We start from the raw sequence: 56,396 nt of genomic DNA on the forward strand, positions 1-56,396 counted from the left end.
GGTTGCCGATCTTTCTGGCTTCATCAAACGTCATATGTTCAGGAGCAACGGAATTATATGCCTGTAGCTGCTCTGACGGTGAGAGTTTGGCAAACCTCTTGCTCATCTTTCGAACCAGTTTGACCTGACCGGCAGGATATCGGTGCATCAGGTCTTCCGTCTTGACCTCATCATAAATGATCCATTGAGCACGCATCGCAGCGGCCAGAGCTTTCATGTTCGGCTGGTCTTTTTGACGCTCCTCAGCATAATCAGGGTGCATCCATAAACTTCCATGCCTATTCCGTCGTGGCACCATATGGCATTATCGCCGCCGTGTACCGTCATCAATACGATCACAAATCGGCCTGACGGAAATCACCAAGTCATTGCATACTGCGGATTACAGCACCGCACTGGATCGCTATTTCCGCGCCGTTGTCGGAAAGGTTTGGAAGCCCGGAATCGTCAGGTGTCCGAATTCATCCAACATCAGATACACGGGCAAGCGGCCTCTCACTTCCGTCAACAGGGCGTTGCACAGTTCCGTATAGAAAAGGGACAGGAGAAATGAGAAGGTTCCCATATCCTGCTGCCTGACCATCACATAGAGTGCTATTTTCCTATCCTTCATCGCTTGAAAGTCAAAATCCTGATGACAACACAATCGGGAAAGATCTGGATTGCCAATCAGCGACAAAGCGGTCGCAGCAGTCGAAACGAAAGACAACATCATATTTTCCGGTGCGGTTTTGGTGAAGCCCTTGTAGTCTTCAAACGTAGCCCTGTCTTCTTGCGTATTCTCAATAACAAAGTCATCCAACGCGCCGCCACGGCTATGGGCATCGAAATTATTGAGCCAATAAACTACATCCGAAAGTGTTGCTACCTCACCTTTCGCATTTTTGACGGCTTGGGTCAGAATGCGGATTAAGCGTTTTGCGCCATCATCCCATATCGGCTCGGAAGTATGTCCACCCGCGGCATTCACAATAATATGGGCAATGTGTTCTGCATCCATCGCGTTTTTTACATGGGCAAGCGGGTTGTATCGAAAACCATAAGAAGGGTTGATCAGGTTGAGGGCTTGCACCTCATAGCCCTGTGATTTTAAATAGCCGGACGTTTGCTGAAATAGCTCGCCAGATGTATCAGTGATGACAAGCGAGCAATCCTCTGCCGTTAAAATGTTGGGGATAATCAGGTTATCCAAAGGGGCGTTCCCCTTGGCAAGTTTCAGGGATTGTAGTCACAAAGTCATTGCCTTCACAATGCTCTGTGCAGAATCCCAAACTTGCACCCTCACAGATCATCGCTAAACCTCACCGCTCTTTTGCTCATTGCTCTCCCAAGAAAATTAGCGGTGAAGGAAAAAGAAAGGTTGCTACACTGGCCTGATACGGAGGTCAGCATGTTTGCAGGAAAAGCCTATCAGGAAGGACTGGATTGTGGGGATCGGGATGCCCGCGCAGGGAAAGAACAACGCCGGCGTCCGTCTTTCTGGAAAGCTCTGTTGGGCGGGTCGGCCTATACCACCAACTTCATTCGCGGATATAACGATGGCTACCGCTCCGGTTGCCGGGGTAAAAAGATTGAAGAACACAGAGCGGAGGAATGGGCTTCACGGACGGAACGGTATGCGCAGCTAGGCCGTGGGCGGATGCCGGGGCGTGTGGATGAGCGGGAACATTAACCTGCACAACCACTATTTTTAAGCCGGAGCAGTAACTTTAAATCTTTTTCTTTCCCTCCTTGCTCTAGGACACTCCTAAGCTGGTGATAACCAATACCAAATCCAGCTAACTTATCCTTAATGCGACTTGGTACATTTCCTGAGTCTAAATTTGGGCAAGTAGTCTTGTTTATGCTTCCAAAGCCGAAACACAGAATTCCGTTTGGCACGGGCTGGTTTTTTGCATCTTCAATATAGCCATATATAGACTTCAAAATAGAATCTTTTTCCGAAACAAAGCGAATAAAATATTCCTCCTTTCCTTCAATTAGCAACCAATTTACAGGAATTATTTTTGGGTCAATCCAGCTTCTTTTAGGGTCTTCGCAATATACTGCTGAATCTTTAACATGGATGTCTTGAGCATTAACCTTGTCTGTACATAGAGAAATCGTCAGTAGTAAAATAAAAAGCCATTTGCCCATCTTAATCTTCCTTTACGTTTTTATCTTCTATCATTGACTGAAAAACCATTTGCTGGGATTTAAAGGTTTTCTCTGAATAATCCTTAACTTGATCCAAGGTTTTGCTGTGAAGCCAGAAAATTGTAGCACTTAAGAACTGTGAGACCACACCAGCTATCCCAGCAATCCATGCAGTGTTTTTATCCCCTGTTACCATGGAATAAATGATGGCAAAAAGAATTAGCCCAAATCCGGCATAACTTGCTCTCTGAGCAAGAGTGAAGGAGCGCTCAAGGTGCTCTTTGCTTTGCTCAACAAATTCATTGAATACTGATAGGTAATAAATGTGTGTTTTCTGTACCGCGTCTTCATCATCAGCAATATCTATAAGATGAATTTTGATATCTGAGTTTCTTGTCGCCTAAGACTCTTTCAAATCATCGTCAGAAATATCCATTAACGCCTCCTTTTGTACTAAACTTAAAATTTAAATATGTATACTTTTACAATTTTTAACTAAATAATATGCACAAACCTGAAGACTTCCTGCATGTGCAGTTCGGCACTTAAACATTCCGGTCTATGGTGCTTCCATGACTAAAAAACGCTTCTTTCATCCAGACGAACTTTCCGCCATTCGTAATCAATGCGATTGGCGCAGCCTCTTGGATGATTTGGGTGTCCGCGCGGATGTGAAAAAATGTACGGCGATAGAATTCTGGGGTTACTCACCTTTTTCTCCTGATGAGAAAACTGCCAGTTTCCATATGAAAGACCCCGGCGTGTGGTACTGCTGGTCATCCCACGCTGCCGCACCGGGGCGTGATACACCGGGCGGAGGGGTGATTGAACTCGTCCAAGCCATCCATGCCACGCGCAGGCAGGTGATGAAACTGAACGAAGCAGCCGCGTGGATTGTCGATCAGGGCTATTCTCAGGGGCAAAATCCTGCGCCCAAGAAAGCGGTGAAAAAGGAAGATGGTTCCAAGGTCAATAAACCCATTGAAACCGATTTGTTTCCGAAGCTCACCCTGCCCATCCTGCCTTAATGGAGCGTGGAATCAGCGAGGAAACATGCCGCTATTTGAGATGCGGATTCTTCGATGCAAAACGTGGCGCACTGGCAAAACGCCTTGTCTTTCAAATCGCTGGACCGTCTCCGAATTTAAAAGAGCGCACACTGCTCTCCCACATGGGACGGGCGACAACTGAAAAACAGGAGGGTCAAAAGAAAATGGCATTTTTACAAAGGGTTCAATCCGTCGCTCGAACTCTACAACATCGACAATCTCGTACTGGATGAGGCGGCACAAAACCAATTGAAGGCTACCGGACGAGTGGTTTTGGTCGAAGGTGCATTCGATGTCGCCAAGTGTGTGGAAGTCGATATCAAAAACATCCTCGCCACCTTCGGCGCTCGGCTCTATGAAGCCCAAGTAGCAAAACTAAAAGCTCTTGGCATCAAGCGGGCATTACTTTTCTATGACCGAGATAAAGCCGGGTTCGAAGGCTCAGGCCAAGCCGCCGAGCTTCTAGCAGAGCAAGGCATAGAGGCAGACATATTTGATTGGTCGCAGGAGTTTCAAAACTCAGTTGGAGAAACACGCCCTATCCCAGAAAGTATCACCGACCCGTGTGAGTTCAGTGTTGAGCAACTTAAATGGTTGCGAGCGAAGGGGGTAGTTTAAGAAAACTCTATCCGACGTATGTCGCGGCTGCCATGCCAGACACGCAAAATCATCACACCACCATCAATCACTTCATAAAAGATGACGTATTTCTTTGCAGGGAAACTGCGAATCGTTTTGCCGAACTCGTCACGTTCCCGTCCCATTCCCGGCGTGTCTGCTATTTGCTCAAACGCATCAGTTAGGCCAGCTAAAACATCCTCGGCAGCGGGTGTATTTTCTTCTGAAATATATTGGTAAATACTGGCAATGTCTGCCAGTGCCAGATCGGCGTAGCGAAGAGTAGCCATTAACTGTTTTTAGCGGCCTGTTTACGGACTCTTTGCATAAAATCGTCCCGATCATACTCGGAATATTGCCCTGCCTTCACTTGGTCTTGAGCCGCTTGTAAACCTTCTTGCAAGGCTTTGAATTTACCTTCTTCTGTATTCAGCAAATCAAGACCAGCCAGCACTACAGCATCCACCGACGGGTAGGCACCCGTGGCGACTTTCTCTTGAACCTGTTTCTCCGTTTCCGGCTTCAATGTAATGGGCATGGTAATTCCTTTCATGTCTCTATTCTAACAGATTGCCGATCAGAGCAAAGTGGAATCTACATGGGTATTTTCCCCATGCATCCGAGGTTTCACCCACCTTTCACCCACCTATGTTTAGGTGTGCCGCCAATGCTGGACGTTTTCCAGCTTTGCCTACGTTAATTGCACGGGGCTTTTTACACTGGCGCACGGCGCATCGCAGGACTGAAGGGTTCCTCGGTGCGCTACAAGAAAAAATGCAGACTTCCCCTAAGCTATGGATGCGAAGGTGAGCTTATGAAGGCATCGCCAGAATTATCACGATTGCTGGATCGAGTGCTTGATGGCCTACCAGATCGTGAGCAACGCCTGTACCGGTTCAATACCAAACAGGGCGAACTAACCGAAATCGAAATATCACCCTTCAGCCTTTGTCGTGTCTTCAATCAGAATGAAACCTTCGATGCTCCACAGGTGCAATCAGTTGCACGCATTCAAGGTCGGATAGGACGAAAGCCTGTGCTGGCGTTATTGCAGGTATACCGATCAACTCAAGATTACCGCGATATCACCAGTATCGAATGGCATATAGACAGCGAACAAGCCATCTGGAATAGCTTGTTCAGGTCAGCATTGCTCCAGACCTTACGCTTCTGGGCTTTGCGTCCATTCAGTTCAACATCTTCCAGAATAGCCATATTGAGAGCAGTTTCACGCGACCCAGCCCTAAATCTCCTTGAAGTGCTTGTCCAGCGTTGTGATGGACATTCTATCACCATCAATAGCAAAAACCTCTTCCAAGGTCATGGTCTTGTACTTGGGGCTTTTGCCATAGATAGAAGGTAGTTGCTCCAGCTTGTCGATATAATCAAGAATATCATGGCGGGTGTATTGATTGATGGGCTTGTCTTCAACAGCACGTAGGAAGAATCCCATGCGTGTCTTCATCTGATTGACAGAGTGCTCCTTGCTCTTCTTGGTTTTCGATGAGCCCCCTAAAGTTAATTCCCAACTTGCGTGCTCTTTTTGGGCACGCTGTTCCCATATTCAATCTAGCTATATCCTTGGTTTTCGGGGTTTACACTAAAAGAAAGAAGCAATCAAAAGATGGGAGGAATTTTGGGATTCCTCCCTTTTTGCTGGGTGGGGTTTTGCTAAAAGAAAGATGCACTCCTCAGCTCAATATTGTCTCTTTTAACAATTGGTAATTTTAACATTCCATTTTTGATTGTTGCTCACTGTGCGTTTTGCTACCCTCTCTTTAAATTGTAGGACACAATATAAAGCAACCTTAAAAATGAGTAAGAAAAAACAAGTAAAAGCCCCTGTTGCAGATGGGAAAGAGGTCGAATTCTATTCCGTATTTCTTAACGGTTGGATTACCAACCGAATGGAGATGGACAAGAGCTTATTGACTCTTTCCACTGCTGGAATTGGTGCGTTAATGCTATTAAAAGACAGCTTCAAAGACCAATTCGCATTTCATATATGGGTTGCGGCTGGATTAGCATTTTTAGCCTGTATAGGCGTTCTGTGTTCCGCAAGGCTTCAAATGAATATCAAATTCTTGAACATCAAATGTCTTCTGAATTTGATTACTGAATCCCATCAATTGCTTTTCAATTGTCTGGCGTTTTTGTTCATCCAACTGCTTGGCGATTTCAAGTGAGAAATTCACTTTCTTTTTCACCATCATACTGAATGAATTATTCACAACGAAATAATGACGTTCAGGAGAGCGTACAGTGTATTGAAACTGGAATTGACGCTTGCCACGGTTCACACCCTGACAGCGATTACGTTGACCAGCGTTATAGCGTCTTAAATCGGTTTCAGAGCAGATATAGGCATCCACATCGTCATAGACCTTATTGTAGACATAAACGGTTGCTCGAAGCTGGTCCCCTTGACCTACAGGAATAGGCTTCCACCACGTATTCCCCGCCGTTACCTCTACATATTCAGAAATCGGTGCAAAGGCAACCACAGGAGCCACATAAGCGGCTGCAAATGCCTGTGAACTCGCAAACAATGTTACTAAGAACGTCAATAAAATCCGCATAAAAAATCTCTTTAATCAACACCTTAGTCAAGGTAATCTAAAGTTGTTTAAATAAGCAACAATCTTTTTCAAAGTTTATTATTCTTACAATTGAGGGAAATAAATCTATGAAGTCAATGAATGATGTATGTGGCTATGACATTATTAAAATGAGAGATATATTCAGAAATTTCAGAGACATACCCATAGAGCATAAATACATAGATGGAAAATTCGAACTGGATAAAAAGCAATTTGATAGAGATTTTTTGATTGCTCAGTTATCCATTTCCTCAAATGAGGCAACTCATCTTTTAGACGCCCTGGTTAAAGATGGCTGGTTAGAAGTTGAGACCTTAACTCCAACTACCCAAGGAATGGCTCTAATTAATTTCGAGGACAGACCTAGATTATCACGTAAAGATGCTCAGAAAATTATGAGTGAGATTCTTGAATGGGCAGAAAAGACGAATAATGTAAAGGATGCACGAATCAAAATTAAATCTATAGATTTATTTGGAAGTTATCTCAGTTCTTCACCCGATTTAGGAGACATTGATTTAATACTAGAGTTTAACACATTAGATTTACCAGACCTTGAACCTGAAGATGAGGATTTAGAAGAGCAGCTAGTAAGCGAAGTTATGAATATTTCTGAATACATCAGCCTTCATTCTGCGTATGAAAAACTCTCTCTCGTAGATGCTACTTTTGAGAAAATCTTTCCTTAACCCAAAAGCATTTTCTTAGCTGTCTCGCTCGCAACACTGACCACGATGTCTTTCATTACAGAACCAGCACCACCGCTAACTTTCTTCAAAATCTTGTTGAACCGATGGGCAGCAACTTCTGTTTTTGGAGTGTCTCGAACCAAATCGTCCAGTGCCCCTTTGAGTTTATCTTTCTCCTCTGAATCAAGTTCGTCAAATTCTTCGGTTAACTCAATCGCCGCTTCTAATTTAGCTTTTGTCCAGGGAAACGCTTCTCCGCAAGAATGGCAGAAATTAGGAGGGGTATATCCACAAATACTAATCACACCTTCAACGTGATAGCTTCCTCGTATTGAGCTATTACAGCTAGGGCATTGAGTAATTGTTTCCGTTCCACAATCGCCACAGAATTTACTCATCAATTCACGAGAACCAGCAGTGTCACTCGTAGTCGAGTGACCATTCAAGCACACTTGAGCATTCTTATAGCAACCCATTCCATACCTCCATATTATCTGTATTGGTTAGCATAATACACGGAAATATAGAATCAGTTTATTTCATCAAATGGTCAATTTTGAGGCCAAGCTTCTTATAATTCAGCTTAGAGAGCTCCTTATACAAATCATCAATATCGTAATCTGTGTAAGCTTCGGTCTGAATTTCAGCAATTGCTAGTTCTCTATCGTGACCAGCAATCGCAGCAACCTTAAGGAAATCCATATTTGTTTTATTTCTGACGAACGTAATGAAAGTTCTTCTTAAACTATGGAAATCCCTCCAGCGTTCATATATGCCGCACTGGCGGCGATATGTGGTGAAGTGGCCTGAATATGTTTCTCCATACTTTTTAAGCCTCCCTGTGGGCGTTAAATCACCAAATATCTTTCCTTTTTTCTTCTTTTTGAAAAGTTTCAAGAAATCCAATTCAATTAAGTCAGGATGAACAGGTACTTGCCGTTTAGATTTTGGAGTTTTTACACGTCTTTCACCTTCGTCGTGAACAAGAAGATATGCTGTACCATCTTCTGTAAACTTCAAATCATCGTGTTCCAGTTGGGCGAGTTCTTCAAGCCTTGCTCCTGTGTAAAGGGCCATAACAGGAAGCCACCAATAAGAATCCCTTATTATCTCTTTACCCTCTAGGTATCTCTTGTTTTGATTTTGTGAAGAAGTACCCGTCCACTGAGGCGTTTGAAACAATTCGTTCAGTTGTTGAATTGACCATTTTGTACGTGTTTTCCCACCAGGAACAAAGCTGGAGTAATCAACGTCATCAAACAAATCGTCAATGTCATCTTTAGAAGCAAATTTCTTGGACTTACGAGCAGCCATAAAAACACTTTTGACGTGAGAGATATGTTTATCAATTGTAGGTGACGACATTGTTGGCGTATCGTTCTCTTTTGCCAGTTTAAGAACTTCCTGAGCAGTTCTTTCCTTGTCGTATTTGGATTTACCATATGTGTTTGGGAAATGCTCCAAAACACGAATATATTCAACGATATCCTCACGCTCATATTTATCGAGCTTTTTATCTCCCAAGATTTTGATGAAGACATCCACATAATTAATCTTATGGCGTTTGTTGTCATCCTGGAGATTTTTCTCACGCATATACTGATTGTAAAAATACTCACTAAGAGTGGGATAACGTTTACCAGTATCACTTTTTTCACTGACTGATTTCTTTAGGTCATCAATAACCTTATTGCTTTCTCGTCTCTCGACATCAACCTCTTTGATATACTTCTTGTGAACCAGGTCTTGCTTAAGACCAGCTATCTCCTTGTCATATCCCTTTTGAAGTTGCTGTGCGGCCCTGTCACGGAGTTCTTGATACATTTTGCGTTGTTCATCAAGCTTGCGTGTAAGTTTAAGCAAATCCTGTACACGCTCATTGATATAGCCAACAGCTTCCTGCTCAACTTCTTTCATTTCTTCTTCGTGAACGGTCTCCATCAGCTTGATTTGCTCTTCATAAAACTGAATTGCTGCATCAGTATTTTTGAACTTAACCAATTCCCTTACCCCCTCAATGATAAAACAGAATATTGAATAGCATTGACTGGCTTTTTTCTTAGCAGTCTTGCGGCAAGATGTCTTGAGAGTTTTCACAACCTCCTTTTTAGGGAGGATTTCAACGAGGTCGGTAGGGATTCGACATCGGAAGTAATACGTCTTATGTCTGAGCAGCGTATAGTACATAAAAGAAAAACCTTGATACACGTTCCTGTAACACAGGTTTGCATATCAAGGTTTATCTAAAACTCGTAAGTTTCTGAAAAGTCAGAAAACTCACTTTTTGGCTGGGGCACCAGGATTCGAACCTGGGGATGACGATACCAAAAACCGTTGCCTTACCGCTTGGCGATGCCCCATCAATGTGGTGGCGCGGAACATACGACCAAAATTTTAAAAGCGCAAGAGGATATTTCAAAAAAAAATCAAATTATTTTTCCAATAGAAATCCACCATTCAGGATAAGCTGATTTCAAGCCTTTTTGCGCCTGTTGTGCCTGTCTTTCCGTATCAAACAAGGCAAAGCATGTCGCCCCACTGCCTGACATGCGGGCTAAGCGACATTCTTCTTGCCCCTCAAGGGCAACCAAGACATCCTGAATTTGCGGAGCAATCGTAATAGCAGGCGCCATCAAATCGTTATGACGTTCTGCCAGCCCTTTATAGAAGCCTTTCAAGTCATACTCCCCAACCATAGGAGACGATGGACTAAAGCCACCTGTACGCGCCTTAAAAACAGCTGGGGTCGAAACAGCCACCATTGGGTTTACAAGGACCATCCAGCATTCCGGCAACGGAGGCAAAGGTGTGATCTTCTCTCCGATTCCCGCCACATGATTGGCATGGGCTTTCATGCAGATCGGAACATCCGCCCCCAAAGATAAAGCCAGTTCTTCCATTCCTACAGGATCAGGAAACACATTCCATAATTGACACAAACCTTTCAAGGCTGTGGCCGCATCCCCTGAGCCCCCACCAATACCGGCTGCGACAGGTAAACGTTTATCCAACGTAATTTTGGCACCGGCTTCAATCTTACACAGTTTTTGTAATCCCTGTGCTGCACGCATCACCAGATTATCATCCTGGCCCCCGTCCAGATAAGGAGCCATTTCCCCGGTGATGGACAAGGATAAAGTATCAGCAGGTTCAAAGGTCAGCACATCACCGGTTTGCGCAAAGGCAATGAGGCTATCGAGTTCATGATAACCATTGGATCTTTTACCCGTTACATGCAGGTAAAGATTGACCTTGGCATAAGCCGTCAGGGTGATGGTCATTCTTCAACCAGGCCGCTTTTAATTTTCTGTTCAATGATCACAAGGATATCGTCATCCGGGTTCAAACTCTTGGCCCGATACCATTGGAAACGCGCTTCACGATTACGCCCGACTTTCCAATAAGCATCCCCCAGATGGTCATTAATCACCGGATCAGACGGTTGCAATTCCACAGCGCGTTCCAGATGGGGAACGGCCCTTTCATAGTCCCCGATACGATAAAGCACCCAGCCCAGACTATCCACGATATAACCATCACGCGGGCGTTGGGCGACAGCCTCTTCAATCATTTTTTGCGCTTTTTCCATATTGCGCCCAATTTCAATCCAGGAATATCCCAGATAGTTCAAGACGAAGGGCTGCTTGGGTTCCAGCTCCAATGCCTTAAGGAACAAAGGTTCGGCCTCATCCCAGCGCTTCAAGCGTTCCAGAGTAATGCCGCGAGAATAAAACAAATTCCAATGGTGTTTGCCAACATTATCCCCGATCAAGGCAATCGCCTTGGCATAAACGGCTTGAGCCTTTTCAAAATAATCACGATGGCGCAACACATCGCCCAAAGTCACCAATGCTTCCAGACGTTCGGGATGCTGTTTGACCATCTCTTCCAAAATCTGGATTGCATCATCGGTTTGGCCGATATCATCCAAGTTTAATGCCATACGCAAACGTGCCGACCAGGAAAAAGGGTTTGTCTTGGGGATCAAGGCATAGACTACATTGGCATCCTTGTAGCGTTCATCACTTTCAAGAATTTCAGCAACCAGAATTTGCGCAAGGGGAAAATCCGGTTTCACCCGCAGGGCCAGGCGTCCCATAATAAGTCCGGCCTGGCGGGTACTGTGCGAACGCAACGACGAAGACAAACCAAACAAGGTTTCAGCCAAACCGTCCTGCACCGAAATGGCCGGACGATCTTTCAAAACACCACTGTTGAGGTCATCCAGTACCGCCTGAATATAAAGCGAGTCGGGATGAGCATTGAAATAGGCTTGATAAACCGCCAGTGCCTCTTCCATCCGGTCTTGCTTCACCAACATCGTACCGTAAAGTTCTGCCAAACGCAGGGACATGCCATTGGGGCCTTCAGCCGCTTTTTTATAATGGGTTTCTGCCGCTGTCAGCTGACCGCCAAATTGATTGAGCAATCCGGCATGTAAGTGATAAAGCGCTTCCAGCCCTTCTTGTTTTTTAAAGCCATCCAAAGATTTCAGTGCGGCATCCGCCCCCTTGTTGGCCGCAATCAACCAGGCATGGATCAAGGGCTTGATATAAGCACCTAGCCCCTTGTCAGACAGCTCGTCTGCCCCTTTCAGGGCCTGTGCCATATCCCCGCTAACAACGTCTTCAACAATCAAGACCACACGGGCCATGAGATGATCTGTAGTCAGTTTCTGCGCAATGTCAGCCGCTTCATCCAAACGACCTTCCCCTGCAAGAATCGTAAAGAGCTGCCGGTTCAAGTTTTGCCCCAACTGTTCAGGGAGATCAGGCGTGGTTTTTGCCGACGACAAAAAATCAGCCGCCTCTTTCATCTGACGGTGGCGCACGGCATACTGGCCAACCAGATAATCTGAAAAAGAAGAAGCCCCCGGTTTTAAAGGAGGGGCGCTTGGCTCCCCTGCCGTTGTACACCCGGTTACTAATAACGGGGCACATATGAGTGTGCTCATCAGAAAGTTCTTAAAGCGCAAAGACGACACGGGGATACCTTTAGTTTTTTTAGTTTCTCCACAGCAGTGTAGCCGAGCGATGAGCCATGGTGCAAACTCATAAATAGTTTTTTTATAATTATTACGGTATCTTGCATAAAAAAAGATGTTGAATGGATAAAATGGATCAATTTTCTGAAATCGCATTAGACCACTGGTTTGAAACCAGTCCTGATCTCTTGTGCGTTCTTGATAAAAATCTGAATTTCAGAAAACCGACCCCATCCTGGCACATGGCAACCGGGTGGGATCTTGATGAATTATGTCACACATCGCTTTTTGACCTGATCCATCCAGAAGACCATGACGTTCTGCGACAAAAACTGACCTTTTTGCTCAACAGCACCATGCCTGTGCGCTTTGAATGCCGACTGGTTAAAAAGGATGGAAACCTGCTCTGGCTGGATTGGTCCATCGCCCTGAAAGAGCCCTATCTTTTTGCCACTGCGCGCAATATCAATGCGACAAAACAGAAAGAAACGCTTGCCCAAAACGACATTCGCCTTTTGGAACTGGCTGAACAAACCGCACGGGTTGGTCATTGGCGACTGGACACAGCAACCGGCCTGCTGGACTGGTCTACAGAAGTTTTTAACATTTTTGGTCGCCGTCCCAATAAATCACAAATCACACTGGATGATTTTATTGATGCTTTTTCTGGAACCCATCAAAAAAATATGTGGAACCAGATTCAGCAAGCCATGCATAATGCCACTGAGATCAATACCGAACTGGTGATCAAACGCGATGATGCACAACGTCGAACCGTGGCTATACGCGCCGTTTGTGAAACCGATGACACTAATCTGGTCAGCGGCATATTCGGCATTATTCAGGATGTAACCGAAGAACGGCTTCATCAGGAAAAGATGCGTAAAAAAGAAGAGCTTCTTTCTCTGGCTTTTCGCGCCACATCCGACGGCATTTGGGACTGGGATTTACAAAGCGATCAAGTGTGGTTTTCCCCACAATGGAAAGCCCAGCTTGGTTATGACGATGATGAAATCAGCAATCATTTTGACAGTTGGGCCAATCTGATCTTTGAAGAAGACCGCCTTAAGGCGATGGAAGAACTGGACGCCCATTTCCGTGGGGAAACAGACCGTTTTGAAATGATCCAGCGTTTTCGCCATAAAAAAGGCCATACAGCCTTTATTCTGGTACGCGGTTATGCCTTGCGCGATGAACAAGGCGCTGCGGTACGTATGATTGGGGCACATACCGATATTACAGAACTAAAAAAACTGGAACAGGCCAAATCTGAATTCAGCGCCATTGTCTCCCATGAATTGCGCACCCCCTTAACCGCACTGCGCGGCGCTATTGGTTTGATGAACACCCATTACAGTGATCAAATTCCAGACAAACTGCAAAAACTGGTTTCTTTAGCCAATAGCAATTGCGAACGCCTGACTTTACTGGTCAATGATATTCTCGATATTGACAAGCTGCAATCAGGGCGGATGGATTTTGATATTCAGCCCATCACGCTTGCCCCCTTCATTACAGAAGTCGGGGAAAGCCATACTTTGTATGCCAAACAATATGATGTCTTGCTGGATTGGGAAACAAGCAACGAAAGCCTTTGCATTCTTGCCGATTGTGATCGCCTGATGCAGGTCATGGCAAACTTGGTCTCCAATGCCATTAAATTTTCAAACAAAGGCGATACGGTTAAGCTGCGCAGCTATATCCAAAATGAGAAAGTTGCCCTTTGCGTTATTGATACAGGAGCGGGAATCCCTCGTGACATGCGCCATAAGATTTTTGACAAATTCATTCAGGCTGACAGTTCTGACCAACGCCATAAAGGGGGCACGGGACTCGGCCTGACCATTGCCAAGGCTATGGTTGAAAAAATGAACGGCGATATATCCGTAATTTCCAAAGAAGGCGAGGGCTCAACCTTTACCGTCCTTTTACCGCTTGTTGAGGGGTAATCCCTTTTAAAATCGGCTTTTTCCTGCAATACTATACTGACGTATAAGGATAAATGCATCAGAGTCGCCCCATGACAAGCTTTTTCCAATCTCTTCTTGATCGTCTATTCGGTCAAAGTGAACCCGAAGAAGAATTGCCCGATGACGGCGGTCTGGCGGAATTTGCCAAACAATATGCCAAACAACTGGCCGATGAAGCCAAATACGGCAAACAAGACGCCGTGCGGGCCGAGGATGTTTTGCACGTCCAGCAAGGCCGTCATGGCAGTCGAGCCTATTTGCTGGATACCACAGATTTCATTAATGCCATTGTGAAAGAGCTTCGTCTCAGCGTTGCACCAATCACCGAAGGGATCCTCAAAACCCGCTGTGGTGACAAGGGCACAGGCTATATGCATGTCGGCGCATTTTATGCCTTTCATATTCCCCCCAGCAACCCGTTGGATGAATATAATCATGCCATCACCATTATTGACGAGATTGGGCGTAACCTTTTAGGGGACCGTTACCTAACAGGGGAAAAACGCATCAATGTTCCCGTCGCAAAAATCCCGCCACAGGATATATTGAATAAAGACGGTAGCTTTAATATCAAAAAAGCCAAGAAAGTTATGAAACTGGTACGGGCAACAAAAACGCACGGCCCCGCAGATGTGAACATTAAAAAGAACGAAGTGCTTGCCAGCGAAGGCTCCCCCCAATGGCAACCCAATAAACTTGTCAAAATGAATAAAGATCTGGGCGACTGGCAAAAGCAGGAACTTGACCACCCCCAAGAAGAAGCCAAAGAATGGGAAAACATCACGCCGAATGAAAAACAGGATCAAGAGTTAGGCGATTGGGAAACCATTGAACATACGGCCCCCGACACAGAACAGAAAGACGGGTCCCCCCTTGAGCGCACACGACAAGAAGCCAAGACAGAACAAAGCTGGAATGTTATCGAGCCACAGCAGCCCCCTGCCCCACCACCAACCCTGCCAAAAAATAAGAAGATAAAGAGCGATGATACAACGGTTCGCCCCACCAGTTTGCGGCAACTCGGCACCATTGCCTTGGCCTTTCGCCCCACCTGGGATTCAAAACAACAGGCCATTAATAGCTATGCTGGCTATATCTATCGCCAGAATGAGGGGTCGGTTTTTCAAGGTGACGACATCTATCCCCAAGATGGCAATGAAAAGGCCATTCACCGCATTGACAAGGCCATTACCAAACAAGCTGCACAACATTTAAAACTAGCCGGGCAAGTTGATCAAAAGCACATAATCCTTCCCCTGCATCTAAAAAGCTTGATCGCCAAGGGCAGTCGTTCCCCCTTAAAACCGTTGCGGGATTTGGATCTGGCACACCGTCGGGCCTTGTGGGTTGAAATTGTCGGCATTGATGAAACAACCTCAATAGATGAAATCAGCCATGCATTGGAACAGCACCAAAACAGTTTTGCAAAAATGGGCTTGCGCTTGAACCTGTTGGCCTTAAACCCCTTTTTAATTCAAGGATCACAGCTTGATTTTCTCAGTTGTACCTTGGGGGCGATCAATATACCGACCCTGAATATGGGAGAAGAACTTGCCCGTTTATCCGTAACAGCCAAACAAAATAAACAGCTTTTATGCTGCTGGGGCCTGCGCAGTCATACGGATATCGAAGTGGCTTTACGTGCAAGAAGCCGCCTGATCAACGGTAACGCACTTGCCAAAGATATTCCCAAACCAGGCAAGGTCCTGCCCTTGCCCTTAAAAAAGATTATGGCACGATAAGTTTAAAGCGTGTCGCGAAAGCGGAAATCTCCCAGACCAAGGCCCGGGATGATACTTCCTTAAAGTTCCTCATGTTCGCCTTTACGCGAGATCGTAACGTCACGATGAACTGAAACACTCAACAAAAGACCAAAGCTGAACAGGATAGAAATCATCACCGTCCCACCATAAGAAATCAACGGCAGCGGTACACCCACAACCGGCAGCAACCCCATGACCATGCCGATATTGATGAAGATATAAAGGAAAAAGGTCGTTGTCATCCCCAAGGCCACCAAGCGGCCATAGATATTGCGTGACCGCATGGCGATGGCATAGCCATAGATCAATAACAGCAGGTAAAGCCCCATCACAGCCAAACCACCAATCAAGCCGTGTTCTTCTGCCAACATAGTGAAAATAAAGTCCGTCTGTTTTTCCGGCAGAAAGTTCAAGTGACTTTGCGATCCTTGCCCAAAACCTTTGCCTGTCATCCCGCCTGAGCCAAAGGCGATCTTGGATTGCATAATGTGATAGCCCGCCCCCAACGGATCATTTTCCGGATTAAGGAAGGTCAACACCCTTTTCTTTTGGTAGGTATGCAGGAACTGCCAAGCCACAGGGATCGCCGCCAGTGCCGATATACCGACAAGGGCAAATTTCCACAGCCGGACCCCGGCCAGGAAAAAGATCACGCCACTGCCCAGAATCAACATCAAGGTTGTGCCCAAATCCGGCTGACGCAAGATTAAAACCGATGGCGCAGCAACCATAAACAACGGGACAAACAGGTAGGGAATGCTTTGAATTTCTTCAAGTGATCGACCATGGAAATACCGCGCCAAGGCCAGCACCAGCGTAATTTTCATCAGCTCAGAAGGTTGTAACTGGAAAAAGCCCAAGCTGATCCAGCGTTGTGCGCCCATCCCGATGGAGCCTTTGACTTCCACACCGATCAGCAGACCAAGGGCAATAAAATAAAGCACATAGGAATAGCGCAGCCACAGCCGAATATCGGTCAAGGCCACCACAAACATAATGACAAGCCCCCCACCAAAACGGATCAACTGACGCTTGGCCCATGGGTCCCAGCTCCCGACAGAACCCGGCACATTCGGATCAGCAGGTGCTGCAGAATACAGCATGGCAAAACCGACGCTTGCCGTACAGATCAAGAGAAAGACAAAACCCCAATTGAGTTCCAGAATTTTACGACCCAATGTCAGCTTGTCATGGCCGAGGCGATAACGCATCATGATGTAACCTTATGCCTCCTTCTCATCTTTTTTCGGGGCAACCACAGGCTCACCGCGTGATGATTCACGACGTTGGGCCTCCAGCAAAATATCACGCACCACCGGGGCAGCTGCTTTGGAGCCTGACCCACCGTGGGCCACAACCACAGATGCGGCATAACGTGGATTGTCATAAGGGGCAAACCCGACAAAAAGGGCGTGGTCGCGCAGCTCCCACGGCAATTCACTGTTTTTCAAAACACGTGTGTCCCGTTCCGCCTTGGAAATCCGGCGAACCTGTGCTGTGCCTGTTTTTCCCGCCATGCGAAATTCATGTTCTTTAATGCGCGCCCGAAAGGCCGTCCCCCCCGGCACATTGGTCACGGCATTCATACCGCGCTGAATAATTTTCAGGTGATGTGGTGAAATGCCCAATGGCTCAAATTCTTTACGGACAGGAACTTCTATACCTTCGCTGGTGGTAATCTTGCGGGTTAAATGAGGTATCACTTTCTTACCACTGACCAGACGTGCAGTCATGACCGCCAATTGCAGCGGGGTGGCTAGAACATAGCCCTGACCAATCCCGGTAATCAGCGTCTCCCCCCCTTGCCATGGTGCGCCAATGGTTGCCAGTTTCCAGTCTCGCGACGGCATCAGGCCACTACGTTCACCCGGCAAATCCAATCCGGTTTTTTCCCCAACTCCCAAACGTTTCGCCATATCATGAATACGGTTAATGCCGATACGTTTGGCAATTTCATAGAAATAGATATCGCAGGAATGCATATGGGCCTGCACCATATCCATCGGACCATGCCCACCTTTTTTCCAGCAGTGAAAACGCGCCGTGCCCAAATCCATATGGCCTGTACACATAATTTTTTGCGAGGGTGTAATCACCCCTTTTTCCAAAGCTGCCAAGGCCACCACCATTTTAAAGGTGGACCCCGGTGCATATTGCCCGGCAATCGCCTTATTGGTCAATGGGCCACGCGGGTTGGTAATCAACCCTTGCCATTCCTTATGGGACAGTCCCCGGTTAAAAGCATTGGGGTCAAAGCTGGGGTTTGATGCCATGGACAACACTTCACCTGTATGAATATCCATGACCACAGCGGCGGCGGCTTCATTGCCCAAACGTTCTGCCGTCATTTCCTGCAAGCCGGCATCCAGCGTCAGCATAATCTCTGCACCGGGCTGACCTTCTTGACGTTCCACTTCCTGAATGACCCGGCCCAAGGCATTCACTTCTACCTGTGAAGTTCCACCCGTACCGCGCAATTTCAAATCATGAAGGCGTTCCACCCCGGATTTACCAATGCGAAACCCCGGTAATTCCAACAGCGGATCACCCTTGGCATCTTTTTCCGTCACCGCCGCCACATAGCCCAACACATGGGCCGAATAATGGCCCTTGGGGTAATGACGCGTCTGGCCGACATCAATCTCAGTCCCCGGCAGGTCTGGCGTATTGACCTCGATCTGAGCAACCTCTTCCCATGAGAGGTTTTCGCGTACTGTTACAGGGACAAAGCTGCGTTTGCGCTTAATCTCTTTAAGGATTTTTTTCTTTTCTTTTTCACTGATTTCAATGACTTGCCCCAGTGTATCGAGCGTCCCCTTGGGGTTGCCATTGGTATCTTCTGCAGTGATAATAACCCGGTAGTTTTGCTCATTGGCCGCCATTTCTTCGCCAAAGCGATCCACGATGCGCCCACGTGGTGGGGGCAACAAACGAATGGAAATGCGGTTTTCTTCGGCCATGGTTTTAAAGCGCGGCGCTTCAACCACCTGCAAATAATACATCCGACCAACCAGTGCAGACAACAAAACCAGCTTGCCGCCACCAAGAACGGCCGCGCGCCTGCTAAATAGTTTTGATCTGTCTGATCCGCGTTGCATATTCACCCTTTATCGCAAAACAGAGCGCTGCCAACGCCCCATCACCCATGCCATCGGCGGATATAGCCCCATGGTCATGAAATACTGGAAAAAGACCGGCCCTGGTGCCATCAGATGCACGTGATAAGCCGATAATAACAACCAGGCTTGCACAGCTGCCCCGGCGGCAATGATGCTAAAACCAAGCCATTCCACCAGAAAGGTTTTCCCCAAAAAGAAACGCCGTTGCCCCAGAACTACACCGAACACGGTCAAATAGACAATCGTATTAAGCCCCATGGGCGCGCCACTTAAGGCATCTTGTAAAATACCAATGCTGAATACCGCCAAAATCGGAAATAAATCCGGGCGAAAGACCGTCCAATGAAAAACGCCCATTAAAGCCAGTTGTGGCACAATGGAACCATAGCCGGGAATATGTGTGGGAATGACACTGAGCAAAATCAAGACAACCGACAATCCCACAGGAGAAATATTGCGCGCCCAAAGGTCAAGACGCTGCCAAAAGGCCGGTTTCATGGCTCTGACGGTCTCCTCTCTGTCCCCGGTTTGGGCACAACGGTTTTCATTTCAGGTGTTGGTGCTTTGACAGCAGGGGGCGTTTTCACCGGAATATCGTTTTTCGGCAAATCCGTCTTTAAACGGTTGCGATCCAAAATCCCTTCCAGCCCATAATCAATGATACGCACAATTTCCAAACGCGACGTATCGACATAAAGCGTCACTTCGACAGAGACATCATCAACCGCAGAAATCTGGCCAACCGGAATACCTTGCGGGAAAGCCCCACCATGACCGGACGTCACAATACGATCCCCCGGCGATACAATCGTGCCCGGTGGCAATTTTGTCAAAATTGGCTTATCTTCATTACGTCCAGCCATAATCCCACGTGCACGGGAACTTTCAATCATCACCGGAATGCGGCTGTTTAAGTCCGACAACAACAACACACGGGCAGAACGGTGCGCCACACCGGCAATCCGGCCCACCAGCCCCTCGCCAGTGACCACAGCTTGGCCGTTTTGCACCCCTTCACGGTTGCCCGCATAGACCAGCATACTCTCAGAAAAAGTACCCCCGTCATCAGAAATCACGCGTGCAGCCTGATAGCTTGCTTCAGGTCCAATATTGAAATTCAGCAATTCACGCAGGTTTTCGTTTTCTGCCTGCACCTTGCGGGCCACCGTCTGCCATTGTAACAAACGCTGGTTTTCAGCCTTTAACCGGACATTCTCATCATGAATGGAAAGAAACTGGCGTCCTTCATCCAAATAAGCACGCACGGTTTCCGCAGGTTCTGCAACGGCTTCAAGGATCGGGGCAAAGGCATCATTGATGCGCGCACGAGCCTCTTCAACGATGATGGTTTCCGCTTTCCCCAGCATCATCAGGCCAAACGCCGCCAAGATCAGCCCGAGATATGCAAATCTCTGCAGCAGATGACGGATGACATCAACCCGTGTCGGTGCGCCTGGTCCGGTTTTCACCAAGAGAAAGTTCCCCTTATCCTCAAGTCAAAAGCGCCTCAACTTATGTGAAGCGCTTTTTTCGTTATTAGTACATAGAGGACAGTACATGCTTGAGCTTTTTCATTTCCTCAAGCGAGCGTCCTGTTCCCAACGCCACACAAGACAGTGGGTCATCGGCAATGGAGACCGGTAGCCCTGTTGAATGACGCAATACAAAATCCAGGTTTCTAAGCATCCCGGCCCCGCCTGTCAGCACGATACCTTTATCCACGATATCAGCGGCCAGTTCCGGTGCAGTATTTTCCAGCGCCACTTTACAGGCTTCGATAATCGCGCCAACCGGCTCAGTCAGGCTTTCTGCGATTTCACGCTCAGAAATCACCAATTCTTTCGGCACGCCATTCATCAGATCGCGGCCCTTAATTTCCATGGTGCGGCCTTCGCCATCTTCCGGCGGACAGGCAGACCCAATTTCTTTCTTGATACGCTCAGCCGTACCTTCACCCACCAGCAGGTTATGTGTGCGACGAATGTAAGCGATGATCGCTTCATCCATCTTATCACCACCAACACGAACGGAACGGGCATATACGATACCGCCCAGTGAGAGGACGGCAACTTCTGTCGTCCCGCCACCAATATCCACAACCATGGAGCCTGTCGGTTCTGTCACCGGCAAGCCGGCACCGATGGCAGCAGCCATAGGTTCTTCAATCAACATCACTTTACGCGCCCCTGCGTTTTCAGCAGAGTTTTGGATGGCGCGGCGCTCAACGGCAGTGGAACCGGAGGGCACGCAAATCACAACCATCGGGGCAGCAAAGCTGCGGCGGTTATGCACTTTACGGATAAAGTGCTTGATCATTTCTTCGGCAATTTCGAAGTCGGCGATTACACCATCACGCAGGGGACGGATCGCCTGAATGTTACCCGGTGTACGGCCCAGCATCTGCTTGGCTTCTTCACCCACGGCCAAGACTTGTTTTTTGCCCATATTATCGGCAATGGCAACCACGGACGGTTCATTGAGAACAATCCCTTTACCTTTGACATAGACCAGTGTGTTTGCAGTCCCTAGATCAATTGCCATGTCAGCGGACAGAACGCCGAACAGTTTTGAAAACATCTTGCCTCAACTCTTGTTTTACAGGCCAAGCCCAAATAACCCAAATAGCCCTTCGAATACGTATTTCGAAAAACCGATTAACCTTTATAAGAAGTCATGTTGCGCAATGCTAGTCCTTATAACGAGTCGCCTGCATTTTTTTTGCATTTTTTGCGTCCATTTCAGACTTCTTAACTCATGCATGATGGAACAAGAAGGTTAACAAATCATGATGATCACAAAAAAAGAGACTGAAATATAAATTCCAGTCTCTTTTTTTTCTTTCAGACAGCGCTCTTAATCAAATAGAGCCAACATCTTCCGGCTTGCCTTTTTCACGTTTAACCAACAACTTGTTAACCGCATTTAAATAGGCATTTACAGAGGCCACCATCGTATCGGTATGTGCCCCCCGGCCATTAACTGTTTTGCCTTTTTCTTCCAGACGTACCGTCACTTCGGCTTGGGCATCTGTACCTTGGGTTACAGCATGCACCTGATACAGCTCCAAATGAGCATCTGGCAGGGGCACAATTTCCTTAATCGCCTTAAAGGCTGCATCCACCGGGCCGTCGCCCTCTGAAATGGTCTTGCGCTCTTCCCCATCAATTTCGATGGACAGGGCTGCAATCTGGCTTTTCACATGCGTGCCACATGTCACCTGAAAATGCGTCAGTTTCACACGTTCATTCACCCGCATGACTTCATCATCAACCAGAGCAATAATATCGTCATCAAAGACATCTTTTTTCTGATCGGCCAAATCCTTGAAACGTTTAAACGCATCATTCAAGGCATTATCGCCCAGCTCATAGCCCAAGGCAGACAGCTTGTCTTTAAAAGCATGACGACCAGAATGTTTACCCAAAACGATCTTGTTGGCATTATCCAGCCCAACGCTTTCAGGCGTCATGATCTCATATGTGCCTGCATGTTTTAACATGCCATCCTGATGGATACCGGACTCATGGGCAAAGGCGTTTTTACCAACAATCGCCTTGTTGGGTTGAACGCTAAAGCCTGTAATGCCAGACACCATGCGTGATGCACGCGTAATCAGCTCTGTCTTGATACCTGTTGTATAAGGCATGTAGTCATTACGCGTACGCAAGCCCATCACGACCTCTTCCAAAGCCGCATTACCGGCGCGTTCGCCCAAGCCATTGATGGTACATTCCACCTGACGCGCCCCTGCCTGAACCGCTGACAAGGAGTTGGCAACCGCCAAGCCCAAATCATTATGACAGTGGGTTGAAATAATCGCCTGATCAATGTTGGGCACACGGTTCATCAACATGTCGATCATCTTGTAATATTCTTCCGGTACAGTGTAGCCTACCGTATCGGGAATATTAATGGTACGAGCGCCTGCCGCAATGGCTGTTTCCACACAACGGCACAGAAAATCAGCCTCTGTACGGGTGCCGTCTTCGGCAGACCATTCCACATCCTCCACCAAGGAGCGAGCAAAGGTTACAGATTTTTTGATTTTTTCTACAACCGCATCAGGTTCCATCTGCAATTTATATTTCATATGCAGGGGCGAGGTGGAAATAAAGGTATGGATACGGTGTTTCGGCGCATGTTTAATCGCATCAAAACAACGCTGGATGTCGCCTTCTGAAGCCCGTGACAGGCCACAGATCGAAGAACTTTCAGCCCGTTTGGCAATTTCGCTAACAGATTCAAAATCACCTTCTGAGGCAATTGGGAAACCAGCTTCAATAACATCCACACCCATTTCTTCCAGGGTTTCGGCAATACGCAACTTTTCTTCCAAATTCATGGAAGCGCCGGGGCTTTGTTCGCCATCACGCAAAGTGGTGTCAAAAATAATTACGCGGTTTGAATCGGTTGTCATCAGTCTCATCCTGAAAAATATATTTGCACATTAAGTAATGAAACGGCCTGGAAAATGCAACAAGCCTTGTCCCCTGAACGTTACTTCAGGTCACTTTTTCTTAACATTGGACGTGAAGTAAGCTTCGCTCAGGGGCGAGTAAGTCGTGCAAGAAGGAGAGCAAGTCGTTTTTGACCGTAAACACGCATAGCAACCACCCCGCTTAAAGAAGCGGCGATCAAAGTTGCAGCGCTGATTTCAATCATGGTCATGGCAGACAAGAACCTTGGGAATAATGAATACTCTTTTATAAAAGGGGATTTATTTCTCAGTGTCAAACAGTTTTTCATCGTATTTTCACAACAAACGGAAAAAATTAAACCTTTTAAAAGTCCGAAAGTATGATATATTCAGACTACATATCATACCTAAGGGCCATTATCGCCAGTTTAAATGGCCCTTAAGAGACGTGTTGAAATGTTTGCTCTCCGAAGGCTTCATTGCCAGACAAGCATTTCGATAATGTCACCCCGAAGCCCCGCATCTTACCCCTTTGCGGGGCTTTTCCTTTTTCAGCTTTAGACAAAAGGGCTGTATCCCTACCCCATAAACAAAAAGGGAAGCCCCAATTGGGACTTCCCTTCTGTGCAGTGCGTGCAGACTCCTTAAAACATCAGAGCCACGCATATCTAATCCGAAGATTAGTTGCGTTCTTTGTCAACCAGTTGGTTGGCTTTGATCCACGGCATCATGCCACGCAGTTTCTCACCAGTCTCTTCGATCGGGTGAGCAGCGCCTTGGGCACGACGTGCTTTGAGGAACGGCTGGCCAACTTCGTTTTCCAACATAAAGTCACGAACGAACTTACCATTCTGAATGTCAGCCAAAGCTTCTTTCATACGTTCTTTCACAGACGCATCAATAACACGCGGACCAGTTACATAGTCACCGTATTCAGCCGTGTTGGAGATGGAGTAACGCATGTTCGCCATACCACCTTCATACATCAGATCAACAATCAGCTTCACTTCGTGCAGACATTCGAAGTAAGCCATTTCCGGTGCGTAACCCGCTTCTGTCAGCGTTTCAAAACCGTAGCGGATCAGCTCACACAGACCACCACACAGAACAGCTTGTTCACCGAACAGGTCAGTTTCACACTCTTCTTTGAAGTCCGTTTCGATGATACCGGAACGACCGCCGCCAACGCCACAAGCGTAAGACATGGCGATTTCTTTTGCGTTACCAGTAGAATCCTGATGAACAGCGATCAGACACGGAACACCGCCGCCTTTTGTGTATTCGCCACGTACCGTGTGACCAGGGCCTTTTGGCGCGATCATGATCACGTCATTTTCAGCCGGTGCTTCGATCAGGCCAAAGTGGATGTTCAGACCGTGTGCGAATGCCAGTGCAGAACCTTTTTTCAGGTTCGGTGCGATTTCTGACTTGTAGATGCCTGCTTGCAGTTCATCCGGTGTCAGGATCATGAGAACGTCAGCCCAAGCCGCAGCTTCAGCAACAGACATCACCTTCAGACCTTCGCCTTCGGCTTTTTTACGTGTTGCAGAGCCTTCGCGCAGTGCAACAGCGATTTCAGTAACACCAGAGTCTCGCAGGTTCAGTGTATGTGCGTGACCTTGGGAGCCGTAACCAACGATGGCTACTTTTTTGGTTTTGATCAAATTGACGTCTGCGTCACGATCGTAATAAACCTGCATGTTCAAATCCCCTTGAACTAAAGAAAATTAAAAAGTTATAGACGTTTCCCTTAGAGCCCTTCGGCCCCGCGAGAAATGGCCACGACACCGGTACGTGAAACGTCAACCAGCCCCAATGGCTCCATTAGTTTTATAAATGCATCGACTTTACCGGCCTTACCAAAGACCTCAAAGACGAAGGAAGTGTTCGAGCTGTCGATAACGCGTGCGCGGAAAATATCGGCAATGCGCAAAGCTTCTACACGATGTTCCCCCTCGCCTGCAACCTTTACCAACGCCATTTCGCGTTCAACACTCGGGCCATCGACCGTCAGATCAACAACTTTGCGTACTGGAACAAGGCGATCCAGTTGCGCTTTGATCTGTTCAATCACCTGACGTGTACCGCTGGTAACGATTGTAATCTTTGACAAATTCTCAACATGATCGACTTCTGATACCGTCAAACTGTCGATGTTATAGCCACGACCGGAAAACAGGCCAACCACACGGGCCAGAACACCAGATTCGTTATCAACCAGAACTGAAACCGTGTGGCTCAGGAGGTCATCTTTATCATTATTTGTCATTTTTTCTCTCCTTCACCTTATACCAGCACACCGGATTCGACACTGCCGCCATCTTCAGAAGCTTCTGTCTCTTCCGGGCCGAGGATAATTTCGTTATGCGCTGCACCAGACGGGATCATCGGGAAAACGCATTCTTCTGCATCAACCGAAATATCCACAATTGTTGGCAGATCAGAAGCAAAAGCTTCCTTGATCACATCATCCAGTTCTCCCGGTGTCGTCGCGCGCAGGCCCGTTGCACCGTAAGCTTCTGCCAGTTTGACGAAATCAGGCTGAGTTTCGATATGGCTTTCAGAATAACGCTCACCATGGAACATTTCCTGCCACTGGCGAACCATACCCAAGAACTTGTTGTTCAGGATGAAACATTTCACCGGCAGACGGTACTGCATCAATGTCGCAATTTCTTGCAAGTTCATCTGGAAAGACCCATCACCGGCGATGGCAATCACCAGCCCATCGGGATGTGCTGTTTGAACCCCCATGGCAGACGGGAAACCATAGCCCATAGTGCCCAGACCGCCAGATGTCATCCAACGTTTTGGCTTGTCAAAACACAGGTGTTGCGCCGCCCACATCTGGTGCTGGCCCACTTCTGTTGTATAGAAGGTGTCTTTGCCTGTTTCTTTTGCCAAATCACGGATACGTTCCAGCGCATATTGCGGCTTGATCACTTTATTGGACTTGGAATATTTCAGGCTATCAACCTTGCGCCATTCATTGATCTGGTTCCACCAGGCGTCCAGCGCCTTACCATCAACTTGTGCCTGATCGGCTTTCCAGTGTTTGATGAATTCTTCCAGAACATGGGCGACATCACCAATGATCGGCACATCCACAACAATGTTCTTGTTGATAGAGGACGGGTCGATATCCACGTGAATTTTCTTGGAATCCGGTGAAAATTTATCCAGCGCCCCGGTCACACGGTCATCAAAGCGTGCACCGATGTTGATCATCACATCACAATCATGCATCGCAAGGTTAGCTTCATAGGTGCCGTGCATCCCCATCATGCCGAGGAACTGATCATCAGAACCGGGGAACGCGCCCAGCCCCATCAGGGTCAAGGAACACGGGATACCTGTCATTTTCACCAGCTGGCTGAACAGGGTGCACGCCGCATCGCCAGAATTCACAATACCGCCACCGCCGTAGAACAACGGGCGCTTGGCATTTTTGATCAGCTCAATGGCTTCTTTAATATGGGCGGTTTCGCCTTTGGTCTGCGGCTTGTAAGACTTGTGTTCCACTTGCGCATTTTTCGCAGGCGTCGTGTAAGAGCCCAGTGCGAGTAGAACGTCTTTCGGCACATCAACCAGAACCGGGCCCGGACGCCCAGAACGTGCGATATAATAAGCTTCGTGCAGGACACGCCCCAGCTCGTTAACGTCTTTTACCAAATAGTTATGTTTTGTAATGCCGCGCGTGATGCCTGTGATATCGGCTTCCTGAAAGGCATCATTACCGATCAAGGAGCTGGGAACCTGACCTGTCAAACAAACAAGCGGAACAGAATCCATCATGGCATCAACAAGACCTGTGACCGCGTTGGTCGCACCCGGACCGGATGTGACGAGCACAGTCCCCACTTTTCCGGTAGAGCGTGCATACCCTTCCGCAGCGTGGACAGCGGCCTGTTCGTGCTTCACCAGAATGTGGCGAAGGCCATTTTGTTTGAACAGCGCGTCATACAGCGGAAGAAGCACGCCACCCGGTAGCCCGAACATCACATCCACGCCTTGATCTTTCAAAGCTTGAATGATGATTTCAGAACCGGTCATTTCTTTCGTGGACATGCAATTTTCCTCCGTCTCAACGAATTCTTTTCTTAACGCTCAAATCGAGCATAGCAAAAGACGCCCGCGCAACTGCGCAGACTTCGAGCTGCGCAACCTAATCGCTCGCGCCCCCTAGGTCAACAAAAATTGACGAATTTTATTATAAATTTCATCACGCAAACTTTCCGAATATTGCGCAGAATGGATTTTAGGGTTCGAAATCTGATTTCTGAACCATGTACATTGTCGTTTTGCAAACCGTCGCGTCTGCATTTGGGCTGTCTCACGCGCCTCTTCAAGGTTAATTTCACCACGTACATAAGAAAGAAGTTCCGGCACGCCCAACGCCTTCATCGCCGGGAGTTTAGGATCAAGTTTTTGTTCATTAAGCCAACGTACTTCTTCCACCGCGCCTTGTTCCAACATGATATTGAAACGGCGATCACAGCGCTCATAAAGGATATCACGCGGCGGCATGATCACATGGGTGTCATAATCAGCTTTGAGCACAGGTTCCGGTTTAATTTCACGTTGCAGTAGCGCCAAAGACTTGCCTGTGGTTTCCAAAACCTCCAAGGCACGACAGATTCGTTGCATATCACGCGGTTTGAGTCGCCCCGCCATTTCTGGGTCTTTTTGCTGCAATTCTTCATATAGCACCTCAACCCCTTCCATATCGCCGCGGCGGCGCACCTCATTACGAATCTCATCAGGGATGGCAGGCAGTTGAGAGATCCCTTGCACCAATGTCTTTATATAAAGGCCCGTGCCCCCCGTCACCACAGGCAGTTTTCCTCCTGCCCAAGCCTTCTTGATCTCTTCAATACACATTTTTTCCCACAGACCTGCCGAACAGGTCTCAGACGGGTCCATCACCTGATAAAGGCGATGAGGCACGCGGGCTTCATCTTCTGGGCGGGGGCAGGCCGTGACAATGGGCAGGCCGCGATAGATTTGCATGGAATCGGCGTTGATAATCACCCCGTCAAATTCCAGGGCTACATCCATGGCCGTGGCGGACTTGCCACTGGCGGTGGGGCCACCAATGACCACCACCTTATTTTTCGCGCTCTCAGGCATAGACTTTATCGCCTTCCTCTGGCATAAACTTTCGCATCTGCAAAATTAACAAGTACACTTAAATTAATGTCCTACGTTCTGACCCTTATTGCAAACCCTGACAAGCAACAAATCACCATTGATGATATTTGCGCCCATATTGACGGGGCCCAACCGGTCTGCTTGTCTGAAAACGAGGCTTATGACGTTCCGATTACCGAGGTCATTAACTTAACCGCTCTGCAAGAGACCCTGCCCCATTGTGACCTGATTTTCCAAAAGGCAGAAGGGCGACAGAAAACCCTGCTCATCGCCGATATGGATTCCACCATCGTCACAGGTGAAACGCTGGATGATCTGGCAGAATATGCTGGCCTGAAAGAAAAAGTGGCTGAGATTACCACCCGTGCCATGAACGGTGAAATCCCGTTTCGTGATGCCTTGAAAGAACGCGTTGCCATGCTTAAGGGCTTGTCTGAGGATTTCCTGTCCAAAGCGATGGAGCACGTATTCCTGACAGACGGGGCTATGGAACTGGTCAATACCATGAAGGCCAATGGCGCTTATTGCGCACTTGTCTCAGGCGGCTTTACCTTCTTTACATCACGCGTTGCCCGCGATGTGGGCTTTAACTTTAACGCAGGCAACCAGATGGAAATCGTCGATGGCGTGCTGACTGGCAATGTGATTGAACCCATCGTCACCAAAGATTCCAAACTGGAATATCTGCGCACGCTTACGGCCAAACAGGGCTTGAGCACCGATGATGCGGTCGCTGTCGGTGATGGTGCCAACGACCTGCCGATGATTTTAGAAGCCGGCCTCGGCATCGCCTATCACGCCAAACCCAGCGTGATTGCCAAAGCCAAACATAATGTGCAAAACGGCAATCTGACGGCTTTGCTTTATGCCCAAGGCTATAAGAAAGAAGAGTTTGTCAGTTAAACGACAAGGTTGAGACCCCAGCCTTGCGTAGGAAAACAGGGACGCCTCATAAAAACACGCATTACAATACCGAATTACCACTTCACCCCCTTGACCCTGTGGCAAAAAACATTACATTCGACGTAAATATTTAGTTTAAGGAGTTGATGACATGGATGCAGTGGCGAAGCTTAAGGCGGGTTATGAGAAATTCCAGCAGGGCTATTATCAGGACAATAAAGACCTGTTCAAAGATCTGGTGGAAAATGGTCAGCATCCGAAAACTCTGTTGGTCTCCTGTTCTGATTCCCGTGTCGAGCCGGGCATTATTTTGCAAAACCAGCCTGGTGAGGTTTTCTCTATCCGCAATGCCGGGAACTTCGTGCCGCCAAAATCCAAATCCCCGGAAGATCACGGTGTGACCTCCGCCCTTGAATATGCCATCAAGGTCTTGAAAGTGGAAAATATCATGATCATGGGTCACGCCCATTGTGGCGCGGTGAAAGCGGCCATTGATACGGAAAAAGATAAAGAGGCCCTCGGCACTGAATTTGTGCAGCACTGGGTCGAAATCGCCCATGATGTGTTTGAAAACCCGTGCTGCTGCGCAGACTCCATCAAGGCAGGCAATCGCGATCCACGCGAAGTGGAATATGCCTCTGTCGTGAATTCCATGAACAATCTGCTGACCTTTGAGTATATCAAGGAAGCTGTGGATGCGGGCCAGCTGAAAATCCACGGGCTGCATTTTGATATCGAAAGCGGGGCGCTGCTGTCTTATAACAGTGAAACAGGCGCGTTCGGCCCGCTTTAACTTGACCTTTCCGGCTGATCGCCTTATGTCCTGAACAACGTTTGATCAAACATAAGAGTTTTAGCCGTGGCTATTTTACCGATTTTAACTGCACCGGACCCGGTCTTGAAAAAGAAGGCCGCGCCGGTCGCAGAAATCACCGATACGATTCGCAGTCTTCTCGATGACATGCTGGAAACCATGTATGATGCACCGGGTATTGGCTTGGCCGCGCCGCAAATCGGTATCTCCCAGCGCATCATCGTTGTGGATTGTGCAGGCGAGGATGAAAAGCCTCAGCCCCTGAAAATGATCAACCCGGAAGTGACCTGGACCTCAGAAGAAACATCTACCCATGAAGAGGGGTGTTTGTCTGTGCCTAAAAGCTACGGTGATGTGGTGCGCCCGGCTCAAGTCCAGGTGACATATCTTGATGAAACCGGAGCCACGCAGGAAATCGAAGCCGATGGCCTTTTGGCGACCTGCCTGCAACATGAGATTGACCACCTGAATGGCAAGCTGTTTATTGATCATTTCTCCCGCCTGAAACGCTCCATCATTATCAAGAAGCTGAACAAGCTGAAAAAGGGCGCTTAATAAGCACAATCTGTCGCCCACGCTACACGTAGGGGCCTTCCTCCTTTATAAATATCCCCGCTTTCACGAGGATGACGAGGTTTTGTTATGACTGAAGACGAATTCCAAAAAGTTGAAAATCCTATGCGCCTTGTCTTCATGGGCACCCCAGATTTCAGCGTGCCGATTCTGGCCGCATTGATCGATGCCGGGCATGAGGTCGTCTGTGTCTATAGCCAGCCGCCGCGCAAAAGTGGCCGGGGGCAAAAGGTCAACCTCACCCCCGTTCATGCCTATGCCCAAAGCCAAGGCATTGAGGTACGCACGCCGCTGAACCTGAAAAGCGAAGAAGATCAAAAAGCCTTTGCCGACCTGAACGCCGATTGCGCTATTGTGGCCGCTTATGGCCTGATCCTGCCCAAAGTGATTTTGGATGCACCGAAGCTGGGCTGTATCAATGCCCATGCCTCCATCCTGCCACGTTGGCGCGGGGCTGCCCCCATTCAGCGTGCGATTGAGGCTGGTGATGATGTCTCTGGCGTGACGATCATGCAAATGGATATCGGGCTTGATACAGGCGATATGTTGTTGGTTCAACCTGTTCCCATTACACAAGAGACAACGGGCCAAAGCCTGCACGACAGCCTGTCCATGGAAAGTGCCCAACTGACATTGGAGGCCCTGCGTGCCTTGGACGGTGGCTTTGCCAAACCACAAAAACAGCCGGAAGAAGGTGTGACATACGCCCATAAGCTGGAAAAAGGCGAAAGCCAGATTGACTGGAGCCAAAGCGCCATTGAAATTGATCGCAAAATCCGCGCCTTTACCCCCTGGCCCGGCACATGGTTTTCCATGGGCAAAGACCGCATCAAGGTGATTGAGGCTGAACCTGTTGAGCTAAACGGTGAAGCAGGCACCCGTCTGAAGGCTGACGGTCTCGTCATTGCCTGTGCCCAAGAAGGGGCACTTAAGCTCAAGACTGTCCAGCGCAGCGGCAAAGGGGCCACCGATGCGGAAAGCTTCTTGTGTGGTTTTGATATCCCGTTTGGTGAAAAGCTGGCTTAAAAGAGAAGATTCCCAATCAAGTTGGGAATGACAGTCAAAGAAAAATCCCGCACCGAAAGGATGCGGGATTTTTTTAATCTTCTTCGATATTGAGCGCCGCCCCCATGGGCTGGGCTTTTTCCAGATCGCGCATCCGGTCAATACCTTGTTTCATCTCTGACATGATGAATTCAGAACGCCGAACCGGGCCACCCAAGTTCGGGTCCGGGAACAGGCGCTTCCAGTGCATCATTTTCACCGTTAAGCCACACAAAATCCCGCCGATCACCGTGTGATAGCTTTCAATCATATTTTTCACCTGACGGAAACGTTCCGCATTCAGGTTTTTCCACATGTTTTTAGAGGCTTTGTTAAAAGTTTCAAAACGACCGGAAATAGAGGCACAGGTCTCGTTAATGGTATTTTCCACCATGGTACAGGTCTTCATCAAGGCCGGATCATTACGCAACTGCCAGTTGGAACGAATACCTTCCATGGAATCGAGGAATTCATTCACCACAGGCATGATGTTATCCATATTGTTGCGGTAATAGGACAAAGACAGGAAGATATCGCCATAATCTTCAAGGAATTTTGGCACTTCCATCAGGTCGATATCCAGCTTTTGCGCCATTTGTTGCAGCTTTTCACGGGCCTTTTTAACATCCGGGTCCTTAAACAGCCCAACCACATCCTGAAAAGACTGGATGGACACATCCTCTGAGCCATAAATCTGCATAATCAACGGCATGGTAAAGCTGCGCATGTAGCCCGCCAGTTCCGCCTGCTTATCATCAGACAGTTTGAGCGATACGTCATCATTTACCGGAATGCCCTGTTCGCGCAAGGTGATACGCAGGGAATAGATATCGTAACTTTGCAACACAGAAAGTTTACGCATGATGATCAGGTCAGGGTGGGTTTTATCATCCGGCCAATCAAATTCACCGGGTAAATCCTCAACGTCAAGTTGGCCTGAACCTGTTTCCTTATCAGCAAAAATCTCAATCGCACTTTGCAGTTTGACGTTCTTCACCATGCGGGCACGTTTCAGCCCCGTTGTTTCCAACGGCAAGATCGACAAAGGCACCGCATACATGGAATCCATGTCTTCCTGCGTACGCTGACGATCTTCGGCCTCATAGTCTCTTGCGGGTTGCTCTGGTAAGCGCACACCTTTCTTTGCCACGACCAAGTTTCCTTAAGTTTTATCTATTACAAGTGTTTAAATATAGTCCTAACATATATTTTCAGATAATACGAAAAAATATCGCCTTTTTTTCAGCAAAAAGGTAAAAGGTGGCATGCCTAGATACAAACTGACCATAGAATATGACGGAACCGGCCTTGTCGGCTGGCAACGCCAGGACAACGGTATGAGTGTCCAGCAAGCCATAGAAGATGCCTGCGTCATTTTTGCCGGACATGAAGTGCGCCTTCATGTTGCCGGACGTACCGATGCGGGTGTTCATGCTTTGGGGATGGTTGCCCATTTCGATATGGACAAGGATATTCCCCCCAACAAAGTTCTGTTGGCGATTAATCATCATGTCAAACCCCATCGTGTTTCAATCCTGCATTGTGAATATGTCGATGAAGAGTTCCATGCACGTTTCAGCTGTGTAGAACGCAGCTATTTGTATCGCCTTCTATGTCGCCCTGGGCGCCCCGCACTGGACCATATGCGGGTATGGTGGCATCAACGCCCCCTGGATGCGGTTGCCATGAACATGGCGGCACAGCTTTTAGTCGGCCATCATGATTTTTCAACGTTTCGCGCCGCCCAGTGTCAGGCCAACAGCCCGTTTCGCACTCTGGATGAAATCAGCGTCGAACAGGTCGGCGATGAAATTCACGTGCGTGTACGCGCCAAATCCTTTTTGCATCATCAGGTACGCAATATTGTTGGCACGCTTTATCTCATCGGTTCGGGAAAATGGTCTGCCGATGATCTTCAAGACGCTTTGGAAGCCAAAAACCGAGCTAAAGGCGGCCAAACAGCCCCAGCCCATGGGCTTTATTTTGTTGAGGCGCGCTATTGAGCCATTTCATTGAGCTGGACGGTCAAGAAATCCCGGTGGCTTTACGATGGAATGCGCAGGCCCGTCGCCTGATTTTACGCCTGAACCCCAAAAATGACGGCATTATCGTCACCCTACCCAAAGGCATCAGCGCCAAAGAGGGCCTTGAAATGGCCAAGCGCAACAAAGTCTGGATTGCCAATCAGTTTTCACGCCAACCAGAAGCCCCTAAATTTCAACATGGCGCAGAAGTCATGCTGCGTGGCGTGGCCCATAAACTTATACATAGGCCAGAAGCACGCGGGACCGTCTGGTGTGAAAACCAACAGATTTTTGTGGCAGGCAAGGCAGAATTCTTTCAGCGCCGCCTAAGCGACTGGTTCAAAAAGCAAGCACGCGAAGATATCCATTCTTGTGCCCATGACCTTGCCAGCCAACTGGGCAAAGGCATCAACCGCATCAGTGTGCGTGATACCGTCTCACGCTGGGGGTCTTGTTCCTCCAACGGCAATCTGTCTTTTAACTGGCGTCTGATCATGGCCCCGCCGGATATTTTCCGCTATGTCATTGCCCATGAGGTCGCCCATCTGAAACATATGGATCATAGTCCGGCCTTCTGGCAAACCGTCGATCGCCTTGGGGTCGATGCCCAAAATGCGCGGCTTTGGCTCAAACGCCATGGCAATTTGTTGCAAAAGGCAGGACGTTCATGATATATGACCGACAAATTCAGTCAGATATTAAGGAATAGATAAATGGAAGACGAAAACGTCAAAACACCATGCACAGGCGTATGCACACTGGATGACGAAGACAAATATTGTATCGGTTGTTACCGCAGCCGTGCCGAGCTTGTGGGCTGGCGCAAAATGGATAACGATGAAAAACGCGACGTTCTTAAAAACGTTGAACAACGCATTGCCGATTTGGCAGAAGGGAAGAAGATCGCCGTATGAGTACGTCAGATTTGCCAGTGGTCACACGACCGGAACGTTCCGAACTGTTGATGCCTGCGGGCTCATTGACCAAACTGAAAACAGCCATCCTTTATGGGGCCGATGCGGTTTATGCCGGCACACCGGACCTGTCGCTGCGCACTCAGTCTTCCTTTACACTGGAAGAACTGATCGAAGGGGTGAAATTTGTTCATGATCATGGCAAGCGTATTTATCTGACACTCAACCTTTTCACCCATAACAGCGACATTGAAAAGCTGCCCCTGTTTATTGAAACCATCCGTAAAGTCAAACCGGACGGTGTTATCATTGCTGACCCGGGTGTTTTCCAGTTTGTACGCCAACATGCCCCGGAACTGGAAGCCCATGTGTCCACACAAGCCAACGTCTGTTCCTGGCTAACCGTTGATTTCTGGCGCAACCAAGGGGCCTCCCTTGTGGTGCTGGCACGTGAAACCAGTTTTGAAGAACTGGCTGAAATTCGCGAAAAGCAACCCGATATCAAGCTGGAAGCCTTTGTTCAGGGGTCCATGTGTATGACCTATTCCGGTCGTTGCCTGCTCTCCAATTTCATGTCGGAACGCGGGGCCAACCAGGGTAATTGCGCCCATTCATGTCGCTGGAAATATAAGCTGCATCTCAAGCTGAAAGACGGCACCGACAAGGCGATTGAAATCACTGACCAAAATGCTGATCTGTTTGAATTTCTGATGGAAGAACAATATCGCCCCGGCGAACTTTTCCCCATCGAAGAAGATAATTTTGGCTCTTACATTCTGAACTCCAAAGACCTGTGCTTGATGCCGGTCTTACCGGAATATCTTAAACTCGGTGTGGACAGCCTGAAAGTTGAAGGGCGCAACAAGTCTGAATATTACGCCGCCATCACTGCGCGCGCTTATCGCCTTGCCATTGATGACTGGTATAAAGACCCGGAAGGCTGGGACCCGGACCCTTATTTGCGTGAACTGTACACCCTGCAAAACCGGGGCTTCACCATGGGCTTCCATGAAGGCCGCTTGACCTCTGTTGCACACAATTATGACCGCACAAAACCTGTTGGTGGCTGGCAGTATGGCGGTATCATTACTGATTGGGATGGTGATGATATGATCTTTGAAATTCGAAACTTCATCCTGCCCGGTGATGTGATCGAATTTTTGCCGCCCAAAGAGATTGAGCCGATCCGCCTGCGTCTTTATGAATTCATTGATGCCAAGACAGGTGATGTGACGGAAAAAGTCAATCCGGGCCAGGGCAAAGCCATTCGCATTCCCATCTCTGTGTTTGATCAGGAAGACCCGGAAGAGCTGAAAAAACGCATCCCGGCCCTGACGGTTGCGCGTCGTGAAACACCGATGAGTGAAGAAGAACGGGTGTCCCGCCTGTCTGAAATTCGCGCACAAGAGCTGGAACGCGGCCTGATTAGTGAAGAAGAATATCGCGCCATCATGGATGATCCGGAACTTCTCGGTAAACGGATTTCCATGAAAGCCAACACCGGCCATCGTGCCCCGAAACAAGGGCTGGATAGCTGCTGTGGCAAAGGCTGTAACGGCTGCTTGATGTTCTGGCAGGATGAAAAATACGCCAAAGCACGCGAAAAAATGAAGGAAAAGAAAATCGGCGAAATGCTGGAAGAGAAAGTTTCTTAAAACAATCTGTTTCCATTTTAACGACTAATCAAATTGACAGGCTCGGCATATCCTCTTTCTCAATAATCTTAGGAGAAAGACCATGATGCCGAGCCTTTTTATTTCCCACGGGTCCCCCACTGTCATGATTGAACCTGACAGCGCAGGACATCAGTTTCTAAAAACACTGGGCAAGACACTTCCCACCCCAAAAGCCATTTTGGTTATCAGCGCCCATTGGGAAACACAAAAACCCACCATCACTATCAACAGCCTGCAAAAAACCATTCATGATTTTTATGGTTTCCCCCAAACCCTATTTGAACTGGACTACCCCGCACCCAGCGCACCGGAACTTGCCCAAAAGGTTGCCAAGCTGGTGGATGGTGATCTTGAAGAAAGCCGAGGCTTAGATCATGGGGCATGGTCCCCGCTGTTGCTGATGTATCCAAAAGCCCACATTCCGGTTATTCAACTGAGCATTCAACCTCACCTGTCTGCACAGTATCATTATGATCTTGGTAGGAAGCTTGCCCCCTTGCGCAAAGAGGGTGTCCTCATCCTCGCCTCAGGTGCAGTCACCCATAACTTGAGGGAGCTGGATTTTTTCGTTGCCAATAAACCAGACCCTTGGGCACAAGAATTTGAAGACTGGTTTGTCGCTGCCATTGAACGCAATGATCATGAAGCGATTCTTAGCGCACATCAAGCTGCACCGCATTTTCAACGCAGTCACCCAAAAGATGAACATTGGCAACCGATTTACGTGGCACTGGGGGCAGCACAACAAAAAGCCACCCTGCTCCATCGCGGGTTTGAACATAAGAACTTGTCCATGGCCTCAGTACGTTTCGACTGAGGGAATAGGAAAGATCAAATCATAAGCCCAGTTAAAGCCAAAGGTATAAATCAAGAAAAAGGCTGACATGCCGATATCTAAAATAAGGGCTTCCACAAAAGAGATTTCCAGCCACCAGACAACCAAAAACACACCAAAGGTCAGGAAGAAAGCTTCAAACAAAACCGCGTGAGAAATGCGCAGTTTCACACTGCGTTCCTGACCTGCGCGATATCTCTGTTCCCAATGGTCAAACATCCAATTGAACACAAAGTTCCAAACCATCGCCAAAGCACTGAACATCAACCCCAGCGCCCCGATGGTTTCAATGGATTTCCCTGTAATCCAACTGCCAATAATCGCCACCAGAAATAAGGCAATCCCTTCAAACATCAATGTGTGACGAAGCCTGTCCTTAAATGTGCGCATCAAAGTACCTTTCCAAATAGCTTTCTAGAAAGATATATCTCAAAACTATCTTTCTTGCAAGATAGTTTGTATGATACTTGAAAATGAGGGACCCATGACAGACAAACACAGCATTTCACATTTATTGACCAATATTGAAACAAACTGGCCTGAAGCTGCAACTCTGGACGGAGAAGTTATTCTCAGCATTATTCGGCTCAAAAATATTGCCGATGAAAAAGCCAGAGAGGCACTTGCCCCTCTTGATCTCACCCTGGCAGGTTTTGAAGTTCTTTTTACGTTACGCGCCTTACCCGAACCGCGACAAATGACCCCGACCGAACTTTACAAGGCAATTTTAATCACCTCAGGGGGCATGACCAAAGTTCTCAAACAGCTGGAACACAACGGCTGGATTCAACGATTGGAAAACACACAGGATAAACGCAGCAAGCTGGTCAAACTCACTCATGACGGTGCACTCATGGCGGAAAAGTCCATGGCCCTTGTCGGGCAAAGTGATCAAAGTATGTTGTCAGATCACCTGACAGAACAAGAACTGTGTCATCTTCGTGATAGCTTGATGAACGTACTCAGCAAAATTGAAGGCAAATGATCATGAAACAGGAGCAAACCCTCTTTCAACTATCGACTCAAGGACAAGGGCTCTATGAATTCACCCGTGACCTTACCAGCTGGGTTGCACAGTGCCCCATTGAAAACGGGCTACTGACACTTTTTTGCAAACATACAAGTGCCAGCTTGACCATTCAGGAAAATGCCGACCCGGATGTGCAACTGGACCTGAATGAATTTTTTGCCCGATTGGTACCAGAACATATGGACTGGTTACGCCATACCATGGAAGGCCCAGACGATATGCCAGCCCATATCAAATCCGCCCTCACTGATGTATCCTTAAATATTCCGATTTCAAACGGTCGCCCGACATTAGGCACCTGGCAAGGCGTCTATCTGTTTGAACATCGCAAACACCCCCATCAAAGACAGGTTGTTGCCCATCTTATGGGAATGTAACAATGTCATCCTCACAAATACGGAGATCTCCTTGATCAACAAGATTCCCAATCAAGTTGGGAATGACACTGATTTCCTAGGGTCAGAACCTATTAATTTACTGAGTTTGGCGGAGCTAAAAATAAAGGCGGATTAGGCATGAAACTCGTCGCAGTGCCACCCACTGCAAGAGTTTTATAACGCTAGCCACCTTTATTTTTAGCCCGTCCCTTCGGGATTTGTAGAAAATGACGCAATAAATTAATAGGTCCTGACCCTAATTTCGTGCGTTCCAATATTCCACGGGGATCATACGATTTTGCACAAGCCTGCGAATTTCATCGGCCCATGCTTCATCTTTCAAGCTGATGATCTTCTGCTGGCGTAATTTTGATGAACGGTCTTTTTTCTTGGCCGCCAGTTCCAACCAGGCAAAAGAAAGCTGCAAGTTAAAATGCACTCCCTTGCCAATATAGTAATAATGGGCGACCTCACGCATAGCTGTCACATCCCCCAAAACAGCCGCCTTCTTGTACCAAAAAGCGGCCTCAAGATACTTTTTCTTCGTGGCATAAAAGGCCCCAAGCTTCACCATGGCCTTGCGCGAATCTTTCTTGGCGGCGCGTTCGTTCCATAAAATGGATTTTTCGACACTCGGGTCAATCCCGGTTCCAGATAAATACATATCTGAAACTTTCAACATCGCCTTGACTTCCCCGGCTTCTGCAGCACGCAAAAACCATTCAAATGCCGTCACCGGGTCCGCCGGTAATCTTTTGCCCTGAGAAAAGAGCAAGCCCAGCTTATAGGCGGCCTTGGCATCCCCGTTCATGGCCTTCATTTCAAGGCGTTCAGCCAAATCGCGCGTACTGTCTTTTGCAACAGCCTGTGTTGAACACACTAAAACAGCGATAAAAAGAAAGCGGACCAGACTGCGCATCAAAGTTTCCCTCATTCAGAGTTCAGTTTCGATGACAATCTAGTCCGCTTTAACGCGAAATATCAATAGGGAATAATACGTTAGCTGCCCGCTACATCCACAACGACACGGCCACGTACCTGACCGGCCAAAATGTCTTTACCCAGTTGCGATAAGTCCTGCAGCTTGGCTTCAGAAATCATACCATCCAACTTCTCCATCGGCAGGTCCGTTACGATACGGTTCCAGGCGTCAATACGGCGCGCCTTCGGGCACATGACAGAATCAATCCCCAACAGATTTACACCACGCAGCAGAAAGGGGATCACCGTTGCATCCAGCTTATTACCGCCCGCAAGGCCAATCGCTGCAACAGAACCACCATATTTCATTTGCGCTAAAACACGAGACAAGGTTGTGCCACCAACCGCATCAATACAGCCCGCCCAACGTTCTTTTTCCAACGGGCGTTTAGACACTTCTGACAGCTCTTCACGACCAATGATGTTTTTCACACCCATTTCACGCAAATACTCATGGGTATCTTCACGCCCTGTTGAACCCGCAACATCATAGCCCAGCTTTGCCAAAATCGCCGCGGCCACAGAACCAACACCGCCTGCTGCCCCAGTAATCAGCACTTCGCCTTTTTCCGGGGTAAGGCCATGATCTTCCAGCGCCATCACCCCCAGCATGGAAGTAAAGCCTGCCGTTCCAACCGCCATCGCCTGACGTGCATCCAAACCTTCGGGCAGATGTACCAGCCAGTCACCAGACACGCGTGCCTTTTGACCATATCCGCCCCAGTGGACTTCCCCCACGCGCCAGCCTGTCAGGACCACACGATCACCTTCTTTAAAATCTGCATGGGAGCTGCTTTCAACCGTTCCGGCAAAATCAACACCACCAACATGAGGATAGTCACGTACCAGACCGCCCAAACCATTGAGCACCAGACCGTCTTTATAGTTCAGGGTGGAATAGTCAACATTCACCACCACATCACCTTCGGGCAACTGATCAACCGTCAGTTCCTGAATTTCAGAAGTTACTGCATCATCCGTTTTTGACAGAACCAAAGCTTTAAACATGAAACACCTCATTGATTGAAATTTCCTTAAGAATAACACTATTCATCTATTTGTCAAACAAATTAACAAATGGCAAAATTCAGTTGAAAAATCTTGCCGTTCAAGCCATTGTAGAAAGAACAGTAATCAAGAACGATATTATCTCAAAACCATGGGCTTAAAATACGAACCACTGGTCACAGAAAGTCTGGCCAAACAAATTTCAGAAACCATTCGCCAAGCCATTGTCGAAGGCGACTTAAAGGTCGATGAACGCCTGCCCACCGAACCGGAACTGGCGGCACGCTTTGGTGTCTCACGCCCCACTATTCGCGAGGCATTGAAACGGCTTGCAGCCCAGAACTTGATCCGCTCTCGTCGCGGGCCATCAGGTGGCACCTTTGTGAATAAGCCTGACAGTATCGAAGCGCAGGATTCTCTCATCAACATGACCTCCCTGCTTACGACTATGGGAGAATTTGACCTGCCGGAAATTGCCGAAGCCCGGCGCGAACTGGAACTCATTTGCGTACGACTGGCCGCAGAACGATGCGAGCCAGAGCACTTGGAACGCATGCGCGCTGAAATTGAAATTCAGAAAAACCCTGATTTGGCAGATCAGGATTTCTGTGCCTCCGATGTGCGTTTTCACCGTACCATCGTTGATGCCACCAACAATGCCATGCTATGTTTCATGATGTCTTCCGTCATCGAAGCTGTTCAGCCCATTGTCAATCTGATCGTCTTTCGCTTTTGGGATCGCGACAAAACCGTTTCCCAACATGAACGCATTCTCAGCGCAATTGAAGCGGGAAATGCCGATAAGGCGACAGAAGTCTTTCTGGAACAAATGGATGACTTGCAACAACGTTACGCCAAAGCTCAAGCCCTGCGTGACAATAAATAAAAGGGGGAAAAGGGAGCCCTATCATGTCTGTTCTCAAAACCATGAAATCCAAAGAAGCCACTGACGAAATCTGTCATGCCAATGATGCGCTTCAACATTTTTATATGGAAGCCAAGCGCAATAAAAAAATTGCTCGCTGGGCAGCAAAAAAGCTGGATAAAAACCGCAAGAAATATTTTCTGGAACTGGTCAGCGAGGATATTTCCCATGCAGGTCCCAAGCCTGTAATCAAGCGTATTCTCAAAGACTTTAAAACTGCCGGCATTAAAATTAAAGAAGAAGAAATTTGGGCCAAGCTGCGCCGCTTTGAATGTGAAACACTCAGCGAGATGTTGAGAGAGCATGGCCGGAAAGTCAAAAAAGAACTGAAAAAGAAAAGTAAGAAATAACAAAAAATCTCATTTCCTCCCTTTCCTGTTCATGCCTGCACTGCTAATTTGTGCCTAAAGAAATCCAAATGAACGACTGGCACATAATCACATGAGTGAAACCGAAGACAATGGCGCCTATCGCGTACTTGCGCGAAAATACCGCCCTTCAACCTTTGAAGAATTGATTGGTCAGGATGCCATGGTGCGCACCCTGTCCAATGCCATTGCATCGGGGCGTCTGGCACAAGCCTTTATGCTGACCGGTGTGCGCGGCGTTGGTAAAACCACGACGGCCCGTCTGGTTGCGCGTGCCCTTAACTGTATTGGTGAAGACGGTCAGGGCAGTGAAACCATCACACCTTGTGGTGTGTGTGAACAATGTACAGCGATTGCCCAAGACCGCCATGTCGATGTGATTGAAATGGATGCAGCCTCACGCACAGGGGTGGATGACATCCGCGAAGTCATTGATTCTGTACGCTATCGCCCCACATCGGCCCGCTATAAAATCTACATCATTGACGAAGTGCACATGTTGTCCAAGGGCGCCTTTAACGCCCTGCTCAAAACATTGGAAGAGCCCCCGGCCCATGTGAAGTTTATCTTCGCCACCACTGAAATTCGCAAAGTTCCCGTCACTGTATTATCGCGTTGTCAACGTTTTGACCTGCGCCGTATTGATCAGGATTTATTATCCTCTCATTTCAAAACCGTTTCTGAAAAAGAAGGGGCACAAGTCGAAGACAGTGCTCTGGCCATGATCGCACGTGCCGCTGATGGTTCGGTACGTGATGGCTTGAGCCTGCTGGATCAAGCCATTGCCCACTGTCATGGCGAGGTCAAGGAAGAACAGGTCCGTGACATGCTCGGTCTGGCTGATCGTGGACGGACTTTTGATTTATTTGACGCCATTATGAAAGGCGATGCGCCCGCTGCTTTGGGTGTGATGGACAATCTTTATGCCGCCGGAGCTGATCCAAGCGTGGTTTTACAAGACTTGCTGGAATTGACCCATTGGCTGACCCGCGTCAAGGTTGTCCCCGACGCCGCCCAAAATGCCGTTGTCTCCGAAATGGAACGGGTCCGTGGCAAGGAAATGTCAGACGGGCTTGCCATGTCGGTTCTGGCACGTGCCTATCAAATTTTAATGAAGGGATTGGGCGAAGTCCGCAATGCCCCACACCCGCAACAAGCTGCTGAAATGGTCATCATCCGCCTGTGTTATGTGGCCGATATGCCCACACCGGAAGAAGCCATCCGCATGATGCAAAACAATCCGCCAGCCCCATCCGGTGGTCCGGGCGGAGGCGTTCCTGCTGGAAACGGTGGTGGCGGTGGGGCGATGGCCCAGGCCGTTGGCGCACCGAATATGGGCACAGGTAGCCCGCCCCCTAATGGCCCACAAGCTCAAATGCGTGTGGTCAATGGGGGTGGCATGGCCGCTTGTCAGCCGCGCCTGCAGGACGAGACAAAGCCAGACCCACAAAGCTTCCCCGGAGTCGTTGACCTGGCTGAGGAAAAACGCGAGATTATTCTAAAGGCCAACCTGATGAACAACCTTCATCTGGTCTCCTTTGAACCGGGCAAAATTGAATTTCGCCCCGGTGATCATGCGCCCGGCACCTTGGCTGGGGACTTGAAAAAATTCCTTGATACCCATACCTCACGCACATGGGCAATCAGTGTGTCGCGCCATGCTGCGGGTGATATTACACTTGCCCAGGTACGCGACGAAGCCATTGCCAAACGTAAGGCCGAGGTTGCCCAGCACCCGCTGGTCAATGAAATCCTCACTACTTTCCCCGGCAGTGTGATTGAAAAGGTTCACGAAATTAAACTGGATAGTATGGACGCCGCCATTCAAATTGAAGAAAACCCCGGCGACCCGGACCATACGAATAATGGAGAAGACTAACCCATGAAAAATATGGCAAAAATGATGCAACAGGCCCAAAAAATGCAGGCCAAGATGCAGGAATTCCAAGATGGCTTGGCCGATTTGGAAATCTTCGGCACTTCTGGCGGTGGCATGGTCAATGTTGTCATTAACGGCAAGGCTGACGTGAAAAAAATCGACGTGGACAAGAACCTCGTTGACCCGGAAGACAAGGAAGTCATGGAAGACTTGATTGTCGCAGCACTGGCTGATGCCAAATCCAAGATGGAAGCCGAAGTCAACAAACGTATGGCCGAAGTGACAGGTGGCCTGCAATTACCACCGGGCATGCAACTGCCGTTTTAAAGACCGTCGCCCTCGCGCAATGCGGGGGCCAGTTTCCCTTTAGGAGCCCCGCCCCCTTATAAGGATGCGCATCAGGTTATGGCCGCACAAGAAATCGAACAATTGATCCAGCTGTTGTCCAAGCTGCCCGGTCTCGGACCGAGGTCGGCACGCCGTGCTGCCTTGCATCTGGTAAAAAAGCGTGAAGTTATGCTCAGCCCCCTGAGCCATGCGCTTAAACGGGTGGAAGAAACCGTCAAGACCTGTTCACACTGCGGCAATCTGGATGCCACGGATCCTTGCTCTATTTGCACAGATACCAAGCGAGATGACAGTGTCATCTGTGTGGTGCAAGACGTGGCCGACCTGTGGGCATTGGAACGATCCAACAGCTTTCGTGGCCGTTATCATGTCTTGGGGGGCACCTTGTCTGCCCTTGATGGGATCGGGCCAGAAGATTTAAAAATCGACACACTTGTAAAGCGTGCCCAGACAGAAGCCGTCAAAGAAGTCATTCTTGCCACCAGCGCCACAGTGGATGGACAAACCACAGCTCATTACATTGCTGACTGTCTGGAAGACTGTCACGTGGAAGTCTCCGGTCTTGCCCACGGGGTACCTGTTGGCGGAGAGCTGGATTATCTGGATGATGGCACCTTAAGTGCTGCCTTGTCTGCACGACGAAAAATGGATTAACTGCCATGCCTTATCTGATCATGATGTTATGGATGTGTATGGCCGCCATGTTGGCAACATGCGTGATGGCGCTTTCCTGACATGCTGAAACGTCTGGCCTCTCTTTGCCTACTTCTTATTCTTGTGGCTTGTACTCAGGCCCCGCAACCCCTGCGCCACAGCCGCACTGGATTTGACACCAACAGCCTGCGCCTACGTGATGGCGGTACGGTTTTAATCCTGCCGATTGAAGGCACAGCCCGCCCCTTGGGCCAAACCATTGCACAAGGACTGGCTGAAAGTCTGGGGGTGCGCAACATCCCCTCTACCTCCAAAATAATCACAAATCCCCCTTATAAAGTACGTGGGCAGGTCGTCATTGAACGCAATCGTCATACCCCCATCATCAAGGGCATGGTCTATTGGACCTTTTTTAGTCGCGATGACAAGATCGTGCAGGAATCCTCCCAACCCATTCATGTGGAACGTCACCGCTGGGAATATGGGGACCAGCATATGATTGACCAGATGGTGGAACGTGCGGCTGATCAATTTGCCGGATATCTGCAAGACCGGGCCGAACGCAAAGCGGTCGAACTTGATGAACGCAATAAACCCGTAGCCTTTCGCATTGGTCAAATTACCGGGGTCAATGCCACCAACAAACGCGAACTGACAAAAGCCATGGCCCTGACTTTGCGCCAAGCCGGGGCCAGCGTCAAATCACAGCCAAGCCCAACCACCTATCAGCTTTCTTGTGAAATTGACGTCCTTGCCCCATTTGAAGGCAAGCAACGCATCAAAGTCGCCTGGATTGTGAAAGACCCGCAAGGTCATGAACTTGGCCGGGCACGCCAGAATAACCGTCTGGAACAAGGGCGCATGGAACAGCCCTTGGGACGTATGGCTTATCATATTGCCAAAGCCGCCCTTAACGGGATCGGTCCCCTTGTTGAACGACACCGTAGTGAAATCCAGTTTGAACGGAGTCGCGAACAGATTGGATATACAGCCCCGCCCGGACGACGAAATCGCACCATCGCCCCACCTTTTTAAAAAGGGTGAAAGGCGCAGTATGTCTTCATTCTGTCATAAACGGTTTACGTCATTTTGAATAAGGCGTTTACAGCAGGGGGGCGCATTGATATGTTCCGAAAATATTGATTTGGGCACCTCAACTTAAGGACTCGATTTTCACATGAAAATCCTTACCGGTAATGCAAACCGTCCTTTGGCCGAAGCCATCTGCAAAGAGCTCGGCACTCCTCTCACCGAAGCCAGCGTAAAGCGTTTTTCTGACCAGGAAGTTTTCGTCGAAATCCTTGAAAACGTCCGTGGCGAAGATGTCTTTATCGTTCAACCGACATCTTATCCGGCAAACGATAATATGATGGAATTGCTGGTCACAATTGATGCGGCACGTCGGGGTTCAGCACGTCGTATTACGGCTGTCGTTCCTTATTTCGGCTATGCCCGTCAGGATCGTAAATCTGCGCCACGCTCTCCGATCTCGGCTAAGCTGGTGGCAAATCTGATCACCACAGCAGGTGCGGATCGCGTATTGACCATGGACTTGCACGCCGGTCAAATTCAGGGCTTCTTCGATATTCCGGTAGATAACCTGCATGCTGCCCCGGTTTTTGCCCGTGACATTGCCGCAAATTATGACACCGAAAATCTGCTGATCGTTTCACCTGATGTCGGCGGTGTGGTTCGCGCACGTGCCATTGCCAAACGTCTGGACTGTAACCTTGCCATCATCGACAAACGCCGCGAACGTGCAGGTGTGTCAGAAGTGATGAATGTTATCGGTGATGTAGATGGCATGAACTGCATTTTGATCGACGATATCGTGGATTCTGGTGGCACGCTTTGTAACGCAGCGGCTGCCCTTTTGGAAAACGGGGCAAAGAGTGCCTCTGCCTACATCACCCATGGGGTCCTGTCTGGCGGTGCGGTTTCACGCATCACGTCTTCTGCACTGCAAGAACTGGCGATTACAGATTCCATTCAAGGTACAGAACAGGTACTGGATGCTGAAAATATCCGCCCCATTGCCATCGCCCCTATTTTGGCTGAGGCAATGAAACGCATTCATGACGAACAGTCAGTTTCCTGCCTGTTTGACTAAAATATCGGGTGTCATCCTCGCACATGTGGAGATCTCTCATGATCAAGGAGATTTCCAATCAAGTTGGAAATGACATATACATGAATTTGGCTATCCTTTGCGGGGTAGCCTTTTTCTTTGGATAGAGAGAAATGATGGATTCCCTATTCTGGGCTGCTGTTCTCATATTTTTATGTGCCGGAACCATTAAGGGGACAGTCGGTATTGGCCTGCCAACAGCGTCAATCTCTGTCCTTACACAGTTCTACGATCCCCACAGTGCCATCGCCCTTGTGATTTTCCCCATTATGATCTCCAATATCTGGCAGGTCTATCGCACGGGTGAGAGCCTGCGTGTTTTACGGGAATATTGGCTCTTTGGTCTGATGCTGATGGTCTTTATCCTGATTTTCACCAACATGAGCACGACCATCCCGGTTAAGACACTCATGATTATTCTGGGCAGTGTGGTTGTCCTGTTTGCCCTGAGCAGTCTATTCATCCATCCCCCGAAACTGCCTCACCGTTTTGACAAATCCATACAATTTATTGCGGGCAGTCTCGCAGGGGGCATGGGCGGGCTGACCGCTATCTGGTCCCCGCCAATGGTGATATATCTGGTCTCAAAGCGCCTTGAGAAAGATGATTTTGTGCGGGCCTCCGGTCTGCTGATCACCATGGGAAGCCTGCCCTTGCTTGCAGGCTATTGGATCAATGGATTGATGACAGGTCCCCTTGCCCTGACCTCCCTTTCCATGATGATCCCCACCCTGATTGGCTTTAGCCTCGGGGAAATGCTACGCAAAAAAGTGAATGGCGAAGTCTTCCAAAAAGTCCTGCTGATCATTTTCCTGCTCATGGGCCTGAATATCATCCGCCGGGCGCTATTTTAAAGCTCAAAGCTGGCTTCAATATCGGCTAGCCCTTGCTTCTCAGACATTTCTGGCGCATAGACCGGGCGTTGGGTTTCATAGAGAATTCCCGTTGCAAACCCATCATCTGTTGCCAGAAAACTCATGGCTTGCGCCAAGCTATGGCCCCCTTCAATCTCTCCTTTGCGCACAATCTTTTTCCATTCGGTTTGTTCCGGACGGAAAGTCACACAAGGACTCAGAATTTGCACAAATGAAAAACCTTTATGTTGCATCGCCTGGGCAATCAGTTTGGCTGACCCATTCGGGTCCCCGGCAAAACCACGTGCGACAAAAGATGCCCCGGCAGACAAAGCAATGGACAACGGGTTAAAAGGGGACACCCCTGTGCCATGCGGTGTTAATTTAGAGCCTTCCCAGTCCGAAGCTGTAGTTGGGGAAGCTTGCCCCTTGGTCATGCCATAGACTTCGTTATCCATAACCACATAGGTCATATCCACATTACGGCGACAGGCATGGAGAAAATGGTTCCCGCCAATGGAAAAACCATCACCGTCCCCCCCGGTCGCAATGACTGTAAGTTCAGGACGTGCAACCTTTAACCCGGTAGCCGCCGCCAAGGCGCGGCCATGAATGGCATGGATTCCATAAACACTGGTATAGGCCGGAATGCGCGATGAACAACCAATGCCGGAGACCACGGCACAATCTTCACGCGGGATTTGCAATTCGGCCAAAGCCTTGGTAATTGCCGCCAGTACAGAAAAATCACCACAGCCCGGACACCAGACGGGTTTATAGTCTGATTTGTAATCTTTAAAAGTCAGGGGCTTTTGTTGAAGGACTTGATCCATTATCCCAGCTCCTTAAGTGTGTTAACAATTTCACCCGGCCTAAAGGGAAGTGGCCCCGGTTTCGCCAGAACGGTTGTGTCTTTCGGCAAATCAAATTCACTGCGCAAATAACGATAAAACTGTTTGGAATGGGTTTGTTCAACCACCAACAGTTTCTTCACCCCCACCAGTGCTTCATCCATTTTATCCGGCAGAGCGGGGCTGAGCAAACGCATGGAAATCATTTTAATCTTCTGCCCTTCGCTTTCCAGTCGCTGAATGGCTTCACGCACGGGGGCAGTCACTGACCCAAATGTCACCACAGCCAGTTCCCCCTCCCCTTCAATCTCCGCCCAATGCTGGCCATAGTCAAACTGGCTAAGTTTGCGTTGGCGTTTATCAAGCTGGGCATAATGGTCTTCCGCCGAGGAAGAGGGACGGGCATTTTCAGCCGTTTCTAACCCATCAGCGACATATTCCCCGCCCGGTGTTCCCGGAATGGCCATGGGAGAAACACCACTATCGCTCAGGGCATAGCGCTTGTAATCTTCGACTCCGGCCTCAACCACTTCACGTTTGGCAACAAAGGCAAGGTCGGCAGGCTTATCAATAATATTGCGCGATTGTCCCAAAGATTGATCAGATAAAACAATCCCGGCTGTTTGCAAGGCTTCGGCCAAATGAACGGTCCATTGGGTGGTAAACAAACAGTCTGAAATGGACTGTGCCGCCGTGACAATATGGGGTGCATCACCATGGAGGCCATGAAGGGCAATGTTCAAATCGCTTTGTTCTGACTTGGTTGGAATCCCTGTAGACGGCCCACCACGCATCACATCAATCACCACAATCGGAATTTCCGCCGATACAGCCAGACCAAGGGCTTCCGTCATCAAGGCAAGGCCGGGGCCAGCCGTTGCGGTAATGGAAGGCACCCCGCCAAAGGAACCACCGATGATCATATTCACCGAGGCCAGCTCATCTTCGGCCTGCACAAGCGTACCGCCGACTTTTTCCAGATTTGGGGCCAGCCATTCCAACACTTCGGTTGCAGGGGTAATCGGATAAGCCGCACAAAAACGCACCCCACCGCGCAAAGCCCCCATACCAGCGGCTTCATTCCCGGTTAAAGACCAACGGGTTTGCTGGTTTTCCTTACGCTCCAGATGCAGATCAATACCGATCTTGCTTTCCAGATCTGTGGCGACCTGCATGCCTTTTTCCACCCCGGCAATGGAGGCATCAAGGGCAGCTTGCCCTTTGCGTTTTAACACTTTTTCCAAAATCGCTTGCAAAGCATCCAGCGGCACACCAGCCAATTCTCCCAACATGCCAAGACCGATCATGTTGGGACGACCGCCTTCAATTTCCTTGGCGGCTTCACTTAACGGGACCATGACTTGGCGCGCAACAGAAGCGGTGATCATTTCCGGTGGATTTTTCGCAGCCTCATCACCAATGATCACACTGTCTGTGCGCAAAGGGAGTTCAGCGGCAAAACGATCCACATTCATCCAGTCAAAACAGAACAGCACATCAAAATAGTCATCGGGGCAATCAATGGGATCAGACGACAAACGGATAAAAGCTGCGGCCTCGCCCCCGCGAATTTGCGGTCCGCTGGAACGGGTCATTAACCCATATAATCCTGCCTTGGCTGCCGCATCCAAAAGCATCTGGCCTGCGGTCATCACACCGGCACCACCTGCCCCGGTAATTGCGATGGAAACTGTCTTGGATGTCATATGTCTTGTGACCCCTTCTGGTTCATTGCAAACATTTGTCTAATATATTTCAAAAACAATGTGGCACGCCCATGACATTTGTCAATTTATTGAGACTAGACACAAAAAAACCGGATAGCAGCCTATCCGGTTTAATCAATACAGAGATATCTTTAAAATCAGTTACTTTCCGCAGCCAAAGCACGGGCCAACTGGCTTAGTGCATCCTGATGACGATCATTTTCAATATGAGAGAAATTACGCGCCAATTCCAGGCACATACGCTGACGGTCCGTCAGATCAATTTCTGTCTCGTCATTTTCATCAAGCCCTTCAAAGAAGAACCCGACAGGAACTTTCAACACTTGGGCAATTTCATAAAGACGCCCGGCAGAAATCCGGTTAATGCCGCGTTCGTATTTATGGGCCTGCTGATAAGTCACCCCGATCATATCAGCCATTTGTTGCTGTGAAAGGCCGAGCATAATGCGACGTTCACGAATGCGTGCGCCTACATGGCGATCCGTGTCGGTTGCCCGGTTGGTGGTTTTACCTTCAGTTGCTTCATTGGACATGAAAGCACACTCCTTGTTCAACTTACATTCCGCTTACTTCTTGTTATTTTCTATCCATGATTATAGGACACAAGACACTATTGCAAGGAAATATTTCCAAATATTTCAAATTTTCACATCTTTTTTTCGTTTAAATATCCCCACTGAAACTAGGGAAACTCTCTTTGCCTAAAAAACAGGCAACTGTCTAAAATTCATTATTTCAAATTATTTCAAATTTTATTGAAATGCCATTTGCTCAAGCGTTCATATTTAACGCTGTCAAAACAGGGGGAACCACGATTGTTTTTTCTTGTAATTCATCACGACGCAACTGCGCCTCACGCACTGCAGCTTCCCCACCGCGCTGCGCCCCGGCGGAAACATAGCGATCATGATAGGCACTATGTTGGGTACGGCTAAGCCCACCAGTATTTTCCCCGAGTTCAGATGCTGATAGCTGTGCTTGAAGCAAAGTAAAATTACCGACATGAAGCGGTGTGGCATAAGCTTCCTGAGCACTGTCCCCGATTTCAGCAAATGCCTCAGGGCTATTTTCGATTTGGGAAGGCGCACGTTCTGAACGTTGTTCTTGGCTGCGCGATGCCCCATCAAACTGATCACGTTCAAGGTTCTCACGCGGTGGACGGCCAATGCGCCCACGTGCTTCTGCTGGAAGGCTATCCACAAAGACTTGTGCAGAACGTTGTGTGGCAGACTCCTCCAGCGTTCCGGGTGATCGTGTCACACGGGCAGGCAGGGTCGTTCCAATACCAACAGCAGGTAAAGAGACCTTCGGATCAACACTCGAAACCACGTTTATCTCAAATGGTCAGACTTAAATAGGTGAAGCATATAAACCGACGACACCATCATTTGTCATCCTCGCGCAGGCGGGGATCTCCGGGATTAGGGAGACTCCCAATCAAGTTGGGAATGACGTTGAAGGGACTAAATTTACCTTGCTTCAAGGCCCAAAAGTATAAACCGAATGAACCTGCTTGTCAGCTCATTCGGTTTATTAAATCACAAATGGATGTCTTTAAAAGGGATGCTTACTTGCCCGAAAGCTTGGAAAGCTGCTCTTGCATCGCTTCAAGCTGGGCTTTCATATCCTGAAGGTCATCAACTGTTTTTTCCTGCTCTTTAGCTTCTGCAGGGGTTGGTTTTTCCTCAGAATCGGAAGAGCCATCAGCTTCCTTATAGAAAGGAGGTGTGAACATGCGCATGGCATTTTCAAACATAGCCATATTTTGCTTGTTCATTTCTTCAAACTGACCAAACGGGTTTAAGCCCCCCATGGTTTCTTGCATATAATCACGCATCTTTTCCTGATTGGTGGCAAAAGATTGCATGGATTGTTCAAGGTAACTTGGTACCAGACCTTGCAGGCTGTCACCATAGAAACTGATCAAATGACGAAGGAAGCTGACCGGCAGCAGGTTTTGCCCCTTGGCTTCTTCTTCAACGATGATCTGAGTTAAAACCGAACGGGTAATTTCGTCCCCACTTTTGGCATCAAAAACCGCAAACTGTGTCCCATCTTTGACCATCTGTGCCAAATGATCCAGGGTCACATAACTGCTGGTCGCCGTGTTGTATAAACGACGGTTCGCATATTTCTTAATGGTAATCGGTGCGTCTTGATCCTGATTTTGTGCAGCCATAGCTCTACTTCTTTTTTTATCTGTTCCCAGAACTTGTGTCATGACAGGTTCTGGCTCCCCACTGCTTGTTAGCATAACGCGAAATTGCTGCGCACAAAAGTGTTGCATTGCACTATTTGTAAAAAAATATGTAAATCATCTAAAGATTGACCCCAAACAAGTCTCTATAGTAGTTTTTTGCTGCGCTAAATGCTGCAAAATTTGCTGCACTACACAATAGAGGTTTCCAAGGGATGAGCGACTCGCAAAAAAACATCAATGATCTTGCTGCACAATATATGGAGCTGTGGCAAAAACAGCTGGCTTCGCCTGCGACAGAACGTGCGATGGGTGATGCGATGAAAACAGCCGAAGCCTTTGGAGAGCAATCAGCCGAGCTGATGAAAAATCTGGACTCACCGGAAAAAGTCCAAAACTGGATGCAAACCTGGACAGAAAGTTGGAAGGCACAGTTCGAAGATGGAAAAGACCCGCTCAGCCAATTCGCCGCCGCCGCAACGCAAGGGGCCAAGGCCACTGGCGCTCCATCTGGGGACGCTGTGGACAAGCTGGATGAGCTGTCGCAGCGCATTGACGGGCTTGAACACCGCATCCGTGAGCTGGAATCCAAACTTACAAAGTGAAGCCGACGCCCTTTTAAACGAAATTAAACGACATGACCCAGCTGCCTTTCGCGCAGCACTGGATGTTGAACATTATCTGCATGGCCTGGCCTTTACCAACGGGGTACGCGCTTATCACGCTCATCCCTATCACCGGGATCTCAAAGACCCCAAATCTATTTGGGCAGAAGGGGGCAGTCGCTTGCTCGATTACGCAGGCCGCAATGAGGGGCCTGTGGTGCTTTGCATCCCTTCCCTGATTAACAAATCCTATATCCTTGACCTCACCAAAAGTCGCAGCCTGATGCGCAGCCTGTCAAAAAAGGGCCTGCGCTGTTTCTTGCTTGATTGGGGGGACGTGGGAGAAACCGAAAAAAGCATGGGGCTGGAAGACTATATCCTGGGCCGTCTCCATCATTGTGTTCAGGAAGTCCATAAGCAAACAGGCCGCCCTGTGACCCTGCTGGGCTATTGTATGGGCGGTGTGCTGGCAACAGCCTATAGCGTTATGGAGCCGGAACATATTGAACGACTGGCCCTGCTGGCAACCCCCTGGGATTTTCATGCCGGCCACAGTTCCCATATGACTGTGATCCGCAATGCCCGCCCCCAACTTCAAAGCGTCATTGATTACGCAGACGAACTGCCTGTTGATGTCATTCAATCCCTTTTCACAGCCATTGACCCCTATGGCATTTTGCAAAAGTTTGCTGATTTTTCAAAACTGCCCGCCGATAGCGTTGAGGCACGTAAGTTCATTGCCATGGAGGATTGGCTCAATGACGGTGTGCCCCTTGCCCCGCGTGTGGCAAAAGAGACCCTGTTTAACTGGTATATTGATAATCTGCCTGGGCGTGGTATTTGGGAACTGGATGGACATTATATTGATCCCGCAGAAATAAACTGCCCGACTTTATTATATATTCCCCAAAATGATCGAATCGTTGTGCCAGAATCTGCGCTGGCACTGGGTAGCCTGATACCAAACGCCGAAACAAAATTGGTCAAGAGCGGCCATATCGGCATGGTTACAGGTAAAAATGCCATAAAAAATCTCTATGCACCTTTAGCTAAGTGGTTAATTTCGCAACCAAAGTAAGTTTTTTATAATTTCACGATCATTTGCGAACAATCATTACTTGACCATTGGCCTCTCTCCTATACTCTATGTGACCTATTGACGACGGCTGAGGTATCTTGGACCGTCCAGAGAAAATAATTTTAGGAGACTTTGAATATGACTGAAGTAGTCATTGTCGGTGCTGCACGTACAGCGGTCGGTAACTTTAGCGGTAGCCTTGCTTCCGTACCTGCTCACGAACTGGGTGCAACTGTCATCAAAGCCGCACTGGAACGTGCAGGCGTTCCGGCTTCTGACGTACAAGAAGTATTCATGGGTCAGGTTCTGACAGCAGGTCAGGGGCAGAACCCAGCACGCCAGGCTGCAATCCATGCAGGTTGCCCGGAAGAATCCACTGCGATGACAATCAACCAGGTTTGTGGTTCCGGCTTGCGTTCCGTTGCCATGGGTATGCAGTCCATCCTGATGGGCGATGCTGACATTGTTGTTGCCGGTGGTCAGGAAAACATGTCTGCCTCCAAACATGCCATGCACCTGCGCAATGGTACAAAAATGGGTCCATCCAAGATGGACGACACGATGATCGTTGATGGCCTGTGGTGTGCATTTAATGATTACCACATGGGAACAACTGCGCAAAACATCGCAGACAAGTACCAAATCTCACGTGAAGAACAGGATGCTTTTGCAGCTGCGTCTCAAAACAAAGCAGAAGCCGCACGTAACGAAGGCAAGTTTGCTGAAGAGATCGTTCCGATCACAATCAAGTCTCGCCGTGGCGAAACTGTGGTTGATACAGACGAATTCATCAAAGACGGTGTCACTGCTGAAGGTCTCGCAAAACTGCGTCCGGCCTTTTCTAAAGATGGTTCTGTCACTGCGGGTAACGCATCCGGTATCAACGACGGTGCATCCGTTGTTGTTCTGATGTCCAAGGAAGAAGCTGAAAAGCGTGGCCTGACACCGCTGGCAACTGTGAAAGCATGGGCAACACATGGTGTTGATCCGACCATCATGGGTACAGGCCCGGTTCCGGCTGTGAAAAAAGCTTTGGATAAAGCAGGCTGGGATATCGCGGATATCGACCTGGTCGAAGCCAACGAAGCCTTTGCTGCACAAGCGATTTCTGTGAATAAAGAACTCGGTTGGGATACAGATAAAGTCAACGTCAATGGTGGTGCCATTGCAATCGGTCACCCGATCGGTGCCTCAGGTAACCGCGTTCTTGTCACCCTGCTGCACGAAATGAAACGCCGCGATTCTAAGAAAGGTGTTGCGACACTTTGTATCGGTGGTGGTCAAGGCGTTGCCCTGTGTGTTGAACGCGCATAATTGACTGTTTGGTCTATTTTTTCACCCTGAAAAAATAGCATCAACCTATTGATAAATAGCCCTTTTCTATATGGAAAGGGCTATTTTTTTACCCACCCTTCATAAAGTTTGAATATTTCAAAAATAAGGGTGGATTTATTAAAATAATGTCCCCACAATGCTTTTGTCAAAGATCGGGGGTTTCGGTCTTTTCAGAATTTTTAAATGACTAATAAGAGGAAGAATCATATGGGTCGTGTAGCACTCGTTACTGGTGGAACGCGCGGTATTGGTCGCGCTATCTCTGAACGCCTTAAAGAAGCAGGTTACACTGTTGCAGCCAACTTTGGCGGCAACGAAGAAGCTGCAAAAAAATTCACAGAAGAAACAGGTATTGCTGCATTCAAATGTGACGTAAGTGACTTTAACGCTTGTCAGGAAATGCTGGCAAAGATCAAAGAAGACTTGGGTCCGGTTGAAATTCTGGTTAACAACGCAGGTATCACACGTGATGGCACATTGCACCGTATGTCTGAAGACAACTGGGAAGCTGTTATCGCAACAAACCTGACATCTTGCTTCAACCTGTGTCGTGGTGTTATCGACGACATGCGTGCAAATGGTTTCGGTCGTATCGTAAACATCGGTTCCATCAACGGCCAGGCTGGTCAGTATGGTCAGGTGAACTACGCTGCTGCCAAATCCGGTATCCACGGCTTCACAAAAGCCTTGGCACAAGAAGGTGCTGGTAAAGGCATCACTGTAAACGCGATTGCACCGGGTTATGTTGATACAGACATGGTTCGTGCAGTTC

61 protein-coding genes and 1 tRNA gene (2 of these 62 only partly in view) are annotated in these 56,396 nt (G+C 48.4%); 29 read left to right on the forward strand and 33 right to left on the reverse strand.

Going from position 1 to position 56,396, the window contains the following annotated elements; all coding sequences use genetic code 11:
• Positions 1–262, reverse strand: the beginning of a protein-coding gene (locus E4K71_RS13825) for a hypothetical protein (RefSeq protein WP_135080563.1). Its footprint begins 707 nt before the window's first position; 262 of the gene's 969 nt are visible here — the first part of the coding sequence; the start codon lies at positions 260–262; its stop codon lies off the left edge, out of view.
• A gap of 141 nt (positions 263–403) precedes the next feature.
• Entirely contained in the window at positions 404–1,192 is a 789-nt protein-coding gene (locus E4K71_RS13830; RefSeq protein ID WP_167730555.1) for a type IV secretory system conjugative DNA transfer family protein, read from the reverse strand.
• A gap of 198 nt (positions 1,193–1,390) precedes the next feature.
• On the opposite strand from E4K71_RS13830, the gene E4K71_RS13835 reads away from it, so the two are divergent.
• On the forward strand, positions 1,391–1,672 hold the full coding sequence (locus E4K71_RS13835) for a hypothetical protein (protein WP_135080567.1): 282 nt from the start codon (positions 1,391–1,393) through the stop codon (positions 1,670–1,672).
• Here E4K71_RS13835 and E4K71_RS13840 read toward each other — a convergent pair.
• Positions 1,669–2,136, reverse strand: a complete 468-nt coding sequence (locus E4K71_RS13840) for a hypothetical protein (protein ID WP_135080569.1) — start codon at positions 2,134–2,136, stop codon at positions 1,669–1,671. The two genes, E4K71_RS13835 and E4K71_RS13840, sit on opposite strands and share 4 nt — an antisense overlap.
• A gap of 1 nt (position 2,137) precedes the next feature.
• A complete protein-coding gene (locus tag E4K71_RS18600) occupies positions 2,138–2,518 on the reverse strand; it encodes a hypothetical protein (RefSeq protein ID WP_346504521.1) in 381 nt (126 codons plus the stop codon).
• Between the two features lie 190 nt (positions 2,519–2,708).
• Between E4K71_RS18600 and E4K71_RS13845 the strand changes: the two genes are divergently transcribed.
• Positions 2,709–3,164: a hypothetical protein gene (locus E4K71_RS13845; RefSeq protein WP_135080571.1), complete on the forward strand. Its 456-nt coding sequence runs from the start codon at positions 2,709–2,711 to the stop codon at positions 3,162–3,164.
• Positions 3,165–3,452: 288 nt separating this feature from the next.
• Complete coding sequence (locus E4K71_RS13850) at positions 3,453–3,803, forward strand: toprim domain-containing protein (RefSeq protein WP_167730557.1); 351 nt, start codon at positions 3,453–3,455, stop codon at positions 3,801–3,803.
• On the opposite strand, the gene E4K71_RS13855 is transcribed toward E4K71_RS13850, so the two are convergent.
• From E4K71_RS13855 to E4K71_RS13870, 4 genes are all read right to left on the reverse strand, one after another.
• The gene (locus E4K71_RS13855) at positions 3,800–4,093 is read right to left on the reverse strand and encodes a type II toxin-antitoxin system RelE/ParE family toxin (protein ID WP_135080575.1); all 294 of its coding nucleotides are present in this window, start codon (positions 4,091–4,093) and stop codon (positions 3,800–3,802) included. The two genes, E4K71_RS13850 and E4K71_RS13855, sit on opposite strands and share 4 nt — an antisense overlap.
• Positions 4,093–4,341, reverse strand: coding sequence for a type II toxin-antitoxin system ParD family antitoxin (locus E4K71_RS13860; protein WP_167730559.1), 249 nt, complete (start codon positions 4,339–4,341; stop codon positions 4,093–4,095). Before E4K71_RS13860 ends, E4K71_RS13855 begins: the two co-directional genes overlap by 1 nt.
• A 705-nt stretch (positions 4,342–5,046) precedes the next feature.
• Positions 5,047–5,256, reverse strand: coding sequence for a hypothetical protein (locus E4K71_RS13865; RefSeq protein ID WP_135080579.1), 210 nt, complete (start codon positions 5,254–5,256; stop codon positions 5,047–5,049).
• A gap of 577 nt (positions 5,257–5,833) precedes the next feature.
• Positions 5,834–6,382 carry an emp24/gp25L/p24 family protein gene (locus tag E4K71_RS13870; protein WP_135080581.1) on the reverse strand — a complete coding sequence of 183 codons (549 nt, stop codon included), beginning with the start codon at positions 6,380–6,382 and terminating at the stop codon, positions 5,834–5,836.
• 107 nt (positions 6,383–6,489) lie between these two features.
• Here E4K71_RS13870 and E4K71_RS13875 point away from each other — a divergent pair, with 107 nt between their 5' ends.
• Positions 6,490–7,092, forward strand: coding sequence for a hypothetical protein (locus E4K71_RS13875; protein WP_135080583.1), 603 nt, complete (start codon positions 6,490–6,492; stop codon positions 7,090–7,092).
• On the opposite strand, the gene E4K71_RS13880 is transcribed toward E4K71_RS13875, so the two are convergent.
• The 5 genes from E4K71_RS13880 to E4K71_RS13900 form a co-directional block, all read right to left on the reverse strand.
• Positions 7,089–7,568: a DUF2321 domain-containing protein gene (locus E4K71_RS13880; protein WP_135080584.1), complete on the reverse strand. Its 480-nt coding sequence runs from the start codon at positions 7,566–7,568 to the stop codon at positions 7,089–7,091. The two genes, E4K71_RS13875 and E4K71_RS13880, sit on opposite strands and share 4 nt — an antisense overlap.
• A gap of 58 nt (positions 7,569–7,626) precedes the next feature.
• On the reverse strand, positions 7,627–9,189 hold the full coding sequence (locus tag E4K71_RS13885) for a hypothetical protein (RefSeq protein ID WP_167730561.1): 1,563 nt from the start codon (positions 9,187–9,189) through the stop codon (positions 7,627–7,629).
• A gap of 188 nt (positions 9,190–9,377) precedes the next feature.
• Positions 9,378–9,452 (reverse strand) — tRNA-Gln (locus E4K71_RS13890).
• Between the two features lie 66 nt (positions 9,453–9,518).
• Positions 9,519–10,373, reverse strand: a complete 855-nt coding sequence (locus tag E4K71_RS13895) for a 4-(cytidine 5'-diphospho)-2-C-methyl-D-erythritol kinase (protein ID WP_135080588.1) — start codon at positions 10,371–10,373, stop codon at positions 9,519–9,521.
• Complete coding sequence (locus E4K71_RS13900) at positions 10,370–12,046, reverse strand: tetratricopeptide repeat protein (RefSeq protein ID WP_167730563.1); 1,677 nt, start codon at positions 12,044–12,046, stop codon at positions 10,370–10,372. The genes E4K71_RS13895 and E4K71_RS13900 overlap by 4 nt, the downstream gene beginning before the upstream one ends.
• A gap of 152 nt (positions 12,047–12,198) precedes the next feature.
• Between E4K71_RS13900 and E4K71_RS13905 the strand changes: the two genes are divergently transcribed.
• Positions 12,199–14,025 carry a PAS domain-containing protein gene (locus E4K71_RS13905; protein ID WP_135080592.1) on the forward strand — a complete coding sequence of 609 codons (1,827 nt, stop codon included), beginning with the start codon at positions 12,199–12,201 and terminating at the stop codon, positions 14,023–14,025.
• A gap of 53 nt (positions 14,026–14,078) precedes the next feature.
• Positions 14,079–15,788: a hypothetical protein gene (locus E4K71_RS13910; RefSeq protein WP_167730565.1), complete on the forward strand. Its 1,710-nt coding sequence runs from the start codon at positions 14,079–14,081 to the stop codon at positions 15,786–15,788.
• A 59-nt stretch (positions 15,789–15,847) separates the two neighbouring features.
• On the opposite strand, the gene rodA is transcribed toward E4K71_RS13910, so the two are convergent.
• The 11 genes from rodA to miaA form a co-directional block, all read right to left on the reverse strand.
• Positions 15,848–17,020, reverse strand: coding sequence for a rod shape-determining protein RodA (gene rodA, locus E4K71_RS13915; RefSeq protein ID WP_135082080.1), 1,173 nt, complete (start codon positions 17,018–17,020; stop codon positions 15,848–15,850).
• Between the two features lie 12 nt (positions 17,021–17,032).
• Entirely contained in the window at positions 17,033–18,907 is a 1,875-nt protein-coding gene (mrdA, locus tag E4K71_RS13920) for a penicillin-binding protein 2 (protein WP_135080596.1), read from the reverse strand.
• A gap of 9 nt (positions 18,908–18,916) precedes the next feature.
• Complete coding sequence (mreD, locus tag E4K71_RS13925) at positions 18,917–19,426, reverse strand: rod shape-determining protein MreD (protein ID WP_135080598.1); 510 nt, start codon at positions 19,424–19,426, stop codon at positions 18,917–18,919.
• On the reverse strand, positions 19,423–20,397 hold the full coding sequence (gene mreC, locus E4K71_RS13930; protein WP_240796815.1) for a rod shape-determining protein MreC: 975 nt from the start codon (positions 20,395–20,397) through the stop codon (positions 19,423–19,425). The genes mreD and mreC overlap by 4 nt, the downstream gene beginning before the upstream one ends.
• Positions 20,398–20,464: 67 nt before the next feature.
• Positions 20,465–21,505, reverse strand: coding sequence for a rod shape-determining protein (locus E4K71_RS13935; protein ID WP_135080600.1), 1,041 nt, complete (start codon positions 21,503–21,505; stop codon positions 20,465–20,467).
• Positions 21,506–21,785: 280 nt separating this feature from the next.
• Complete coding sequence (locus E4K71_RS13940; protein ID WP_135080602.1) at positions 21,786–23,345, reverse strand: 2-isopropylmalate synthase; 1,560 nt, start codon at positions 23,343–23,345, stop codon at positions 21,786–21,788.
• A 128-nt stretch (positions 23,346–23,473) separates the two neighbouring features.
• Complete coding sequence (locus tag E4K71_RS18570) at positions 23,474–23,596, reverse strand: hypothetical protein (protein WP_276321842.1); 123 nt, start codon at positions 23,594–23,596, stop codon at positions 23,474–23,476.
• A 429-nt stretch (positions 23,597–24,025) separates the two neighbouring features.
• On the reverse strand, positions 24,026–25,045 hold the full coding sequence (gene ilvC, locus E4K71_RS13945; RefSeq protein WP_135080604.1) for a ketol-acid reductoisomerase: 1,020 nt from the start codon (positions 25,043–25,045) through the stop codon (positions 24,026–24,028).
• A 50-nt stretch (positions 25,046–25,095) separates the two neighbouring features.
• Complete coding sequence (ilvN, locus tag E4K71_RS13950) at positions 25,096–25,614, reverse strand: acetolactate synthase small subunit (protein ID WP_135080606.1); 519 nt, start codon at positions 25,612–25,614, stop codon at positions 25,096–25,098.
• Between the two features lie 17 nt (positions 25,615–25,631).
• Positions 25,632–27,413, reverse strand: a complete 1,782-nt coding sequence (gene ilvB, locus E4K71_RS13955) for a biosynthetic-type acetolactate synthase large subunit (protein ID WP_135080608.1) — start codon at positions 27,411–27,413, stop codon at positions 25,632–25,634.
• 114 nt (positions 27,414–27,527) lie between these two features.
• Positions 27,528–28,475: a tRNA (adenosine(37)-N6)-dimethylallyltransferase MiaA gene (miaA, locus tag E4K71_RS13960; RefSeq protein ID WP_135080610.1), complete on the reverse strand. Its 948-nt coding sequence runs from the start codon at positions 28,473–28,475 to the stop codon at positions 27,528–27,530.
• Positions 28,476–28,541: 66 nt separating this feature from the next.
• Between miaA and serB the strand changes: the two genes are divergently transcribed.
• From serB to fmt, 4 genes are all read left to right on the forward strand, one after another.
• A complete protein-coding gene (serB, locus tag E4K71_RS13965) occupies positions 28,542–29,399 on the forward strand; it encodes a phosphoserine phosphatase SerB (RefSeq protein ID WP_135080612.1) in 858 nt (285 codons plus the stop codon).
• Between the two features lie 151 nt (positions 29,400–29,550).
• Positions 29,551–30,192 (forward strand): carbonic anhydrase, encoded by a 642-nt coding sequence (locus E4K71_RS13970; RefSeq protein WP_135080615.1) that lies wholly within the window; start codon positions 29,551–29,553, stop codon positions 30,190–30,192.
• A 66-nt stretch (positions 30,193–30,258) separates the two neighbouring features.
• Positions 30,259–30,768, forward strand: a complete 510-nt coding sequence (gene def, locus E4K71_RS13975) for a peptide deformylase (protein ID WP_135080617.1) — start codon at positions 30,259–30,261, stop codon at positions 30,766–30,768.
• Between the two features lie 87 nt (positions 30,769–30,855).
• Entirely contained in the window at positions 30,856–31,812 is a 957-nt protein-coding gene (gene fmt, locus E4K71_RS13980) for a methionyl-tRNA formyltransferase (protein ID WP_240796816.1), read from the forward strand.
• 73 nt (positions 31,813–31,885) lie between these two features.
• On the opposite strand, the gene E4K71_RS13985 is transcribed toward fmt, so the two are convergent.
• Positions 31,886–32,980: a hypothetical protein gene (locus E4K71_RS13985; RefSeq protein ID WP_240796817.1), complete on the reverse strand. Its 1,095-nt coding sequence runs from the start codon at positions 32,978–32,980 to the stop codon at positions 31,886–31,888.
• Positions 32,981–33,095: 115 nt separating this feature from the next.
• Here E4K71_RS13985 and truA point away from each other — a divergent pair, with 115 nt between their 5' ends.
• From truA to E4K71_RS14010, 5 genes are all read left to right on the forward strand, one after another.
• A complete protein-coding gene (gene truA / locus E4K71_RS13990) occupies positions 33,096–33,833 on the forward strand; it encodes a tRNA pseudouridine(38-40) synthase TruA (RefSeq protein WP_135080619.1) in 738 nt (245 codons plus the stop codon).
• Positions 33,830–34,525: a SprT family zinc-dependent metalloprotease gene (locus tag E4K71_RS13995; RefSeq protein WP_135080621.1), complete on the forward strand. Its 696-nt coding sequence runs from the start codon at positions 33,830–33,832 to the stop codon at positions 34,523–34,525. The genes truA and E4K71_RS13995 overlap by 4 nt, the downstream gene beginning before the upstream one ends.
• Before the next feature lie 42 nt (positions 34,526–34,567).
• On the forward strand, positions 34,568–34,768 hold the full coding sequence (locus E4K71_RS14000; protein ID WP_135080623.1) for a DUF1289 domain-containing protein: 201 nt from the start codon (positions 34,568–34,570) through the stop codon (positions 34,766–34,768).
• A complete protein-coding gene (locus E4K71_RS14005; RefSeq protein ID WP_135080625.1) occupies positions 34,765–36,423 on the forward strand; it encodes a U32 family peptidase C-terminal domain-containing protein in 1,659 nt (552 codons plus the stop codon). The genes E4K71_RS14000 and E4K71_RS14005 overlap by 4 nt, the downstream gene beginning before the upstream one ends.
• An 82-nt stretch (positions 36,424–36,505) precedes the next feature.
• Complete coding sequence (locus E4K71_RS14010) at positions 36,506–37,261, forward strand: class III extradiol ring-cleavage dioxygenase (RefSeq protein ID WP_135080627.1); 756 nt, start codon at positions 36,506–36,508, stop codon at positions 37,259–37,261.
• Here the strand turns inward: E4K71_RS14010 and E4K71_RS14015 are convergent.
• A complete protein-coding gene (locus E4K71_RS14015) occupies positions 37,244–37,669 on the reverse strand; it encodes a PACE efflux transporter (RefSeq protein ID WP_135080629.1) in 426 nt (141 codons plus the stop codon). The genes E4K71_RS14010 and E4K71_RS14015 overlap by 18 nt on opposite strands.
• Positions 37,670–37,763: 94 nt before the next feature.
• Here E4K71_RS14015 and E4K71_RS14020 point away from each other — a divergent pair, with 94 nt between their 5' ends.
• Positions 37,764–38,264 carry a MarR family transcriptional regulator gene (locus tag E4K71_RS14020; protein WP_167730567.1) on the forward strand — a complete coding sequence of 167 codons (501 nt, stop codon included), beginning with the start codon at positions 37,764–37,766 and terminating at the stop codon, positions 38,262–38,264.
• Positions 38,265–38,266: 2 nt separating this feature from the next.
• Complete coding sequence (locus E4K71_RS14025; protein ID WP_135080633.1) at positions 38,267–38,686, forward strand: secondary thiamine-phosphate synthase enzyme YjbQ; 420 nt, start codon at positions 38,267–38,269, stop codon at positions 38,684–38,686.
• Positions 38,687–38,942: 256 nt separating this feature from the next.
• Here E4K71_RS14025 and E4K71_RS14030 read toward each other — a convergent pair whose 3' ends face one another.
• Both E4K71_RS14030 and E4K71_RS14035 read right to left on the reverse strand, forming a co-directional pair.
• Positions 38,943–39,605 (reverse strand): tetratricopeptide repeat protein, encoded by a 663-nt coding sequence (locus tag E4K71_RS14030; protein WP_167730568.1) that lies wholly within the window; start codon positions 39,603–39,605, stop codon positions 38,943–38,945.
• A gap of 80 nt (positions 39,606–39,685) precedes the next feature.
• A complete protein-coding gene (locus tag E4K71_RS14035) occupies positions 39,686–40,675 on the reverse strand; it encodes an MDR family oxidoreductase (RefSeq protein WP_135080637.1) in 990 nt (329 codons plus the stop codon).
• A gap of 151 nt (positions 40,676–40,826) precedes the next feature.
• Here E4K71_RS14035 and E4K71_RS14040 point away from each other — a divergent pair, with 151 nt between their 5' ends.
• The 8 genes from E4K71_RS14040 (at position 40,827) to E4K71_RS14075 (ending at position 47,831) form a co-directional block, all read left to right on the forward strand.
• Positions 40,827–41,561 (forward strand): FadR/GntR family transcriptional regulator, encoded by a 735-nt coding sequence (locus E4K71_RS14040; RefSeq protein ID WP_135080639.1) that lies wholly within the window; start codon positions 40,827–40,829, stop codon positions 41,559–41,561.
• A gap of 23 nt (positions 41,562–41,584) precedes the next feature.
• Positions 41,585–41,950 (forward strand): ATPase inhibitor subunit zeta, encoded by a 366-nt coding sequence (locus tag E4K71_RS14045; RefSeq protein ID WP_135080641.1) that lies wholly within the window; start codon positions 41,585–41,587, stop codon positions 41,948–41,950.
• A gap of 91 nt (positions 41,951–42,041) precedes the next feature.
• Entirely contained in the window at positions 42,042–43,847 is a 1,806-nt protein-coding gene (locus tag E4K71_RS14050; protein ID WP_135080643.1) for a DNA polymerase III subunit gamma/tau, read from the forward strand.
• 3 nt (positions 43,848–43,850) lie between these two features.
• Entirely contained in the window at positions 43,851–44,174 is a 324-nt protein-coding gene (locus E4K71_RS14055) for a YbaB/EbfC family nucleoid-associated protein (RefSeq protein ID WP_135080645.1), read from the forward strand.
• Positions 44,175–44,252: 78 nt separating this feature from the next.
• Positions 44,253–44,849, forward strand: a complete 597-nt coding sequence (recR, locus tag E4K71_RS14060) for a recombination mediator RecR (RefSeq protein WP_135080647.1) — start codon at positions 44,253–44,255, stop codon at positions 44,847–44,849.
• 81 nt (positions 44,850–44,930) lie between these two features.
• On the forward strand, positions 44,931–45,884 hold the full coding sequence (locus E4K71_RS14065) for a hypothetical protein (protein ID WP_135080649.1): 954 nt from the start codon (positions 44,931–44,933) through the stop codon (positions 45,882–45,884).
• A gap of 142 nt (positions 45,885–46,026) precedes the next feature.
• Complete coding sequence (locus E4K71_RS14070) at positions 46,027–46,959, forward strand: ribose-phosphate pyrophosphokinase (RefSeq protein ID WP_135080651.1); 933 nt, start codon at positions 46,027–46,029, stop codon at positions 46,957–46,959.
• A 131-nt stretch (positions 46,960–47,090) separates the two neighbouring features.
• Entirely contained in the window at positions 47,091–47,831 is a 741-nt protein-coding gene (locus tag E4K71_RS14075; protein ID WP_135080653.1) for a sulfite exporter TauE/SafE family protein, read from the forward strand.
• On the opposite strand, the gene E4K71_RS14080 is transcribed toward E4K71_RS14075, so the two are convergent.
• From E4K71_RS14080 to phaR, 5 genes are all read right to left on the reverse strand, one after another.
• Entirely contained in the window at positions 47,828–48,664 is an 837-nt protein-coding gene (locus tag E4K71_RS14080) for a 2-oxoacid:ferredoxin oxidoreductase subunit beta (RefSeq protein ID WP_135080655.1), read from the reverse strand. The two genes, E4K71_RS14075 and E4K71_RS14080, sit on opposite strands and share 4 nt — an antisense overlap.
• Positions 48,664–50,388 carry a 2-oxoacid:acceptor oxidoreductase subunit alpha gene (locus tag E4K71_RS14085; protein WP_135080657.1) on the reverse strand — a complete coding sequence of 575 codons (1,725 nt, stop codon included), beginning with the start codon at positions 50,386–50,388 and terminating at the stop codon, positions 48,664–48,666. The genes E4K71_RS14080 and E4K71_RS14085 overlap by 1 nt, the downstream gene beginning before the upstream one ends.
• Positions 50,389–50,546: 158 nt before the next feature.
• Positions 50,547–50,942: a helix-turn-helix transcriptional regulator gene (locus tag E4K71_RS14090; RefSeq protein ID WP_135080659.1), complete on the reverse strand. Its 396-nt coding sequence runs from the start codon at positions 50,940–50,942 to the stop codon at positions 50,547–50,549.
• A 238-nt stretch (positions 50,943–51,180) separates the two neighbouring features.
• Positions 51,181–51,738 carry a hypothetical protein gene (locus tag E4K71_RS14095; RefSeq protein WP_135080661.1) on the reverse strand — a complete coding sequence of 186 codons (558 nt, stop codon included), beginning with the start codon at positions 51,736–51,738 and terminating at the stop codon, positions 51,181–51,183.
• A 238-nt stretch (positions 51,739–51,976) separates the two neighbouring features.
• Positions 51,977–52,588 carry a polyhydroxyalkanoate synthesis repressor PhaR gene (gene phaR, locus E4K71_RS14100; RefSeq protein ID WP_135080663.1) on the reverse strand — a complete coding sequence of 204 codons (612 nt, stop codon included), beginning with the start codon at positions 52,586–52,588 and terminating at the stop codon, positions 51,977–51,979.
• Between the two features lie 233 nt (positions 52,589–52,821).
• Between phaR and E4K71_RS18280 the strand changes: the two genes are divergently transcribed.
• From E4K71_RS18280 to phbB, 4 genes are all read left to right on the forward strand, one after another.
• On the forward strand, positions 52,822–53,211 hold the full coding sequence (locus E4K71_RS18280) for a hypothetical protein (protein WP_167730570.1): 390 nt from the start codon (positions 52,822–52,824) through the stop codon (positions 53,209–53,211).
• Positions 53,141–54,289, forward strand: a complete 1,149-nt coding sequence (locus E4K71_RS14105; RefSeq protein ID WP_167730572.1) for an alpha/beta fold hydrolase — start codon at positions 53,141–53,143, stop codon at positions 54,287–54,289. Before E4K71_RS18280 ends, E4K71_RS14105 begins: the two co-directional genes overlap by 71 nt.
• A gap of 138 nt (positions 54,290–54,427) precedes the next feature.
• Positions 54,428–55,603 carry an acetyl-CoA C-acetyltransferase gene (locus tag E4K71_RS14110; protein ID WP_135080667.1) on the forward strand — a complete coding sequence of 392 codons (1,176 nt, stop codon included), beginning with the start codon at positions 54,428–54,430 and terminating at the stop codon, positions 55,601–55,603.
• Between the two features lie 228 nt (positions 55,604–55,831).
• Positions 55,832–56,396, forward strand: the 5' portion of a protein-coding gene (gene phbB, locus E4K71_RS14115) for an acetoacetyl-CoA reductase (protein WP_135080669.1). The gene runs 158 nt beyond the window's last position; only the first 565 of its 723 coding nucleotides appear in the window; its start codon is at positions 55,832–55,834; its stop codon lies off the right edge, out of view.

It is taken from the genome of Terasakiella sp. SH-1 (assembly GCF_004564135.1).
In the GTDB taxonomy this organism is placed as follows: domain Bacteria; phylum Pseudomonadota; class Alphaproteobacteria; order Rhodospirillales; family Terasakiellaceae; genus Terasakiella.

Excerpts from the sequence above, each read along its gene's own strand:
- E4K71_RS13835 (WP_135080567.1), top strand. The coding sequence starts at position 1,391 with ATGTTTGCAGGAAAAGCCTATCAGGAAGGACTGGATTGTGGGGATCGG.
- E4K71_RS13840 (WP_135080569.1), bottom strand. The coding sequence starts at position 2,136 with ATGGGCAAATGGCTTTTTATTTTACTACTGACGATTTCTCTATGTACA.
- E4K71_RS13845 (WP_135080571.1), top strand. The coding sequence starts at position 2,709 with ATGACTAAAAAACGCTTCTTTCATCCAGACGAACTTTCCGCCATTCGT.
- E4K71_RS13855 (WP_135080575.1), bottom strand. The coding sequence starts at position 4,093 with ATGGCTACTCTTCGCTACGCCGATCTGGCACTGGCAGACATTGCCAGT.
- E4K71_RS13860 (WP_167730559.1), bottom strand. The coding sequence starts at position 4,341 with ATGCCCATTACATTGAAGCCGGAAACGGAGAAACAGGTTCAAGAGAAA.
- E4K71_RS13865 (WP_135080579.1), bottom strand. The coding sequence starts at position 5,256 with ATGGGATTCTTCCTACGTGCTGTTGAAGACAAGCCCATCAATCAATAC.
- E4K71_RS13870 (WP_135080581.1), bottom strand. The coding sequence starts at position 6,382 with ATGCGGATTTTATTGACGTTCTTAGTAACATTGTTTGCGAGTTCACAG.
- E4K71_RS13875 (WP_135080583.1), top strand. The coding sequence starts at position 6,490 with ATGAAGTCAATGAATGATGTATGTGGCTATGACATTATTAAAATGAGA.
- E4K71_RS13880 (WP_135080584.1), bottom strand. The coding sequence starts at position 7,568 with ATGGGTTGCTATAAGAATGCTCAAGTGTGCTTGAATGGTCACTCGACT.
- E4K71_RS13895 (WP_135080588.1), bottom strand. The coding sequence starts at position 10,373 with ATGACCATCACCCTGACGGCTTATGCCAAGGTCAATCTTTACCTGCAT.
- E4K71_RS13900 (WP_167730563.1), bottom strand. The coding sequence starts at position 12,046 with ATGAGCACACTCATATGTGCCCCGTTATTAGTAACCGGGTGTACAACG.
- E4K71_RS13905 (WP_135080592.1), top strand. The coding sequence starts at position 12,199 with ATGGATAAAATGGATCAATTTTCTGAAATCGCATTAGACCACTGGTTT.
- E4K71_RS13910 (WP_167730565.1), top strand. The coding sequence starts at position 14,079 with ATGCATCAGAGTCGCCCCATGACAAGCTTTTTCCAATCTCTTCTTGAT.
- rodA (WP_135082080.1), bottom strand. The coding sequence starts at position 17,020 with ATGCGTTATCGCCTCGGCCATGACAAGCTGACATTGGGTCGTAAAATT.
- mrdA (WP_135080596.1), bottom strand. The coding sequence starts at position 18,907 with ATGCAACGCGGATCAGACAGATCAAAACTATTTAGCAGGCGCGCGGCC.
- mreD (WP_135080598.1), bottom strand. The coding sequence starts at position 19,426 with ATGAAACCGGCCTTTTGGCAGCGTCTTGACCTTTGGGCGCGCAATATT.
- E4K71_RS13935 (WP_135080600.1), bottom strand. The coding sequence starts at position 21,505 with ATGTTTTCAAAACTGTTCGGCGTTCTGTCCGCTGACATGGCAATTGAT.
- E4K71_RS13940 (WP_135080602.1), bottom strand. The coding sequence starts at position 23,345 with ATGACAACCGATTCAAACCGCGTAATTATTTTTGACACCACTTTGCGT.
- E4K71_RS18570 (WP_276321842.1), bottom strand. The coding sequence starts at position 23,596 with ATGACCATGATTGAAATCAGCGCTGCAACTTTGATCGCCGCTTCTTTA.
- ilvC (WP_135080604.1), bottom strand. The coding sequence starts at position 25,045 with ATGCAGGTTTATTACGATCGTGACGCAGACGTCAATTTGATCAAAACC.
- ilvN (WP_135080606.1), bottom strand. The coding sequence starts at position 25,614 with ATGACAAATAATGATAAAGATGACCTCCTGAGCCACACGGTTTCAGTT.
- ilvB (WP_135080608.1), bottom strand. The coding sequence starts at position 27,413 with ATGTCCACGAAAGAAATGACCGGTTCTGAAATCATCATTCAAGCTTTG.
- miaA (WP_135080610.1), bottom strand. The coding sequence starts at position 28,475 with ATGCCTGAGAGCGCGAAAAATAAGGTGGTGGTCATTGGTGGCCCCACC.
- serB (WP_135080612.1), top strand. The coding sequence starts at position 28,542 with ATGTCCTACGTTCTGACCCTTATTGCAAACCCTGACAAGCAACAAATC.
- E4K71_RS13970 (WP_135080615.1), top strand. The coding sequence starts at position 29,551 with ATGGATGCAGTGGCGAAGCTTAAGGCGGGTTATGAGAAATTCCAGCAG.
- fmt (WP_240796816.1), top strand. The coding sequence starts at position 30,856 with ATGACTGAAGACGAATTCCAAAAAGTTGAAAATCCTATGCGCCTTGTC.
- truA (WP_135080619.1), top strand. The coding sequence starts at position 33,096 with ATGCCTAGATACAAACTGACCATAGAATATGACGGAACCGGCCTTGTC.
- E4K71_RS14000 (WP_135080623.1), top strand. The coding sequence starts at position 34,568 with ATGGAAGACGAAAACGTCAAAACACCATGCACAGGCGTATGCACACTG.
- E4K71_RS14005 (WP_135080625.1), top strand. The coding sequence starts at position 34,765 with ATGAGTACGTCAGATTTGCCAGTGGTCACACGACCGGAACGTTCCGAA.
- E4K71_RS14010 (WP_135080627.1), top strand. The coding sequence starts at position 36,506 with ATGATGCCGAGCCTTTTTATTTCCCACGGGTCCCCCACTGTCATGATT.
- E4K71_RS14015 (WP_135080629.1), bottom strand. The coding sequence starts at position 37,669 with ATGCGCACATTTAAGGACAGGCTTCGTCACACATTGATGTTTGAAGGG.
- E4K71_RS14020 (WP_167730567.1), top strand. The coding sequence starts at position 37,764 with ATGACAGACAAACACAGCATTTCACATTTATTGACCAATATTGAAACA.
- E4K71_RS14025 (WP_135080633.1), top strand. The coding sequence starts at position 38,267 with ATGAAACAGGAGCAAACCCTCTTTCAACTATCGACTCAAGGACAAGGG.
- E4K71_RS14030 (WP_167730568.1), bottom strand. The coding sequence starts at position 39,605 with ATGCGCAGTCTGGTCCGCTTTCTTTTTATCGCTGTTTTAGTGTGTTCA.
- E4K71_RS14035 (WP_135080637.1), bottom strand. The coding sequence starts at position 40,675 with ATGTTTAAAGCTTTGGTTCTGTCAAAAACGGATGATGCAGTAACTTCT.
- E4K71_RS14040 (WP_135080639.1), top strand. The coding sequence starts at position 40,827 with ATGGGCTTAAAATACGAACCACTGGTCACAGAAAGTCTGGCCAAACAA.
- E4K71_RS14045 (WP_135080641.1), top strand. The coding sequence starts at position 41,585 with ATGTCTGTTCTCAAAACCATGAAATCCAAAGAAGCCACTGACGAAATC.
- E4K71_RS14050 (WP_135080643.1), top strand. The coding sequence starts at position 42,042 with ATGAGTGAAACCGAAGACAATGGCGCCTATCGCGTACTTGCGCGAAAA.
- E4K71_RS14055 (WP_135080645.1), top strand. The coding sequence starts at position 43,851 with ATGAAAAATATGGCAAAAATGATGCAACAGGCCCAAAAAATGCAGGCC.
- recR (WP_135080647.1), top strand. The coding sequence starts at position 44,253 with ATGGCCGCACAAGAAATCGAACAATTGATCCAGCTGTTGTCCAAGCTG.
- E4K71_RS14065 (WP_135080649.1), top strand. The coding sequence starts at position 44,931 with ATGCTGAAACGTCTGGCCTCTCTTTGCCTACTTCTTATTCTTGTGGCT.
- E4K71_RS14070 (WP_135080651.1), top strand. The coding sequence starts at position 46,027 with ATGAAAATCCTTACCGGTAATGCAAACCGTCCTTTGGCCGAAGCCATC.
- E4K71_RS14075 (WP_135080653.1), top strand. The coding sequence starts at position 47,091 with ATGATGGATTCCCTATTCTGGGCTGCTGTTCTCATATTTTTATGTGCC.
- E4K71_RS14080 (WP_135080655.1), bottom strand. The coding sequence starts at position 48,664 with ATGGATCAAGTCCTTCAACAAAAGCCCCTGACTTTTAAAGATTACAAA.
- E4K71_RS14085 (WP_135080657.1), bottom strand. The coding sequence starts at position 50,388 with ATGACATCCAAGACAGTTTCCATCGCAATTACCGGGGCAGGTGGTGCC.
- E4K71_RS14090 (WP_135080659.1), bottom strand. The coding sequence starts at position 50,942 with ATGTCCAATGAAGCAACTGAAGGTAAAACCACCAACCGGGCAACCGAC.
- phaR (WP_135080663.1), bottom strand. The coding sequence starts at position 52,588 with ATGGCTGCACAAAATCAGGATCAAGACGCACCGATTACCATTAAGAAA.
- E4K71_RS18280 (WP_167730570.1), top strand. The coding sequence starts at position 52,822 with ATGAGCGACTCGCAAAAAAACATCAATGATCTTGCTGCACAATATATG.
- E4K71_RS14105 (WP_167730572.1), top strand. The coding sequence starts at position 53,141 with ATGAGCTGTCGCAGCGCATTGACGGGCTTGAACACCGCATCCGTGAGC.
- E4K71_RS14110 (WP_135080667.1), top strand. The coding sequence starts at position 54,428 with ATGACTGAAGTAGTCATTGTCGGTGCTGCACGTACAGCGGTCGGTAAC.